This is a genomic window from Pedobacter sp. ASV1-7, from assembly GCF_040203335.1.
Classification (GTDB): domain Bacteria; phylum Bacteroidota; class Bacteroidia; order Sphingobacteriales; family Sphingobacteriaceae; genus Pedobacter.
This window is the reverse complement of the sequence record NZ_JBEHBV010000006.1, coordinates 230686-288356: the sequence shown is the minus strand read 5'-3', so window position 1 is coordinate 288356 and position 57671 is coordinate 230686. Positions and strand designations below refer to the sequence as shown.

Below are 57671 nucleotides of genomic sequence, written 5' to 3'. Positions count from 1 at the left end.
GATGGCTCTGCAAAGGCTGGAACCACAAACAATACGGCAGCAGGTGTAATCATCATTCCTGATAATCTGAATGTATCTGTTAATGCTAATGCAGGTTCTGTATTTTACAATGGACTGGAGATTAAGAATGCGAAAGGAAATCTTGTTCTGAATAATGGGACAATGAGTTTAAATCAAGCTGGCTTTAATCTGATAGATGCTGATGTTACAATGGATGCAACTTATAAAAGCTTAACACCTTTATCTGCTACTTTCGACTATCGTATTCTGGCTAAGGAATTTGATATAGCAAAAGCATATAAGGAGATCAAGCTGTTTAGAGATTTAGCAACTTCTGCATCAAAGGTTAAAGGTGTCATTGGACTTGATTATAATTTGTCAGGCAAGCTTAATGGTGATATGATGCCTGTATATCCATCTTTGAAGGGCGGAGGCGTACTTTCAGTTAAAAAGGTGAGCTTAATGGGTTTTAAATTAATGAATGCAGTGAGCAAAGCTACTGATAGAGATAGTTTGAGCAATCAGGATGTTTCTGAAGTACAGATAAAATCGACCATTGCCAATAACATCATTAATATTGAAAGATTTAAAATGCGCGTTGCAGGTTTCAGGCCTCGTTTCGAAGGTCAGGTGAGTTTTGATGGGCGTTTGAATATGAAGGGAAGATTAGGTTTGCCACCATTTGGTTTGTTTGGTATTCCATTAAGTATTACAGGAACGCAGGAGAATCCAAAGGTTGCATTGAAACGGAATAAAGAAGGTAAATTAGAAGAGACTGCAGAGGAATAAAACCGATGTGCTTTTTGACCGGGTATTGCTTAATATTGTATTGTGGAAGAAACAGGTAAAAAGCAGATTAAACTGGATAAGAAAAGTGCTTTGGCTAAGGCCGAGCATTATTGTGCATATCAGGAACGTGCGCAGCAGGAGATTCGCGATAAGTTATACGAATGGGGATTATGGTCTGCTGATGTAGAAGAGTTGATCTCGGAGCTTATTCAGACAAATTTTTTAAATGAAGAACGCTTTACACTAGCTTATGTTTCGGGAAAATTCAATATCAAGCACTGGGGGAAAATTAAGATAAAGCAAGGTCTTAAGTTGAAAAGGATACCAGATAAAATGATTCAACGGGCATTAAATAGTATCGATCATGATGAATATTTAAAGACTATTCAGTCTTTAGCCGAAAAAAAAGCGGCATTGATTAAAGAAAAAGATGCGTTTAAACGCCAATATAAGTTGGTTAGCTACTTAATGGGGAAAGGATTTGAAAGAGATCTGATAATTCTAGTATTGAAGACCAGTGACTTAGCTTAAACGCTGTTTTTTTATTAAAAATAACTTGACAGTAAATTAAAAGTATTTATATTTGCAATCCCAAACGGAAACAAGGTCATTAGTTTTACCGGGTACCAAAAGGGAACGACATCGGATGATGTCAGGCAAATGCGAAAGTAGCTCAGTTGGTAGAGCACGACCTTGCCAAGGTCGGGGTCGCGAGTTCGAATCTCGTCTTTCGCTCTAAACATTTTCAATACCAGGAAGATGTTTATAAAATTAATCCTATCGATGGTTATTGATAAAGATTATGCTCAGATGGTGGAACTGGTAGACACGCAGGACTTAAAATCCTGTGACCTTAAAAGTCGTGCGGGTTCGATTCCCGCTCTGAGTACAATAAAGACTGTTTCTAACGAAATAGCAAATAATACCAATGCGAAAGTAGCTCAGTTGGTAGAGCACGACCTTGCCAAGGTCGGGGTCGCGAGTTCGAATCTCGTCTTTCGCTCTAAAAGCCTTCTTCAACGAAGGCTTTATATTTTAAAAAAACATTTTCTCATGGATATGGAGAAATGCTCAGATGGTGGAACTGGTAGACACGCAGGACTTAAAATCCTGTGACCTTAAAAGTCGTGCGGGTTCGATTCCCGCTCTGAGTACATTGGGTTAATCCCGGAAGGTTGTTCGAAAACGAGCAACCTTTTTTATTTATATCTATTTTATAACCCTACTAAAGTCGAACCAATTCTTACACATTAAAATTCATTGCTGTATTATAGCCTATAAATTAGTCGCCCCACCATCGAGCTACAGATAAGGCTGAGCCGACTTCCTTGTCGAACGCAAATCCTCTTAGAGTCCTTGTAGACTCATTTCAAGGTCTTTGGACTTATACAGGATGACCGACAATTCCCAAAGAATGATCGAATTCTGACTAAGCTTGAGAAGTCTTTTTAGCATTATTCTTAGTTCTATTTCTAAGAATAATTAAAAACTAATTGATCTTTTCTTGATTTGATGTTGGTATTCTCATTAATAAAAACGATTTTCGGTAACGTTAACGATTGATTTAAATAGATATTAATATCATTTATTATCGATCCTTATAATTAATACCAAATATTTATCTTATGAAAGTAAAACCAATCATTGCAAGAGTAGGTTCTCTTGTCAGAAGTTTATTGCTTCCCGGGATTTTAACTGCTACAGTAGCAGCCCAGGGGGAAACAATGGTTAGCCGAACAGAAATTTTTAATGAGAAAGGTAATGGCCTTGAACATTCATTGTCTAGCCTGAACAGGATTATTAAAGGTGTAGTGACCGATAATCAAAATCTTCCTCTTCCAGGAGTAAGTGTTACAATAAAAGGAACTGCAATAGCAGCAATGTCTAACAATAAAGGTGAATTTCAGCTGAGTGTTCCTGATGACCAGCCGAATGTAGTACTTGTTTTTACATACATTGGTTTTAATACAAAGGAAGTAACTCCGGGAACACAGCAATCTGTTAAAGTTCAATTGGAAGAAAGTGTGAAGTCAATGGATGAAGTTGTTGTTATCGGATATGGTAGCATTAAGAAAAGTTCATTAACTGCTTCTGTATCAAAAGTTAGTAATGAAGGCCTGGATCAGATGCCTGCGGGAAGACCAGAGTCTGCCTTAGTAGGAAAAATGGCAGGGGTAAGTATTTCTCAAACCAGTAGTGCACCAGGCGCCGCTCCTGTTATCAGAATTCGTGGTGCTGCTTCTATTGGCGCAGGGAATAGTCCTTTAATTGTGATCGATGGTTTTCCAGGAGGAGATCTGAGTCAGATCAATATGAATGATGTGGAGTCATTTGAAGTCTTGAAAGATGCTTCTTCTGCAGCAATTTATGGATCCAGAGCTTCGGGTGGAGTAATTATTGTGACCACTAAAAAAGGAAAGATTGGAGCGCCACAAGTTAAATTAAACACTTACTATGGTATCGCTAAACCAATGCTACATGACGACTGGATAACCGGTCAGGAGTATTATGATTATGTAGTTAAATATCAGAATAGAGAATTGGTTTGGGATGGAGGAGATCCTTCTACCGGTCTGTGGAATGATCCGAACAGACTTCCCAAATATCAGGTGAATCCTATTATTAAAGAAGGAAAACAGACCATCTGGCAGGATGAGGTGATACAAAGGGCACCATCACAAAGCTATAATGTTGCTGTTAATGGCGGTAATGAGTCAGTTAAGTATTATATATCAGGAACTTATAATGGTGAAAAAGGAGCTATAAAAACTGCAGATTATCAGTTCTATGGTTTTAGGGCAAATGTTGATGTAAAAGTTAATAAAATGATAGATGTAGGACTGGTATTAAACCCTTCTTATACTAAAAGACGCACAACAACTACTATGGTAAATCTTGCCAAGTACCCACCTTTTGTAGAGCCTATTTATCCTAATGGAACTTATCCAAGGGCCAGAGATTACTGGTCAATTAACGTGACAGGTCAGGCAAATCCAAATGGAATTTTGAATGGTACGGTAAATACAAACAATAGGATAAGTAATACGGGGGAAGGATATTTTGCCTTGAATCTGATTCCTGGGCTTAAATTTAAGTCTTCATTGGGCGTGAACATGTTAAATACTGAGATAGATGCATTTGCCGCAACTTATACCGGTAATGCTAGTACAGGTTCAGCTGGGGATGCAAGGGAAATTAGTGTGTTAAATGAAAACACTTTAACTTACAATAAAACCTTTAATAAAGATCATGATTTTGTGGCATTGCTAGGAGGTTCTTATCAGAAGAATACATCAAGGCGCACCAATCTTATCGCCGTAAATAATACTTTTAACAATGATATCCTGTATACACTAGGCAATGCAACTATTAACCCCACCGGAAGTAATACTAACAAATCAATGTGGGGGCTGATCTCTTATTTTAGTAGAGTTAATTATGCCTATAAAGGTAAATATTTATTGTCTGGATCGATGAGAATGGATGGGAGTTCCAGATTTGGACCGGATAACAAGTGGGGGTACTTCCCTTCTGCTTCTGTAGGATGGAGGGTTAGTGAAGAAGAATTCATGAAAGGTGTGCCTGCTATCAGTAATTTAAAACTTCGTGGAAGTTATGGAGTAACAGGTAATTTTAATATTGGTGATTTCGAATATCTGGGAAAAATATCATCGGTGCCTTATTCGCCAAATAATAGTTTGAGCAATGGTCTGGCACAGTCTAATGTGGAAAATCTTAAACTAAGATGGGAAAAAAACATTGGCTATGATATAGCTGTGGACTTGGGACTTTTTGATAATCGGATTAGTTTAACTTTAGATTACTATGATAAACTGACTCGTGATATGCTTTATCCTGAAGCTATTTCGGCATTAACTGGTTTTACTACCAGGTTATCAAACATAGGATCTGTTAGTAATAAAGGTATAGATCTGGAATTAAAGACGATTAATTTAAAAGGTAATTTTAGATGGGAAAGTGCATTTAACCTGAATCGTAATAGAAACAAGGTTGTTGATCTTGGTAGTGTTCCTGAGAACATTGAAACGGATACCTTTGGCATGAGCTGGTTGTTAAGAAGGGGAGAGTCTATGTTTTCTTACTATGGCTATAGGATGATTGGTGTCATTAAAGATGCACAGGATCTGGCAAGTTCAACAGTTCTTCCGGGTTCTAAAATTGGTAACCCTAAGTATGAGGATGTCAATAAGGATGGAAAAATTACTTCATTGGATAGGGTTATTCTTGGTAGTTATCAGCCTAAGGTAACTTTAGGTATGACCAATACATTCTCCTACAAAAGATTCGATTTAAGTCTTGCTATGCAGGCTGTCCTTGGACCAAAATTATACAATTTTGAGAACCAGTACTTTGAGGGTAATACCCTCGGTGCAATGCGTAGGTCTTTAGTAGAAAATCAATGGTGGTCGGTAAATGAACCTGGAGATGGGAAAACACCTGCAGCGGCATTGAGTCAGTTAAATTTTCAGGGGCAATCAGACTTCTATTTGGAAGATGCTTCATTTTTTGCAGTTAGAAACTTGAATTTAGGATATACTTTCTCTGCTGACCTGGCAAAAAAGCTTCATTTGAATAATGTTAGAGTATTTGCAACATTGAATAACCCAATTGTGATTACCAAAAAGGGATTTCATGGTTATAATCCTGAAGGATACACTCAAGGTGAAATTATAGGTGTAGCAAGTAAGCCAGGTTATAATGCAAATGGTTCTGAACCAATTAACAGAGTTTATGCTCTGGGATTAAATGTTGGGTTTTAATTTTTAAATGTGTAAAAGATGAAAAGAAGTAAAATTTATATAATAGGCTCACTTTTGACAATGTTGTTATTTAGTGCATGTCAAAAAGAATTATTAGAACCAAATCCTGAATCGTTACTAAATACGGAAAATTTTTATCAGGTATCAAAAGATATAGATAAAGCGGTATTGGGAATATACAGTAGATTACAGTCAAGGAAGCCAACAGATTACCTTCTATTGGAGATCCCAACTGATAACTTGTATGCCTCAACAAATACTTCTGTATCAGGGGCAAATGCATTAGATGTTTTAGCAGTTACTCCGGATAATGATCTCATTGCAGATTTCTGGGTAGCGAATTATAGTATAATTTTTCGTACAAATGCAGTTCTGAATAATATCGATAAACCTACAGACTACAAAGGTATAGAAAAAAACCAGTATACAGGAGAGGCTAAATTTATGAGGGCATTGACTTATTTTGAATTGGTCAGGCTTTTTGGTGGAGTGCCAAATGTAACTACATTATTGAGTGCGGAAGATGCAAAGAGGGTTCCGAGAGCATCAGAAGCTGATATATATAAGCTGATAATTGATGATCTAAAGGATGCGATACAAAAACTACCTGTGACTATGGCAGCTGGCCGTGCTTCAAAAGGGGCGGCAATAGCACTGTTGGGGAAAGTGTATGTTTATCAGAAAAAGTGGATAGAAGCAGAAGAGCAATTGTCACAATTGTTTAAAGCTCCTTTTAGCTATATTCTTGTCAATAATTTCGCCGATTTTTGGAAAATGACAAATGAAAACAGCAAGGAATCTGTTTTTGCTATAACTTATCTTGCAGGTTCTAATGCACATAATTTGTCTACCGCTTTTATACCGAATGGAGGAGTTGCAGGAGTTGTCTCTCGTGGCGCTGAAGTAGCTTTGCCATCCTGGAGCATAAATAAGCTATATATCTCAGGTGATACCAGAAAAGCTAGTACGATTACCGATATGTTGATTAGTAAAATAGGCGATACACCTTTGTGGTACCCATATGTTTCAAAATATGCGGTTGTTCATGATTATGGTTCTTCCGGCCTGGATTTACCTGTTATACGTTTTGCAGACGTGGTTTTACTTTATGCAGAAACGCTTTATGGGCTTAATAGGCCAGGGGATGCATTAATTGAATTGAATAAAGTTCGTGAACGTGCTTTTGCTGGCACCTCCAAAAACTATATCCTGTCGGATATTGCCAGTCCTGCAGATTTTAGTGATAAGCTGTTTCTTGAGCGCCGTTTAGAGTTTGCTTATGAAAGCGAGCGCTGGTACGATTTAGTTAGGTCTGGGAAGTATTTAAATTTTACTTCTGAAGAACGTGCTTATAATCCTAATACAGGAACTGCTTTAATTGTGCCTGTGGCAACAAGAGCTGCGCTTAAATATCTTCCAATTCCACAAAAGGAAATAGATAAAGCAAGAGATGTGCTGGATCAAAACGACGGTTATAATTAATCAATAAGTTAATATCCTGAAATTGAATAAAAACGGTGTCCTTACTTTTAGGACACTGTTTTTGTTGCTCATTAATCCGTAATCCAACAGTGTTAAGACATAAGATGAATTGAACAATAAAATCGCTTTTTTGTAGAACTAATTCAAAACAGGATTGTTTTACCAATACGCCATTTCAAGGGGTGGTCATTATGGAAAAACATGTTAAGTTATTCCTGATCTTACTGACCGTTGTCTTAACTTCATCTGCTCAAGAGCGAGTGCCACATCGCTTATTGCAGGCTTACTGGGATGATGACTATATAAATTTTTATGGAAAGGGAACAGATAAATCATATACAAATGGTACCAGGATCAGTCTGTTTTATATTAAGAAAAAACCTTCTGATTTCCTGATTGACCGCCTTTTACCTAAAGCTGGAGATAGTAGCAGAAATGTGTTTGGAGTTGGGCTTTCACAATTGATGTTTACTCCTAATGATATCACCAATTCAAATTTCCAATCGGATGATTATCCCTGGTCTGGTGCCTTATTCATTACCTACAACCTTTATTCTTATAATGAAGAGAAGAAATATGATTTTCAGACAGAACTGGATTTTGGAGTTACAGGACCAGTATCGCTGGCAAGGCAAACTCAAACAATGATTCATGAGATCGTTAATTATGAAGAGCCTAAAGGTTGGAACAATCAATTGCGGAATGGTTTGATACTGAATCTGAACTTTACAGCCGAACAACAATTGTTTCGGCATAAGGGATTTTTTGAGGTGATTGGTGGTGGTCAACTGATGATAGGAACTGGAAGCAATGGAGCTGGATTATATTCTTTGATCAGAATAGGAAAAATGAACCCCTATTTTCAAGGTCTGATTAAACATTATAGCAGATCAGACGAAAAAAGTAAAGTGCAGTTTTATTTTATTTTCAGATCAAAGGTTCAGTTAGTTCTGAGTAATGCGATCTTACAGGGGTTAACATTGAAAGGGAATCGTTACCGGCCTATTAAGAATACTGTGGCAAATTATTCATTTGGTGCTGTGCTTGTACTTGATCGCTTCAGTATTTCTTCCGTTCAGACAACTTCAACTGCCTGGATGGAGGGGCTGTATGGTCATACCTGGGGGAATTTTACCTTCACCTATGTTTTTTAAATCTTACATTTCTCTGTTTATACTCTTTTGTATAGATAGGCAAAAGGAGGTATATTTGTGTAAATATTAATCTTTCAAAAGAAATCTATTATGAAAGAAAAGCAAGAAACCCTGGAGCAGGCCGTATTAAATGAATACAAATATGGCTTCGTGACAGATATAGATACTGATACCATTCCCAAAGGTCTTAACGAGGATGTGATTAAGCTGATTTCCCGTAAAAAGAATGAGCCCGAATGGATGCTGGATTGGCGACTAAAAGCTTACAACTACTGGTTGAAGTTAGAAGAGCCTACCTGGCCTAATGTTAAATATCCTAAAATAAACTATCAGGATATTATTTACTATGCTGCGCCTAAGCCTAAAAAACAATTAAACAGTCTGGATGAGGTAGATCCTGAGTTACTGAGTACTTTTGAAAAACTTGGTATTTCTATTTCAGAACAAAAGCGCCTGAGTGGAGTAGCTGTAGATGTGGTAATGGATAGTGTTTCTATCGCAACCTCTTTTAAACAACAGCTCGCTGAAATTGGTGTGATTTTCTGTTCTATTACTGAGGCTATTCAAGAGCATCCGGAACTGGTGAAAAAATACATGGGTTCTGTTGTTCCAATGACCGACAATTACTTTGCCGCATTAAACTCTGCTGTGTTTACTGACGGTTCCTTTTGTTATATACCTAAAGGTGTAAGGTGTCCGATGGAACTCTCTACTTATTTCCGTATCAATGCGGAGAATAGCGGTCAGTTTGAAAGGACATTGATTGTGGCCGAAGACGAAAGTTATGTAAGTTATCTGGAAGGCTGTACTGCTCCTATGCGTGATGAAAATCAACTACATGCAGCTGTGGTGGAGCTGATTGCGATGGAAAAAGCGGAAATCAAATACTCTACTGTGCAAAACTGGTACCCCGGAGATAAAGAAGGAAAAGGTGGTATTTATAACTTCGTGACCAAAAGAGGAATCTGTAAGGGAAATCACTCCAAAATATCATGGACACAGGTTGAGACCGGCTCCTCTATAACCTGGAAATATCCTAGTGTTATTTTAAAAGGAGACTATTCTATCGGAGAGTTTTATTCAGTGGCTTTTACAAATAATCACCAACAGGCTGATACTGGTACGAAAATGATGCATTTGGGTAAAAATACGACCAGTAGAATTGTTGCTAAAGGTATATCTGCTGGTTTTAGTCAGAATAGCTACCGTGGATTGGTTAGAACAAGTAAACAAGCACTGAATGCCCGTAATTATTCACAATGTGATTCTTTGTTACTAGGTGATAAATGTGGTGCACATACTTTCCCCTATATAGAAGCTAAAAATAAAACAGCTATAGTTGAGCATGAAGCTACTACCTCTAAAATCGGGGAGGATCAGCTTTTCTATTGCAGGCAAAGGGGGATTGATCAGGAGGCCGCTGTGGCGCTTATTGTAAATGGATTTGCTAAGGAAGTAATGAACCAGCTACCTATGGAATTTGCTATTGAAGCACAAAAGCTATTGGCAATTAGTATGGAAGGTAGTGTTGGTTAATTAAAAAAGAAGAAAAATGTTATCAATAAAAAATATACACGCAAACGTAGAAGGTAAAGAGATATTAAAGGGAATCAATCTTGAAATCAAAGCAGGAGAGGTGCATGCTATTATGGGACCAAATGGCTCTGGTAAAAGTACATTGGCTTCTGTACTGGCAGGCAGAGAGGAATATGAAGTGACAGAAGGTGAGGTGAACTTTTTAAATAAGGATTTATTGGAATTATCTCCGGAAGACCGTGCTCGTGAAGGGCTTTTTCTGGCTTTTCAATATCCTGTCGAAATACCTGGTGTAAGCACAACAAATTTTATCAAGGCTGCGGTTAATGAAAAGCGTAAATATCAGGGTTTAGAGCCTCTGGATTCTGTTGCTTTTCTAAAGATAATGAAAGAGAAAATGAAGCTGGTAGAAATTGACCAGTCTTTGTTGAGCCGTTCTATTAACGAAGGCTTTTCGGGTGGAGAAAAGAAGCGTAATGAGATTTTTCAAATGGCTATGCTTGAGCCTAAACTGGCCATACTGGATGAGACAGATTCAGGATTAGATATTGATGCTTTACGTATTGTGGCTAATGGAATTAATAAACTGCATAATCCTGATCGGGCGGTGCTGGTAATAACCCATTATCAGCGCTTACTGGATTATATTCAGCCAGACTTTGTACATGTTTTGTTTAATGGTCGTATTGTTAAATCGGGTACCAAAGAGCTGGCATTAGAACTGGAACAAAAAGGTTATGACTTTATTACTGATGAAATTGATGTACCATGATTGATTTAACTTATTTTAAAGCTCAATTTGAGACTTTGCAACAGAACAATCCGGATGGGAACATTGCTGCCATTAGAAAGGAGAGTTTTGATGTTTTTAATAAAACCGGATTGCCAACTTATAAAACAGAAGATTGGAAATATACTGGCGTAAGCAGCTTATTTGAGCAGGTATATCATGCTGCAAAGCATACCATAGGTATTGTTGAACTTGATGCATTACGTATGCCTGGTCATCATAAAGCCAATGAACTTGTATTTGTAAATGGTCGTTTTGATGCCGCATTATCTAATATTCTTTCCCCTGCTGATGAAATAACTGTCTTATCTTTAAAAGAAGCTGTAAATGGTTCTTATAGTGATTTGTTAAGGAAGCATCTTAATCAAAGTAGTACATATATTAAAGACGGAGTGCATGCACTTAACGGTGCCTTTATTGATGAAGGTGTATTTGTACATGTTCATAAAGGGAAGATACCTCAACATCCAATTTATGTTTATCATATTATGGATGGTAGGACTCAGCCTATACTAGCCCAACCCCGTAACCTTATCTATGTTGATGAAAATAGCAAACTCCAGCTTACAGAAACTTATGCCACTTTAGGTACATCTGATAGTTTTTGTAATGAAGTTCTGGAGATGGTGGTGGAGCAAGGGGCCTTTGTTGAATATTATAAAATTCAGAATGATGTTGCACATGCCAGTCAGGTTGGTACAACGCATATTACTCAGGTCGGACGAAGCTATGTACATACTGTAACAGTTATTTTAGGTGGAGGGATTGTTCGTAATAACTTAAATCTGATATTAGATGCAGAGGGCGATGAAACGCATTTGTATGGACTTTACCTGTTAAAGGGTAAAACTCATGCGGATAACCATACATTAATAGACAACAGGCAACCGAATTGTTTCAGTAATCAGCTTTATAAAGGAATTGCTGATGACTCTTCAACTGGGGTTTTTAATGGTAGAATCATGGTGCAACCCGATGCGCAGAAAACCAACTCTTTCCAATCGAATAAAAATATTCTTTTATCCGACAATGCTACAATTAATACTAAGCCACAGCTGGAGATTTTTGCTGATGATGTGAAATGTTCACATGGTTGTACAGTTGGACAATTGGATGAGGAGGCGCTTTTCTATTTGAGAGCCAGAGGGATTCCAAGAGATAAAGCTGAAGTATTGCTTTTACAGGCGTATGCTGCGGATATAATTGCACAGATTAAGCCAATGGCCATACGTGCATATGTCGAAAAACTAATTTACGATCATTTATCAATTGTGTAGAGATGATAATCACGGAATTAAGAAAGCAGTTCCCTATTTTGGGAAGAACAGTTAAAGATAAGCCATTGGTTTATTTTGATAACGCAGCTACTTCGCAAAAGCCACAATGCGTGATTGATGCTTTGAGCCATTATTATTCGTATTACAATGCCAATATTCACCGTGGCATTCATACACTTGCAGAAGAAGCTACGCTTGCTTTTGAAGGTACTCGTATTGCTGTTCAGGAGTTCTTAGGTGCTGCTTCTACGGATGAGATCATTTTTACAAGAGGGACTACTGAAGCAATTAACCTGGTTGCTTATACCTGGGCTAGGGAAAATATTGGAACTGGTGATGAGGTGATTGTTTCTGAAATGGAACATCACTCGAATATTGTACCCTGGCAAATCATCTGTGAAGAAAAGAAAGCCGTTTTAAAAGTTATCCCCGTAAATGATAAAGGGGAGCTTAATATGGGCGTGTTTAGAGAAATGTTGAGCAATAAAACCAAAATGGTAGCAATTGTTCATGTATCTAATTCTTTAGGCACAGTAAATCCTGTAGAAGAAATTATCATAGCTGCTCATAAAGTGGGTGCAAAAGTGCTTGTGGATGGGGCGCAGTCGACCGTACACCTGGATATCAATGTGCAGGAGATGGATTGCGATTTCTTTGCTTTTTCTGGTCATAAGGTTTATGGACCTACTGGTGTAGGTGCTTTATATGGTAAAAAAGAACTGCTGGAAAGTATGCCTGTTTTTCAAGGTGGGGGTGAGATGATCAAAGAGGTGACATTTGAAAAAACCACTTACAATGATTTACCTTATAAATATGAAGCGGGTACTCCGAATATTGCAGATACAATTGTCTTAAAAGCAGCACTTGATTTTGTTAAAGGCATTGGAAAAGATAAGATCAGAGCACATGAAGAAGAATTGCTTACCTATGCAACTGAGCAACTAAAGGCCATTCCGGGATTAACCATTATTGGTGAGGCAAAAAATAAAGTTAGTTTAGTGTCTTTTGTAGTTGAAGGAGTGCACCCTCAGGATATTGGTGTACTATTAGATAATATGGGAATAGCTGTCAGAACTGGTCATCATTGTACACAACCGTTGATGAAACGTTTTGGTATTCCAGGTACAGTAAGGGCTTCTTTTGCATTGTATAACCAAAAAGAAGAAATTGATGCATTAATAATTGCACTGAACAAAACCATAAAGATGTTAGCCTAATGGAAACGAAGCCGATACTTGAAATAGAAAGGGCGATTGTTGAGGATTTTGAATTGTTTGACAGTTGGGAGGATAAGTATGAATACATTATTGATCTTGGTAAAAAGTTGGAGGCACTGGATGATGTTCATAAAATCGAAGAAAATAAAATTAAAGGCTGTCAATCTACTGTCTGGCTAACAGCTTCTTATCAGGATGGTAGGGTTGTTTTTAAGGCCGATAGTGATGCTGTGATTGTAAAGGGCTTAATCAGCATGCTGATTAAAGTGCTGTCAGATCATACACCTGATGAGATTTTAGCAGCTAAAATGGATTTTATAGGCGAAATCGGTATGATGACACATTTGGCACAAACCAGGTCTAATGGTTTGCTGGCTATGATAAAACAGATGAAAAATTATGCGCTCGCCTATAAAATGATGCATGACAATAAAAACTAATAGCTCATGGATAAGGAAGAATTAAAACAAAAGGTTATTGACTGTTTGCAAACGATATATGATCCTGAAATACCGGTGAGTATATATGAGCTTGGTTTAATTTATGAGACTGAGATTCTGCCCCCGTTAAATAATGTGCAGATTGTGATGACACTCACCGCGCCTGGTTGTCCTGCTGCGCAGGTCATTCCACAGGAGGTAGAGCAAAAAATAAAAGAAATTGAAGGAGTAAACGAGGTTTCGGTAATCGTTACCTGGGAACCACCATGGAATAGAGACATGATGTCTGAAACTGCCCGGCTGGAATTGGGTTTTATGTAATTTGATTTAAGGTAATGAAGATAACAGCACAAGAGGAATACGGATTAAGGATTTTACTCCGGATTGCCAGACATGATCAGAAAACGGGTGTAACTATACCATTAATTAGTGATTCTGAAGGTATTTCTACAGCCTATGTAGCTAAACTTACACGTATTTTACGTATTGCTGGTTACATTAACAGTACACCTGGTAATAAGGGTGGTTATGTATTGGCACAACCTGCAAATCAGATTAATATTAATCAGGTCATGAAAGTATTAGGCGGTGCACTTTTTAGTAAAAAGTTTTGTGAAGAGTATCCGGGTGCATTAAAGCTATGTACAAATTCTATTGATTGCTCTATTAGGTCTTTATGGCAAATGATACAGCATACAGTTGACCAGTTGTTAGATAAAGTAACTTTACAGGATTTGATTAATCCAGAACATGAATCAAGCGCTTTGCTGGAATCTATTTTGGAGCAACAAAGTATTTAAAGAAATCATGTGTTTTTTCTTGCAAAAAAAAATGCCCTGATAATTATACTAGGACGCCATTAACGCTTAATTTTGTCGGATGATCAACTTTCCCTATACCATTCCTCATATCGCAGAAATATTAGGCCTGAAGTCTTTTAAGAAGATGAAACAGGTATTAATTACGAAATTGGTAATTGATAGCAGGGCAGTAACAGAACCTGAAGGATCCCTTTTTTTTGCGCTGACAGGTAAACGGGATGGCCATAAATATATGGCTGACGCTTATGCAAATGGAATAAGAAATTTTGTGATCAGTGATCCTCAGTATAGCCAGCAATATGCTGATGCTAATATATTGTTAGTGAATGATGTTCTGGCTGCGCTGCAAAAGCTGGCAAAAAATCATCGTGAGCAATATAATTTAAAAGTAATCGGAATCACTGGAAGTAACGGGAAAACTATTGTTAAGGAATGGTTATACCAGTTATTGGCTGCTGATTTTAATATTATCAGAAGCCCTAAGAGTTTTAATTCACAAATTGGTGTTCCGCTTTCTGTCTGGGAAATACAAAAGGAGCATACCTTAGGTGTTTTTGAGGCAGGAATATCCAAAGTAAATGAAATGGATGTGCTGGAAGAAATTATAAAGCCAGACATAGGGATTCTTACAAATTTAGGTGAGGCTCATGCTGAGGGATTTAGCTCTGCAATTGAAAAACTAAACGAAAAATTAAAGCTGTTTAAAGATACTGAGCTGTTTATTTATGCTCCGGAGTATACAGAAGGAATACTTAAAGATAATTTACCGGGTAAAACTAAATTTACGTGGAGCCTTAAAGAAGATGCAGATCTTCAGGTTCTTTTTATTGAGCCTGTTGACGGTCAGAATTATATTATTGCAAAATACAAAGGAGTTGAAATATCCTGCCTTGTTCCATTTAATGACCAGGCATCAGTAGAGAATGCGATCATTTGTTGGGCTACATTACTAGCCTTGGGCTATTCGCCTGAACAAGCAGATGAACGTTTGGATAAATTAACCCGGGTAAGTATGCGCCTGGAATTAAAAAATGGAATTAACCAATGTTCAGTAATTGACGACTCTTATAGTGCTGATATCTCATCTCTGGCAATAGCACTCGATTTTTTGAATATTCAGAATCAACATCCTAAAAGGACTCTAGTTTTATCTGATCTTTATGAAACGGGCAAAGATAATCGCATACTTTATAAAGAGATAGCTGCATTGTTGAAACAAAAAAATGTAGACCGGTTAATAGGTGTAGGGCCAAATATAATGGCATCAAAGGGATTGTTTCCTATGGAAACTAGGTTTTTTGAAAGTACACAGGGCTTTATCGAAAGCTTTCCTTCTTTGCATTTTAACAATGAAACTATTCTGATAAAAGGAGCCAGAAAGTTTGAATTTGAGAGAATCAGTAAGTTAATCGAACAGAAAGTACATGATACTGTCATGGAGATTGATCTCAATGCTTTGGCCGGTAATCTCCAGTTTTATAGGGCTAAATTAAGCCCGGGTGTTAAGATCATGGCTATGGTTAAGGCTTTCTCTTATGGTAGTGGAAGTTTTGAGATCGCCAATCTATTACAATACCATAAAGTAGATTATTTGGCTGTTGCTTATACTGATGAAGGAATTGCTTTAAGAAAAGGAGGGATTAAAATGCCTATTATGGTGATGAGTCCGGAACCTTCTGCTTTTGACGCAATTGTACGTTATAAACTTGAGCCTGAATTGTATAATTTAGAAATCCTCAATAGCTTTATTGATTTTGTAAATGAAGTGAATTATCCTGTACATTTAAAAATAGATACAGGGATGCATCGTCTGGGCTTTGAAGAACCTGATTTACCAGAGCTTTTAAATATAATAACGAATACAGAAAAGATAAAAGTAACTTCTGTTTTCTCTCACCTGGTGGGTAGTGAAGAGGGGATGCATGATGATTTTACGAAACTTCAGATCGCACGTTTTAATAAGGTCGCAGATATGATCGGCAATGCTTTGGATTATAAAATCATCAGGCATATTTCCAATACTTCTGCAATTTCACGTCATCCTGATGCCCAGTTAGATATGGTTAGAATTGGAATCGGCCTGTATGGATTTGATGCCGGTATAAAAGATAATAAAGGACTGCAGACGGTTGCGGTTTTGAAAACAACAATAACTCAGATAAAGCATATTAAAGCTGATGAAACTGTAGGTTATGGCAGACGTGGGCTGTTGCATGCTGATGGAACCATTGCAACTGTAAAAATAGGGTATGCTGATGGTTACAACCGTGCTTTTGGTAATGGAGTAGGTCGGATGTTGATTAAGGGGAAATTGGTTCCTACTGTGGGGGTAATTTGTATGGATATGTGTATGCTTGATGTAACTGGTCTGGATGTGAAAACTGGTGATGAGGTCATCGTGTTTAATGATCAATTAACTATTGCTAAGCTGGCTAAACAGATCAATACTATTCCCTATGAAATACTTACAAATGTTTCTCAACGGGTAAAGCGAGTGTACTTTTATGAATAAATCCATATAAAAATATCTAATTTTGCATTATGAATAGAATTGGCAGGGCGCTACTAAATTATCTGATCAAAGGATTGTTAATTGTACTCCCTATTGCATTAAGTGTTTTTATTGTGATCTGGGCGGTAACTACCGTCGACAGCTGGTTAAATGTTAATAATATTCTGGGAGTTGATCCTAGAACTGGTGCGAGTAGGAATATACCTGGTCTTGGACTTGCTCTGGTTATTTCATTGATCTTGCTGGCAGGAATTTTTGTGACTTATTTTGTGACAGAACCAATGTATACGTGGTTCCAGCGGTTGTTAGATAAGGTTCCGTTTTTAAAGTTTATTTATTCTTCAATTAAAGACCTTACTGAAGCTTTTGTAGGAGATGAGAAGAAGTTTAATAATCCTGTGCTTGTAGAAGTTGAGGGTGATTTGAAACGAATTGGATTTTTAACACAAAATGATTTGGCATCTATTGGCTTGCCAGGAGAATCTATTGTTTATTTCCCGTTTTCTTATTCTTTTGCAGGGCAGGTTTACGTGGTGAAACATGAGAAAATAAAACCACTAAATATGAGTGCGGCAGAAGCTATGAAATTGGTGGTGTCTGGTGGTGTGAGCCATTTTGGGTAAAAAATGGTTTATTGCTCGCCTCGCCAAAGATTTTTCGGAAGAGCAAAATCTTTGCATGTCGGCTCACAACAAAACCATTTTTTTCTGATATGCAACCACCACAAGTGGGAGTAAGAAGGAACCCTAAAACAAGAAAAATGATAAAGATTTACCATAATAACAGGTGTAGTAAAAGCAGATGTGCTTTAACAGCTTTAGAAGAAAGCGGTCAGGAGTTTGAGGTGATCAATTACCTACAATCAACACCAACAGCAGATGAACTTCGTGAGATTATAGAAAAGTTAGGCATTAAACCTTATGACCTTATTCGTAAAGGTGAATCTGTCTATATTTCAGAATTTAAAGGTAAAGATCTTTCTGATGAAGAATGGATTGCAGCAATGGTTGAAAATCCCATTCTAATTGAGCGACCAATATTGGTTTCTGGTGATAAGGCAGTTATTGCAAGGCCAACTGAGCGAATTAACGAGATTCTGAGTTAATAATTGCTATTAAAGGAAGTGTTTAGTGCTAAAAAAAGTCAGATGTTGTGAGCCGACATGCAAAGATTTTGCCCTTCAGCAAAAGATTTGAGGAGGCGAACAATCTCTGACTTTTTTCTTATAAAAAGGGTGTTAGTTGCTCTTAGAAATTTGGTTTCAACACATATTTCTCATAGAATCTGAAAATATGTTCAGCTGCTTCTTCCGCTGTATCAACTAATCTGAAAAGGTTTAAATCTTCAGCATGAATATTATGTTCCTTTTGCAGCATGGTATTTTTTATCCAATCAATTAAGCCTCCCCAGTATTCCTTTCCAATTAAAACGATTGGGAACCTTGCAATTTTACCAGTCTGAATTAATGTGATGGCCTCAAATAACTCATCCATAGTTCCCATTCCACCAGGCAAAACAATAAAACCCTGAGAATACTTCATAAACATCACTTTCCTGATAAAGAAATAGTCGAACTCCAGAAGTTTGTTATGATCAATATACTTATTGTGGAATTGCTCAAAAGGTAGTTCTATATTTAAACCTACAGATTTACCACCATTGTTGTGAGCACCTTTATTACCAGCTTCCATAATACCAGGGCCACCGCCAGTAATTACACCGTAACCACGCTCAGTAAGTAACCTTCCACATTCAACAGCAATTTCATAATACTTATTTGTTTCTGCTGTTCTTGCTGAACCAAAGATAGATACGCAAGGTCCTATCTTCGCTAGTTTCTCGAATCCATCAACAAATTCAGCCATTATTTTAAAGATCTGCCAGGAGTCTGTAACCTTTATTTCCTGCCAGTTTTTATTTTCAAAAGCACTTCTTATTTTTTCTTCACTTGTCATTCTATAGGTGTATTAAATATTAGAATCTGGTTTGGGTTGTTGAAGTTTTTCCGGTAACCCAAAGCAGTATAAAGGTGATTAACCCGTTTAATATAATCAATTCAAAACCCAAAGCGTAATTGAACCACTGCATTGAATTTTTATCAATTATAAAACATAATATTGGCGAAAGCAAACAGATGTAAGGTACCAGCTTATCAGTAACCGCTCTTCTGGTTAACATACCAATGCCAAAAAGCCCGACCAGAGGCCCATAAGTATAACCAGCAGCTTTGAAAATCGCATTAACCACAGAATCATCATTGATGATTTTGAAAATCATGATGACCACAACCATTAGAAAAGAGAATCCAACATGTACCAGGTGTCTCTTCCGGACAAGGTCTGGTGAGTTCTGATCTTTTTTCTTATCGAAATGCAGGAAGTCAATACAGAAAGAAGTTGTTAATGCCGTTAATGCTGAGTCTGTAGTTGCAAAAGTTGCAGCAGTTAAACCTAGCATAAAGATAATTCCGGGGATTACATTGAGGTGGTTTAATGCGATCTCCGGATAAAGATGATCTGGAGTAGCTAATGAAGCCACATTTATTCCATTATTGGCCGCAAAAAGATATAGTAATGCACCAACACTTAAAAAGAAAATGTTCATGATAACAAATACAATGGTAAACGTAAACATGTTCTTTTGAGCTTCGCCTATAGTTTTCATACTCAGGTTTTTCTGCATCAGATCCTGATCAAGGCCGGTCATAGCAATTGTTACAAATATTCCACCTAGAAACTGTTTAAGGAAATGGGTTTTGCTGCCCAGAAAGTCTTCCCAAAAGAAGATCTGGGAGTAACTACTGGTTTTAACAGCTTCAAAAGTTCCGGCAACATCAAGATTCAGAGATTTAGCAATAAATACTATAGATAATACTACAGAGAGTAATAAGAATACAGTTTGAAGGGTGTCAGTAATGATAATTGTTTTTAGACCACCCTTATGTGTGTATAGCCATATTAGGACAAGACAAATGACAATTGTTACCCAGAATGGAACATTCCAGGCATCAAAAATGAATTTTTGCAATACAATTGCAACCAGGTAAAGGCGGAAAGCTGAGCCAATAGTCCGGGAAACCAGAAAGATTACAGCGCCCGTTTTATAACTCAGGAAGCCTAATCTGCGTTCCAGATAAGTATAAATGGAAATGATATTCAGCCTGTAATACAAAGGCAACAGTACAGTTGCTATGATAATAAAACCAACTGCATTACCCAGTATAAACTGAAAGTAACCAAAGTCGCTTTTGCCTACCGCACCAGGAACAGAAATAAAAGTTACACCAGATAGAGCTGTACCAATCATTCCAAATGCGACAAGGTACCATTTAGAGTTCCTGTTTGCAATAAAGAAAGCAGCATTATCAGAGTTGTTTCTTGAAGTGAGGTAAGCCACGCCAATTAATAGCACGAAGTAACCAATAAGAAAAGATAGAAGTATAATTGGACTCATATTATGGTTTTATTAGGTAGATAAATGTAAGGTTTTTAATTAAATTTGTACCATGAACTTTTCCTCTAAACTGCTTGAAGACGCTGTTAATGAATTCTCAAAGCTTCCTGGTGTAGGGCAAAAGACTGCATTGAGGTTAGTATTACATCTGTTAAATAAAGAACAGGAAGAGGTAGATCAGTTTGGAAATACATTGATCAAACTTAAAAAGGAAATCAAGCACTGTAATATTTGTCATAATATTTCTGATCATCAGATATGTAATATTTGTTCTTCTAATAAAAAAGACAAAGAAGTCATATGTGTAGTGGAAGATACGAGAGATGTGATGGCTGTAGAAAACACCGGGCAGTATTTTGGTGTTTACCACGTTTTAGGCGGGTTAATATCACCTATGGATGGTATAGGGCCTGCAGATCTGTTTATTGATTCATTAGTTCAGCGTGTGGCTACAACGCCTGTAAAAGAAGTTATATTAGCTTTAAGTGCTACTATGGAAGGTGATACTACATTATTTTACCTATATAAGCGATTAAAGGATTTTCAGATTCCAATTACTACTATTGCAAGAGGGATTGCATTTGGAGGCGAGCTGGAATATGCTGATGAAATTACTTTAGGCAGATCAATTGTTACCCGTGTTCCTTATCAAGGTTCATTAATTAAATAGTCAGTATGGATTTTAAGAATAAAGTAATTATAATTACCGGTGCATCATCGGGTATAGGAAAAGCATGTGCCGAAGAGTTCGCAAAAAGAGGGGCAAATCTGGTGCTTGCTGCCAGGCAATATGTAACATTATGTGAAATAACCGCTGATCTGGAAAAACGATACGGGATAAAAGCGATTGCTGTACAAACAGATGTAAGTAAAGAAGAAGATTGCAAGCTGTTGATCAAACAGGCTTTAATTACTTTTGGTAAAATTGATATTTTGATCAATAATGCAGGCCTGTCTATGCGCGCCTTATTTAATGACCTTGATCTTTCTGTATTAAAAAACCTGATGGATGTAAACTTCTGGGGTACAGTGTATTGTACTAAATATGCATTGCCTGAGATTCTGAAAACTAAAGGAAGTATTGTTGGGGTGTCTTCAATAGCTGGTTATCGCGGTTTGCCGGGCCGTACCGGATATTCTTCCTCTAAGTTTGCAATGAATGGTTTCATGGAATCCTTACGTACTGAACTGCTAAAAACGGGTGTTCATGTAATGGTGGCTTGTCCGGGCTTTACAGCTTCGAACATTCGCGTTACTGCTTTGGCTAAAGATGGGGCTTCGCATGGTGAGACTAGTATGGAAGAAGGAAAGATGATGAGTGCCGATTCTGTTGCACAAACTATAGCTGATGGTATAGTTGCACGTAAACGTACATTAATCATGACAGGACAGGGGAAATTGACAGTCTGGCTCAATAAATTATTTCCTGCATTGGCTGATAAGCTGGTATTCAACCATTTTACAAAAGAGAAGAATGCATTGATTAAATAAAATTATTTTAAGAAAGATTTGCTCCTTTGCAAAAACAATTACATATTTGTTGAAATGATATTAACAAACGTACTTAATAAATGGTGGTGGCACAACGCAAATGCGTAGTGTAACCCTGTATTGAACGTTTTTATTTTATATAATAATATTTGAGGGTTGCTATAAGGCAACCTTTTTTGTTTTACAGCCTTTTTTAAAAGCCTGGCTTTTGATACTAATATGAAAAAGATACTTAACCACTTATTTGAAAACAAAACCTTTAGTAGTGCTGAGGCGCAAAGAATTTTAACTTCGATTGCTCTTGGTGAATTTAATACTTCGCAGATAGCGGCATTTATTACTGCTTATGGTATGCGTAACATAACGGTTGAAGAGTTACAAGGCTTCCGGGATGCCATGCTTGACTTATGTATTAAGCTTGATTTCTCGGACTTTGAACTGGTCGATTTATGTGGTACAGGAGGGGATGGAAAAGACACTTTTAATATTTCTACCCTGGCTTCTTTTGTGACTGCGGGAGCAGGCTATAAAGTAGCTAAACATGGTAATTATGGTGTTTCTTCGGGTTGTGGCTCTTCAAACGTAATGGAATATCTTGGATATTCATTTACCAGTGATCAGGATGTATTAAAAAGAAGTTTGGACCATGCAGGTATCTGTTTTATCCATGCACCATTGTTTAACCCTGCAATGAAAACAGTAGCGCCAATACGTAAAGAGCTGGGGGTCAAAACCTTTTTCAATATGCTCGGACCGATGGTAAATCCTGCCCAGCCTAAAAATCAGATTGTAGGGGTGTTTAGTTTAGAACTGGCGCGTTTGTATGCCTATCTATATCAGAATACAGATAAGAACTATACGATTCTGCACGCTGTAAATGGCTTTGATGAAGTCTCTTTAACCTGTGATGTGAAGACCTTTAGTAAAAAAGGTGAAGCGCTTTTGAAAGTTGCTGATCTGGGCTTCGAACAAATAACTGAAGATAAGATTAAAGGAGGAGATACGGTAGAATCTTCAGCAGAGATATTCATGAATGTATTGAATGGTAATGGAACGGACGAACAAAACAGTGTGGTATTATGTAATGCAGCATTGGCCATTCAGACTATAGATGATTCGAAGTCTTTTGGCGATTGTTTTTATGAGGCTGAGTCGTCATTACTGGGATTACAGGCTCTTGACAGGTTTAAAAAGCTTACAGGAAGATAAAACAGAATTTAATAACCTAATAAAAACTCAGAAAATGGAAGTTAAACTGAAAATATGTGGAATGAAACTACCTGAAAATATCCAGGGTGTAGCAACTTTAAAACCAGATTATTTAGGCTTTATTTTTTTTAGAGATTCCAAACGGTTTGTAGATGGTTTAACACCATTGTTTGTTAATAATCTCCCCGCAGGCATTAGAAAGACAGGTGTTTTTGTTAATGAAGAATTAAACAGGGTGGCCCAGCTTGCTGTATTATATGGCTTAAACGCTGTTCAGCTGCATGGGCAGGAGCCTGTGAAATACTGTATTGCATTAAAAGGTCTGCTGGCTGATGCCGGAATTGAACTGATCAAAGCATTTGGAGTAGATGAACGATTTGATTTTAATACTGTTAATCCTTATTCAAATGTAGCTGATTATTTTTTATTCGATACACAAACACCGAATCATGGTGGTTCTGGAATGACCTTTAGCTGGGCACTCCTTGAGAATTATAAGCTAAACAAATCATACTTTTTAAGTGGAGGGATTTCATTGGAAAGTGTGGAGCAATTGAAACAAATAAATGACCCGCGTTTATATGCTATCGATGTAAATAGCAGATTTGAGCTTGCGCCGGGTGTAAAAGACATAGATAAATTAAAAGACTTTAAGAGTAAACTAGCACTATGAGTTATTTTGTAAATGAAAAAGGTTATTTCGGAGATTTTGGCGGGGCATATATTCCGGAAATGCTTTATCCTAACGTTGAAGAATTGAGACAGAATTATCTTAACATAATTCAGGATGAATCCTTTCAAGAAGAGTTTCAGCAATTATTAAAAGATTATGTTGGAAGGCCTTCGCCATTGTATCTTGCGAAGCGTCTTTCACAAAAATATAATGCCAATATTTTCCTGAAAAGAGAAGATCTGAACCATACCGGCGCTCATAAGATTAACAATACTATCGGACAGATTTTGCTCGCACAGCGACTTGGAAAAAAACGAATTATTGCAGAAACAGGAGCAGGTCAGCATGGAGTAGCTACAGCAACAGTCTGCGCATTACGTGGTTTGGAATGTGTAGTGTATATGGGGGAAATAGATATTCAACGCCAGGCACCAAATGTTGCAAGAATGAAAATGTTAGGAGCAAAGGTTATTTCCGCTACTTCGGGTAGCAAAACGCTTAAAGATGCTACTAACGAGGCAATGCGCGACTGGATGAATAATCCTGTAGATACGCATTATATTATAGGCTCGGTAGTAGGACCGCATCCTTATCCTGATATGGTTGGTATCTTTCAATCCATTATATCAGAAGAAACTAAAAAGCAGCTTGTAGAGCATACTGGAAATGATCAGCCTGATTATGTATTGGCTTGTGTAGGTGGCGGTAGCAATGCTATGGGCATGTTCTATCATTTTATTGATGATGAAAAGGTGAAGCTGATTGCTGTTGAGGCAGGGGGCAAGGGGGTAGATAGCGGTTTTTCGGCCGCAACCACAGCTTTGGGAAAAGAAGGTGTATTGCATGGTAGCAAAAGTATATTGATGCAAACGCATGATGGACAAGTTGTAGAACCTCATTCAGTTTCTGCGGGATTGGACTATCCGGGGATTGGCCCACAACATGCTCATTTATTTAAAACTGGTCGTGGACAGTATGTATCGATCACTGATGATGAGGCATTACAGGCAGGTTTGCTGCTTACCCAGATGGAAGGCATTATTCCGGCAATTGAAAGTGCACATGCTTTAGCGTACCTTGAGAAGATGCCTTTTAAAGGCGGAGAAAATGTAGTGGTTTGTCTTTCAGGACGAGGAGATAAAGACATGGATACTTATATGAAATACTTTAACCTATAATTTGGTATGAGCAGAATTAAAGAACTTTTTGAAACGAAGAAGAATATATTATCAATTTATTATACAGCAGGGTATCCGGGCTTAAATGATACGGTTACAGTTGCAGAAGCATTAGAACAGAACGGAGCACAGATTATAGAAGTTGGTTTCCCTTATTCTGATCCGGTTGCAGACGGACCAATTATTCAGGCAAGCAGTAAGCAATCGCTTGATCAGGGAATGGATCTGAAGACGTTATTTGAACAGCTTAAAGATCTTCGTAAGCGTGTAAATATCCCGGTTGTTTTAATGGGGTATTTTAATACGGTATTACAGTTTGGTGTAGAAAATTTTTGTAAGGCATGTGTTGAGGTGGGGGTAGATGGTTGTATTGTTCCTGATCTCCCTATTGTAGAATATGAAGAGCTTTATCAGCCCATATTTGAAAAATATGGTATATCTAATATCTTCCTGGTTACCCCGCAGACTTCTCCTGAGCGTATCCGTAAAATAGACGCAATAAGTACAGGGTTCATTTATCTGGTATCGTCGTCGGCTACAACCGGGCAACAATTGCAACTGTCGGAAAATACAGAAGGTTATTTCTCGAGAATTGCAGATATGAAGTTGAAAAACCCAATGATGACTGGTTTTGGTATATACAATAAGGAAACCTTTGATAAAGCTTGTCAATATGCTAATGGTGCAATTATAGGAAGTGCTTTTGTAAAGGTACTTGATCCAAACGATTTAACCGGTAGTATAAAAAGCTTTATGACAGCATTTAAACCTTAGCAATTGCTCTCTTTTTATTGATTGACTTCAAGAAGATAAATCCAACGAGTCCTGAAATTACAGAAGCACAAAGAATGGCAAATTTGGCTTCTGTAACATGCAGCTCATCGCTAAACGATAGCAGGGAAATAAAGATCGACATGGTAAAACCAATACCTGCCAACATTCCTAAGCCAATGATGTGTTTCCAGCCTGATCTTGATGGCAGGCTGCCTAGTTTTAGTTTTACCGCTATCCATGAGAATAAGGTTACACCAATGGTTTTACCTATAAATAAACCTGCAATAATTCCCATTCCTAAAGGAGAGACCAGGCCGCTGATCATTTCCTTCTGAAAGGTGATATTTGTATTCGCCAAAGCGAAGATGGGCATAATAAAGTAATTTACAGGACCATTTAGCAAATGCTCTAATTTTTCTAAAGGAGATTCTACATTAGTTGCATTTGTTGGTATAGTTAAAGCAAGTAATACCCCAGCGATTGTAGCGTGAATACCAGAATGGTGAATGAAATACCAAAGAAAGACACCTGGGATAAGGTAAAAAAACAATTGCTTTATATTGAAAAAATTAAATGCTATCAATAGCGCCATAACACCTGCTGCCATCAAAAGGTAGTCGAAATGTACTTCATTGGTGTAAAAGATGGCTATCACCAGAATGGCGCCAAGGTCATCTACAATAGCCAGAGCTGCTAAAAATACTTTTAATGAAGTAGGTACACTTTTTCCTAGCATAGAAATAATGGCTAATGCAAAAGCGATATCTGTAGCCATTGGAATACCCCAGCCGCTTGCGGTATCCTGATCTTTATTGAATAAAAAATAAATGAAAGCTGGAACCAGCATGCCACCAAGTGCGGCTACTACTGGTAATGAAGCTTTTTTAACGGATGATAATTCGCCTTCAACCATTTCACGCTTAATTTCTAAGCCTACCAATAAAAAGAATACGGCCATTAAGGCATCGTTAATCCAGGCAGATACTGTAAAAGCATATGTCTGTGCACCAAATGTAAAGCCGAAATCTGTAGATAGGAAATCGGAAAAATCCTGAGCATAGGAGGAGTTGGCGATAAACAATGAAATTGCCACACAAACCAATAAAATTATACCACCAATTTGTCCTGAACGGAAAAAGTCTTTAAATGCTTGTAGGTTTATTATTTTCGCCATGTGTGTAAAGGTAATTATTTTAGATAAACTATAGAAAGTTATCCAGGTCGCCTTTACCATCACGGATCACCTCAAAGTCGCCCGATGTACAGTCAACAACTGTAGAAGGCTCATTATCACCGTATCCACCGTCAACTACTACATCTACATGATCTTCATATTTTTCATGAATCAATTCCGGATCAGTAGAATACTCAATAACCTCATCATCATCGCGAATAGAAGTTGATAAAATTGGATTGCCTAATTGTCTGACGATTTCTCTGGCAATATCATTATCTGGTACCCTGATACCTACTGTTTTTTTATTTGAGCTTAATAGTTTAGGTACGTTGTTATTGGCATTCAAAATAAACGTAAAAGGTCCGGGTAATGCTTTTTTAAGCACCCTGAAAGTTGTTGTGTCAATTGGTTTGATATAATCTGAAATATGTCTCAAATCAGAACAAATGAAAGAGAAATTGGCCTTTTCCGGCTTTATCCCTCTGATGCGACAAATCTTTTCTATGGCTTTTTGATTGGTAATATCGCAGCCTAAACCATACACTGTATCGGTTGGATAAATAATTAAACCGCCTTTTTTCAATACCTCAACAATTTGCTCAATTGCTTTGGGATTTGGGTTCTCAGGGTAGATTTTGATAAGCATATGTAAAATTACACAAATCTTAGACCGAAACTGGATAATTATTATTCTATTGGCATGTTTTTTAGTAAATTGATGTATATGAGAAAAGCATTTATCGCGATTGCGGCATTTTTAGTGGCGTTGACTGTAATGTTGGGGCTTACCTATTCACCATTATGGTGGTTGTTCCTTTTCACAGGACCTGTTGTTTTATTGGGGATTTATGATCTCTATCAGCCGAAACATAGTATTGTAAGAAATTATCCTGTTGTGGGGAGATTAAGGTACTTGATGGAAGATCTAAGACCTAAAATTTATCAGTACTTTGTGGAGAGCGATACCAATGGTAAACCTTTTAGCCGATTAAACCGATCTCTTATTTATCAAAGGGCTAAAATGGAAAATGATACTATTCCCTTTGGGACGCAGCTGGATGTTTACGAAAATGGGTATGAATGGTTAAGTCATAGTATCTCTGCTATAAGTCATCATGAACTTAATGAAGACCCAAGGGTATTGGTAGGTGGACCAGCTTGTTTAAAACCTTACTCGGCTAGTATTTACAATATTTCGGCTATGAGTTTTGGCTCATTAAGTCAGAATGCCATACTAGCTTTAAATGGTGGTGCTAAGTTGGGTAATTTTGCACATAATACCGGAGAGGGAGGGATTAGTGACTACCATGCAAATCCTGGAGGTGATTTGATTTGGCAGATTGGTACTGGTTACTTTGGCTGTAGAAACCATGATGATGGATCCTTTGATCCAGATGCTTTTGCAAAAAGAGCAGGTAATGATCAGGTGAAAATGATAGAAATTAAGTTGTCGCAAGGAGCTAAACCTGGGCACGGAGGGATTTTACCTGCTAAAAAAGTTACTCCGGAAATTGCCAGAATCAGATTGGTAAAAGAAGGTTATGATGTAATTTCTCCACCTTCACATTCTGCTTTTAAGACGCCTGTAGAAATGCTAAGTTTTGTAAAGCAACTTCGTGATTTATCAGGCGGGAAGCCTATTGGGATAAAATTGTGTATAGGTCGCAGGAGCGAATTCTTTGCTATTTGTAAAGCAATGGTAGAAACTGGTATTTATGTAGATTTTGTTACTGTAGATGGGGGAGAAGGTGGTACTGGAGCTTCGCCACAAGAGTTTTCAAATGCTGTAGGCATGCCTTTGCGTGAAGCTATTGCTTTTGTGTATGATGTGTTGTCAGGTTTTAATTTAAAGCAGCATATTAAAATTATTGCTTCAGGTAAGGTGGCTTCTGGATTTGATCTGGTAAAAAATATTGCCCTTGGTGCAGATTTATGTAATTCGGCACGTGGGATGATGTTTGCTTTAGGGTGTATACAGGCGCTTGAATGTAATAGCAATACTTGTCCTACAGGAGTAGCAACTCAGGATCCTAGCTTGATGAAAGGATTAGTCGTAGAGGATAAAAAAGTAAGGGTATTTAATTTTCATAGACTTACTGTGGCGAGTGCTGTAGAGCTGTTGGGTGCTGCGGGGCTTCATCATCCGTATCAACTCACAAGAGCTTATATTAACCGGAGAATAGCGCCAAATGTAATGCAGTCATACCTGGAGAGTTTTCCTTATATCCCTGAGGGTAGCTTGTTGAAAACGCCATATCCTTTAAGATTTGAATTGGGGATGGCGCTAAGTACCTCGGCTAGTTTTACGCCAACTGATTACAAAGTGTCGTTAGTTGATTATGCTCATGCCAACTCATTCTCAGATACTTTGGATGAGGGTAAGAGTAAGCCCTAAGTTGTTTTTAACAAAGAAGGAGTTTGCACTAGTGCAAACTCCTTCTTTGTTTTGTTATAGTGTGTATTAAAACTCGGCATTTTTTGGAAAGCGTGGGAATGCAATTACGTCTCTGATATTGGTCATGCCACTTACAAAGAGTACAAGTCTCTCAAAACCTAAACCAAAACCAGCATGCGGAGCAGAACCGAAACGTCTTGTGTCTAAGAACCACCACAGCTCTTCCTGTGGAATGTTCATTTTTTCCATTCTTTCAGTCAGTTTTTCCAAGCGCTCCTCTCTCTGAGAACCGCCTACAATCTCACCTATTCCAGGGAATAATATATCCATTGCTGCAACTGTATTTCTACCTAATTCATCAGGTTCATTCTGACGCATATAGAATGATTTGATGTCGGCAGGGTAGTCAGTTAATATTACTGGTTTTTTGAAATGCTTCTCTACCAGGTAACGCTCATGCTCTGATTGTAAATCAGCACCCCATTCATCGATCAGATATTTGAATTGTTTTTTCTGATTCGGTTTAGATGATTTTAAAATCTTAATCGCTTCCGTATAAGTTATGCGTTCAAAATCATTATTTAAGCAGAAGTTTAGTTTGTCAAGCAAAGATAATTCGCTACGCTCATTTTGAGGTTTTGATTTCTCTTCTTCTAATAAACGGCTATTTAAGAATTCAAGTTCTTCTTTACAATTTTTAAGCGCGTAGTCAATCAGGTACTTCAACATCTCTTCAGCCAGATTCATGTTGTCTTCCAGATCAGCAAAAGCAATCTCGGGTTCAACCATCCAGAATTCTGCAAGGTGACGGGTTGTATTAGAGTTTTCGGCTCTGAATGTAGGTCCGAAAGTATAAATCTGACCGAATGCCATAGCGGCTAACTCACCTTCAAGCTGACCGGAAACAGTCAGGTTTGCAGAACGCGCAAAGAAGTCTTCAGAAAAGTCTACTTTTCCATCCTCAGTACGAGGTGGATTATCAAGGTCTAAAGTTGTTACTTTGAACATTTCACCAGCACCTTCTGCGTCAGAAGCTGTAATAATAGGAGTGTGCATATACACGAATCCTTTTTCGTTATAAAACTGGTGAATAGCAAATGCTAAGGCATGGCGAACTTTAAAAACTGCATTGAAAGTATTGGTGCGGAAACGTAAATGTGCAATTTCTCTTAAAAACTCCAGGCTATGCTTTTTAGGTTGTAAAGGGAATTTATCAGGATCGCTATCACCAAGTATCTCGATGGTATCAGCTTTAATATCTACTCTTTGACCTTTTCCTACAGATTCAACAATTGTGCCTTTAACGGCTATTGCAGCTCCGGTATTAATTCGTTTTAACAATTCATCCGGTGTATTATTAAAGTCAACTACGATCTGGATATTTCCCATGCAGGAGCCATCATTTATAGCAATAAACTGGTTGTTCCGAAATGTCCGTACCCAACCCATAACAGTTACTTCCCTGTTAAATTCATTTGTCTCTAGCAGACTTTTTACTTTTTCTCTGTGTATCATGATTTTATTATGGAGAGTGTCAAAAATAAGGAAAATCATGAATAAATAAGAGTGTATTATTTATGAGTTGTTGAGGTGGTGTTTTTTTGTGATTTTTTATTGTTTTTGATTTGGTTTGGTTTATTTTTTAATGTGTTTTTGATTTTTATTGTAGTTTTTTATTTGTTTTAGTTGGTTTTTGGTGTTTGTTTATGTGTTTTGTGTTGTTTTGTGTTTTTTAATTCGTTTTATTTTGTGTTTTTGTGGTTTGTTGTTGTTTATTGTGTTTTGTGTGTGTGTTTTTGTGGGTGTTTTTGTATTTTTTTATTATTTTTTATGAAATATTTTGATTTTATGATGTGTTTTTGTGAGAAATACATATATTTGTAATGCTCGTTTAATTTATATTTGGTTAGAGAGGCCTATATCTGGATGGATATAGGCCTCTTGTTCTTTATAAAAGTTTGTAATTAAAATAAGGCGCAAAAAAAAGCTGCCTTTTTTGAAGGCAGCTTTTAGATATCATTTTTTAATGGCTTATGCCAATACTTTAGTTACTAAATCTGAAGCATCTTGTAAGGCGATAGCAGAATAAACTTTTAAACCAGATTCATCGATCAGTTTTTTAGCCTCTTCAGCATTTGTACCTTGTAAACGGCAGATGATTGGAACTGGTACATTACCAATTTCATTATAAGCATCAATTACACCTTGAGCAACACGGTCGCAACGAACAATACCACCAAAAATGTTAATCAAGATTGCTTTAACATTCGGATCCTTAAGGATGATGTTAAAACCAGCTTTAACAGTTTGTGCATTTGCAGTTCCACCTACGTCTAAGAAGTTAGCAGGTTCACCACCGGCAATTTTGATGATGTCCATTGTAGCCATAGCTAAACCAGCACCATTAACCATACAACCAACGTTACCGTCAAGTTTTACATAGTTAAGGTTTGATTCACTAGCTTCTACATCAGTAGGATCTTCTTCTAGTTTATCACGCATTGCAGCATAATCAGGATGACGGAACAAAGCGTTCTCATCCAAATCAACTTTAGCATCAACAGCAATGATTTTATCATCAGATGTTTTCAAGACAGGGTTGATTTCAAACATTGAAGAATCAGTATTGTCATATGCTTTATAAAGCGCGGTAACAAACTTTACCATCTCCTTAAAAGCCGCACCACTTAAACCTAAGTTAAAAGCAATTTTACGAGCCTGAAATCCTTGTAAACCAACTTTAGGATCAATTTCTTCTTTGAAAATTAAGTGAGGTGTATGTTCAGCAACCTCCTCAATGTCCATACCACCTTCGGTAGAATACATGATGATGTTTCTTCCCTTAGTACGGTCTAATAACACACTTACATAGAATTCTTTAGTTTCAGAAGCTCCCGGGTAGTAAACATCCTGCGCAACTAAAATCTTGTTAACCTTTTTACCTTCCGGACCAGTTTGTGGAGTTACCAGCTGCATTCCTAAAATTGCAGAGGCTCTTTCCTTAACCTCATCAAGGTTTTTGGCTAGCTTTACACCACCGCCTTTACCTCTACCACCAGCGTGGATCTGAGCTTTAATTACAACCCAGTCAGAATTGTAGTCAGTTTTCATTTTTTTAGCAGCTTCTACAGCTTGCTCTACCGTGTCGGCTACTATACCTTCTTGTACGGCTACTCCAAAACTTTTAAGTATTTCTTTACCTTGATATTCGTGGATATTCATTTTGCTGAAAAAATTTGTTCAAATCTACAACTTCAAACCCTTTAAACAAAGGGCAATTGAGTTTTTTTAGAAATGATCCTTTTAATTTTAGTTTAAAAACAGAATAACAACCTTTGAGTAATCCTACTCAACTTTTTAACCTGAAATTTATAGCTTCCAACAAAGTTTTTTGCTTCTTCCTCTCTTTAAATTTATAGGTCATAAACAAAGTCAATAAAAGTCCCATTATTAGGTATATGTTTGGTTCAGACATGCTTTGCGTATCCTCGTCAGGATCAAGATTTTTATTGCCAGAGATAATTTGCTTTTGTTTTTCTAACAAAGCCATTTTCTGCGCCTCATTTTCTACAACAATAAAAGAAGTTAAAGGAGAAAGTATCTCACTTATCATACTTTGCTTTATTAACTGTATGTGCTCATCATTAGATGAATTGTTGTTTGTAATCGCTCTGATCTGCATCCCATGTAAGTTTAGACCGGAAAGCCAGGACTTTTTGTTTGCTTGAATTATATTTGATTCAGATTGATTGTCAGTAACAATTGAAGGTCGATCATCTTTTGGCAAATAAGCAGTGGGAGATGTAACATTTGGCCAGGCATATACAGGCACCGAATCAATTAATTTTGATGTTGTTGTTAGTCTCGATTTGGAGTTTGAATTAAAAGAATGTGTCCACAGTTTATGATCAGCATCAAGTTCATAGAAAAATGAATTCTCAGGGTACGTTATTTTAAAATCTGAAAAATCATTTTGAATAATGGCGTCAGATAGACTTTCTGTTAGAACGATCATGATAGGAAATGACTTCTCCTTATTTTTATAATTGTTGATCAGGATTTTTTTAATGGCCGCATTAAGGTAAAAGCCTCCATCGTATGCATATTTATTTAGCTTGGTTTCCCAGTCTTTATCCATCTGGATTTCATTAGCAAAAGAATTTGTAAGATTAAGTCTAATGTCTTCTTTTTTAAGTTGATGTGTGGTTGTTAGTTTTTTGATTCTAGTTAAATAGCTTCTAATATTTTTTTCCTTGCCTTTAGAAACATCAATAATGAAATGATATATAGGTTTGCGGTTAATCAGTTTTAATTTAGCTTTTTCATTTGCTGGAATATATGTCGTTTGGTTTATAGATTCTGCTTTAGGTCTAAAACTAGAGTCTGCTTTCCCGAAAGGGACCATTACTCCATCAAAATCTAAAGTAAATGGTTCTTTATGAATGAATTCAATACCGGTTTTTCTTACTTCTTTCGCTGAAAATGGAAAGACTTTGAATGCTATCTTATTTCCGGTTAGATAGTAGAGGATCCCTGGATCTCGATTTTCATTTCTAATGTTTGAAAATACCCAAAGTGCTGACTTTTTCTCTGCGAGTATTCCATTTTCTCTTCTTGTCCCAACGTTAAGGTAGTAATTACTGATCCAGCATCCATCAGGTAACGTGAATTCTGTTTTGTAGATTGCTAAATTCATATTGCCAGAATTCGTTAACTCTAAATCCAATGTACTAATCCAAGATTGCTGTTTTTTGTCGAACCTGCTTGTGTTTTTAATTTTGGATAACTTAATGCTGTTTGTAGTGCTATCTTCAACAATTGTTAACGGGTTCTTCTTTTTACCAAAAAAAATCTGCTCTAAAGTATTAATTTTAAGATCAGATAAGATCATATTATCTAAAACCAGCCAGTTGTAATAGGTACTGATGTAAGGTGTGTTACTATTTGCAAATAAGTTGTTACGATCTTTGTTTGTCTTTATGGTTGATAGTGTACTGTGCAATGTTTTTTTATCCACATAATAAGTCTTGGAGTAATCGGGACTATATACATAAGTCAAAGCATTGTTTAGTACTTTTCTGTCGTGTAAATTGAAACCTGTAATCATAAGAGGTAAAATACTGAGCATGACAACAGATAAAATAGTAACTTTTAAGGAAGAATATTTATGCCTCAGAAGTTTCAGCTCTTTATAAAGTTCATTGGTTTGAAGAATAAAAAGAAGTAATGGAGCTAGCATTAAAAAGCCTATTCCAACCAAAAAAGTTGCAATAATAGCAAATGGCAAATAAGGAAGAAATACAATTAGAAAATAAATTGTATAAGGGAAGCAGATTAGCAATCCAGAAATACGGATTATTCGCAAGTTGAAATTTTCCGGAGTCGGTAAGCAAATTAATAGTCCATTTACAATTGCTATAATATAGAACCATACCTGACTAAAGTTTCCGAACATAAATTCTGCAAATTTATATCTACCGGTAAATAAGCCATTGTTAAACCCTAATCCAACTAAGGGAAGGACTAACGCCATAGTGATTTTCCAATAGATAGAGTATTTTAATAAAGTGTCAGATTGTAAGGTAGTTAAGATGTAAATTGCTCTGCAGAGAAAAAACAAGAATAATATAGAAGCCGTTATACATAAAATAATTAAGGCATGAGATCCAAAGAATCTATCTTGGTTTTGCCATAATGGTAGAATGATCTGAGCAAATACGTATGCAGCAAGAGGAATCGACAGGCTATATAGAAAATTTAATCCGGCATTTGTTGTCGATGGTTTGGTACTGGTCATAACAACCAATATAAAAAGTGCATGTGCCAGGGTAGGCATTAGAAATGTTCCAGGATAAAGAATGACCTCAGAAGAAATCATCCAGTTCGGTATGCTGCTAGGGATAAGTATATTGCTATACTCAGAGTAGCAGTAAATTAATAAGCTGTATGATAGTAATGATATTAGCGCATAATATACTGAAAGTTGTTTTTTTTGAATTACACAAAAGATAAGGTAAGCTGATAGAAGGCATGTTAAACTGATTAAAGTCAATCCAAATTTGAACCACAAGGATTTAATTTTAATAGATAAAAGGCTTTCAATAATATTATAGTTGCTGTAAAAAAGGACAAATAGTAAAAGAACCGGAAGAATATTTATTAATATTAACCAACGTGGATTAAGCAAGTTTTTCATTCTCAGGAAAGTATTTGGTGAGTAGATAAGTCAATGTTTTATAAAATACAATAAGGAAGAATAGATATACAAATGTTCCCTGAGCTTGATGAAACCAAGTGCTAATTTGTATTTGAGGAGTCAATTTCTGTATAAAAATGGCAATAATTATTCTTGAAGTGTTTACAAAAACTGTAAGCACCCAAGCACTCAAGATGCTGAAGAATAGTAATTTGAATTTCTTATTTTGAAAGTGGTTTATAATAACAAAATAGCCAATAATGAAGATGAGGATAAAGAAGTTAAAACCAGAGCATGATTTTTCTATTAAAATATTGAAATCATGATAAAAATATCCAGAACCGTTTAAGAATACACTTTCGGAGTTACTTAAAAATGAAATCATTTTGTTTGTTGGGCTAAGGATGAAGATTAAATCATTTGCATCCATATGTGTGTAGGCAATTTTAAGTACTCCAAATAATACAATGCCCAAAGCATAATAAAAGCCATTTTTCTTTATATCCATTTTATGCATTATTTATTCAATCCAAAGTGCTTAGCTGTATTTCCATCCACTAGATTCCATGATAACCAGGACGTTTTTCGATAACGTTTGCCGAAATTTTCAATGCGTCGATCAAGTCGCTCCTGTAATTTGATGTTTGGACTAATAGCTTCTGTGTTTAACCGATTAGCTTCTGAAGTCGAATCACCGAGCAGTTTATCTCGGTTTTCATCAAGTAAAGGGAGTACCCTGTCTGATAAGGAAAGTAGATAGTCAGGATCTATGACTTTTGACTCAGAGTGGTTGAAATTGTATTTAGCGATAAAAACGTCCCAGCTTACTAAACTAAAACCAAGAAGTAAAGCAAACCAAATGTGACCATTGATTTTAAACAGGTAGAAAAGGGTTTTTTGTTTAGCCACCTTTATATAAACGGTGATCAAACCAATTATACAAAGTAAGGCAAACACCATAACACCAATTCTTTTTTGTGTCAAACCATAGAACTCAATATAGTAACCGTCTCTAATAAGGACAGATACGATCAGGATGGAGTTTTGGATCATCCAGGTAAATGCCAGAAGTCTTAGTGTTTTACTTTTACTGTAAAAGTTTAGGTTCCCTCTAAAGAAATATAAGATTACTGCCATAGCCATCACGATGCTAAAAATCAAAGCATTGGTTCCTTCATGTAAATCAGCAGAAAAATTACCAGAAGGTTTAAATCCAAACCATAGAGTGCAGATATCTATGGTATTTATAATTAGTAATAAGATATTCAAAGCTATAAATGAGATGATCCCGGTGATATATTCCGTTTTAAGTGCTAACTTTTTATATAGTAGATTACCGCTGAAAGTTTCAATAATCTGGTACCATATGGTTTTTGATCTTTTGCTTCTTCTTTCTAAATCCTCTTTAATATTTTGCTCTAGATCTCCTAGCTTTTTACTAAAACAGGTAAGCAATAAGCCCCCGGTCAGTATGAGTCCCAGACAAAAGAAAAATAGACGACTGAAGTTGAAATCGACAAAAAACAGATCTAGAAATCCAGTTAAAAGTAAGGATAAGCTTGTGGAGATGTTATCCAGGTAATGTGCAAAAACCTGATTCGCATTACTATAAATAATCGTAAAAACGGTGACAATAAATAGCGGGATGAAAATGTATTTAGCCAACTTTAAGATTGGTCTGAGATTGAAATTTCCAATATTAACCGAATTGAGGTTTTGAATAACATTAAAAGGTAAAGTCAGAAATTGTACAAATGCAGCCATTATTGCAGTAAAAACCGTTCTAATTTGTTGGTAATGACTAAACCCTATAAATAGGATCAGACTAATGTAGTAGGTTGCAATACTTAAATCCGAGTTGATAATTACAACTAAAATGGCTGCAAGGAGATGTGAAGCCGCATATATTATAAACTTGCGACTCTTAACAATCTCAGCATTGAAATATGTAATACCAAGAATATAAAGACTATATATCAAAAGATTTAGTCCGACGTCCTCTGCCCAGAACAGGTAGTTAAATAGCAATCCACCTAATAAAGTAGATAGGAGCAGAAAGTTGGATTTATTGTTCATGTTATGCATAGTTTTTTTATTTAAAAGTACTTTGTAGTTCAAAGTGTGGGTGTAAAAAAAAATTAAATGCCCTTAATCATCTTTTCTAAAGCATCTAGATGTGCTTTGAAAGCATATCTGCCTAAATCTGTAATGATGTATGTAGTATTTGTTTTTTTGCCGATAAATGATTTTTGGACTTTTAGAAATTCTGCCTGCTCCAGTGTATTTAAGTGGGAGGCAAGGTTGCCATCTGTTAACTCTAGCAATTGTTTCAACTCATTGAAGCTAATGCTATCATTTACAATTAATACAGACATTACGCCCAATCTGATCCGACTGTCGAATATCTTGTTAAGTGCCTCGATTGGGTTCTTCATTAATTGGCCCTTTCATATTTAAAATACATCAGCATTCCATAAAGAATATGGAGTATACCAAAACCAATTGCCCAGAAATACAGACCATAACCAATGTAAAACATACAAATCAATCCCAATACAATTTCACAATATCCTAAAAATCGAATATCAGTATAAGTGTATTTACTGGCATTAATTAAAGCTAATCCGTAAAAAATAAGGCAAGATGGAGCAACTAATCCATATGTGTTAGGATGTACAAGAAGTAAAGCAATAATGAATAGTCCACCAGAAACCAATGGGATAGCTAGGTTTACCAATAGATTTTTTGTGGTTCTGTCCCAAAATGGTAATTTCCTTTTTCTACTTTGTCTCAATGTTAAGAGTAAGCCACCAATTAATGCCACTACTAATACTCCAAAACCTATTTTAAGTAAGTTGGCTTCGAGATCTTCTAATGAATGACCATAAATAGAATTATTATTTAAAAAAACATTAATCTCGTTATGAGCAAGGTAAGCACCTACAAGGGCAGTTAAACCAGCGAAAACTCCTGATAATCCGCTTAAAGAAATGAATCTGGACGAACGGTCCATCAACTTTTTGATGTCGTTCAATGCATTGAGTTGTTCTTCCTTGTTGTTCATTTTAAAAGTACTTTGTATTTCAAAGTTATGCGATAAAATTGAAACTGCAAATATTATTTTCAATTATTTCTTCGAGTCAATCTATTTTTAAATTTTATCGTGCTTGTACTCTTAACCTTGTGCTATGTTTTTGTAAGTTTGCAGCTATGCTGAAAGCCACGGGTATAAAAAAATCTTATGGAAGTCTGCCTATTTTAAAAGGAGTAGATTTTGAAGTGTCGAAAGGTGAAATTGTGAGTATTATTGGTGCTTCCGGTGCTGGTAAAAGTACACTTTTACATATTTTAGGTACTTTGGATAAACCTGATGAGGGTCAGGTGGAACTGAAAGGAACCAAGGTTAACCATTTGTCGGGCGAGTTGTTAAGTGTTTTTAGAAATAAAAACATTGGATTTGTATTTCAGTTTCATCACTTGTTACCTGAATTTACTGCGCTCGAAAATATTTGTATTCCAGCTTTTATAGCCAAGACAAATAAGAAACAGGCGGAGCTCAGAGCTTTTGAATTACTGGATCTGCTTGGCTTAAAGGATAGGGCAGATCATAAACCCAATCAATTATCGGGTGGTGAGCAACAGCGTATTGCTGTGGCAAGAGCCTTGATTAATAATCCGGCTATTATTTTGGCGGATGAACCATCAGGTAACCTGGATTCAGCAAATGCGAGTACTTTACATGATTTTTTTATTACGCTACGTGACAATTTTCAACAAACCTTCGTAATTGTTACCCACAATGAAGATTTAGCTAAAATAAGTGATAGGGTAGTAACCATGAAAGATGGTTTAATTATATGAGAATACTAATAACTGGCGGGAAGTCTGCCCAAGCCATAAAACAGGCTAATCAATTTGAAAATGATAATGTAATCCTGGCAGATTATGGTGATATGCCAAGTTTTCCATCTGCAAAGTATAAGTTCTTGTCCTTAGGGCAACGGAATGATGATGTCATTGCCCATAATTTATTAAACCATTGTCTGAATGAGGGAGCTGATGCAATTTTAGCATTACAGGATTTTGAAATGGTTGAACTTCAGAAGTCGGCTGTTTTGTTTGCTGAATTTAATATAGAGATCCTAAGTCCGGACACCAATAAGCCTCAAAATTAATAATGACTGCTGCTGAATATTTAAAAGAAAAAGAGTTCTTTATTTTTGAACTTGATAATGTTATTTATCCTGAAAAGGACTACCTGTTACAAGTATATTACCTATTTGCTCAGTTCATTGAGTATGGCGAACAAATTAGTGCTGTAGATATATTAAAGTATATGCAGGACTATTATCTGGAGCATGGAGATAAAGATACCTTTGAGAAGACAGCAGCGAAGTTTTCTATCCATGAAAATTATAAAGTAAACTTCGATATGCTGTTGCATAGTGTGCGTCTTCCTTTAAAGCTTTTGATTTATAATGAAGTATCAGCATTAATGCAGGCTATTGTTTTAGAACGTAAGAAAATCTTCTTATTTGTGCAGGGAAATAAAGCTATGCAACTCAATAAAATAAAACAAACTGACTGGAAAGGATTGGAGCAATATCTTACCGTATTCTTCACAGAAGAGTTTGAGCCTGAGAATGATGCTTTGAAATTGATAATGCAACAGTATCAGTTAGATATAAGGAAAGCATTACTTATAGGGAATACTACATTTGCAGAAACATCCTCAAGAGTAAATAATATGGACTATTTGAATGTGAATGAACTATTTGTAAGATAATATCGTTTATAATTATCTTATCTTTACTCAAAATATTGAACATGAAACTTCTCTTCTGGTCGGGAAAATCAAAATTCCTAATTGCATTGCTTTTAATTACGGCCCTGGGAGCCTGTAAAAAGTCAAAAGTTAATCCGGATCCGGTGGATCCTGCAGTTGAGTCAAATACAAAGCAAACGCCAACAACAAATAGAAGAGAATTGACAAACGATTCTTTATTTCTGTATGCAAAACAGATTTATTTCTGGAATACAACTTTGCCAAGTTATGATGTTTTTGAACCCCGGAAATACAAAACCTATCCTCTTGATCTGGATAATTTCAGAGATGAACTTTTTAATATCACTAAATACTCAACTTTTGAAACTGTACCAGGAGCAAATTATTCTAAATATGCTTACATAGTAGACAATACTGAATCAAATGGAAATCAAGCAAGTGCAAAATTTGCAAGCCTTGATGCAAATGATGTTGGTTATGATATGGGTATTGTTACATTTAGGAATTACGGAACTGAAACAAATTATACTACTTATGTAGCGGGTGTTTATCCAAACTCCCCTGCTGCAAATGCTGGTATTACAAGAGGAACGCAAATCACTAAAATCGGTAACGTAAGTATTGGTACAAACTTTAATAGTGTAGTACAGACATTAAATGCTGTATTAAACAACCGGCTTACTACAGCACTTTTTTCTGGAATAAAAGCAGATGGAACCCCATTTACTGATGTTCGTTTAACTATAGCTAGATATAACAGTAGTTCTGTTTTTACTTCAAAAGTGATCACTCAGGGAGGTAAAAATGTAGGATATTTTGCTTATTCCAGGTTTTCGGTTTTAACTGTTGGAGGAAAAACACCTTCTGATGTCAGGCTCGATCCGGTATTTGCAGAATTTGCATCCAAAGGAGTTACAGATTTGGTTATAGATTTAAGGTACAATGGAGGTGGTTCTGTTGAGACAGCAGAATATTTACTTAACCTGATTGCCCCTTCAACTGCAACAGGTAAGATGTATCAGGAGCTGTATAACAATACTATGAAAACCGGAAAGGCTACGATCTTAGAAAAACAGCCTTTAACAGATGGATCTGGAAAGATTTTGTATAGCTCGTCTGGTAAGATGTATACTTATGATGATGTTGACTGGACTGAAGCAGGAAATACTTATTACTTTTCTAAAAAGGGATCTCTTACAGGTGTTAAGAATATTGTGTTTCTGGTTTCAGGTGGAACAGCTTCTGCAAGTGAGATGCTGATTAATTGCATTAAGCCGCATGTTCAGAGTGTAAAGTTAGTGGGAACTAAAACTTATGGAAAACCGGTCGGCTTTTTTCCTATACTTTTAGATAATCGTTATAATGCATATATCCCAAGTTTTGAAACACGGAATTCAAGAGGAGAGGGAGGCTATTATGCAGGCATGACACCTGATTATCTTGATGATGGTAATAATGGTATTGTTGACGATGCTAAGTATGATTTTGGAAATCCTAATGAAGGCTATCTGAAGACAGCACTCTCTATTCTTGCGCCAGTTGCGCAAGGGGTGTCTAGCGGTCGTACTTCATCGGTTGCAAGTACACCTGCAGGTAATATAAAGACCTTAACCTTTGCAAATGATAATATCGAAAACGTTGGGATGATAGAAACCAGATTCAAAATCAAAAAATAAACACTTGTTATTCAGTACGTTCATAAGTATGTAAATATCTATTTACATACTTATGAGGAAAATGACTTTGAACTATCCTATTTTATTGCGATTTTAAGTACTACAAAGCATTTTAATGTAAATACTAAGATAATTATGATAGGGGAATTAATAGAAAAGGAATCAATCGACATTAGTCAGATCATACCAGCAGAAGAAAATCACACTGAAGAGTTGAAAGATAAACTGAACTCAGCGCAACGTTTGGGAAATGAATTTAAGGCTAAAGCAGATATTTCATTTAATACAAAGGAAGGGCCTAAAACAGTTTCTACAACCGTATGGTCAGTTACGGAAAAATATATTCAATTAAAAAATGGGATACACATCCCTTTGAATAGTTTATTGGCAATAGATTTTTAGAATTATTGCTTTTTCAATTGCAGCTTCTCTCTAAAGATGGATTGTAGATTACGGTCTTTATCGATGTTGGTAATGGTTTCCAATATGGCAGCAGCAGCATCGGTAAAGAACGCTTTATTGATATTCTTGTATTCATCTGATGCCTGATGATAGTCTTTATGATCTTCAACGCCGAAGTACAGAAAAGGAATGTTTTTATCATTAAATGAGCTGTGGTCACTTTGATTAGTCCAATCTTTAGATCCCGTTTTAGGGTCGTCATGACCAAATAACACTTTAATCTTTGGACTGGTAGTTATAAAGTACTTTTTCAGTTCCGGGTATTTGAAAGTGCCACAAGCATAAAGCTCTCCTTTGTCATTGTGACTAATCATATCCATATTTACATTTAACTTGATTTTCCCGAGGCTTACAGGTGGAGTGGTCACAAAAGCTTTTGAACCTTGCATCCCCATCTCTTCCGCATCGAAAGCAGCAAAAATTAAAGTGTGATTTGGCTTATTTGCTTTAAAATATTCAGCAAATTTAAGTAAAGCAGCCACGCCGGAAGCATTATCGTCGGCACCATTGTATATTTCATTTCTAATGATACCAATATGATCGTAATGTGCAGAAATCACGATTACCTCATCAGTTTTTCCCTGAATATACCCGATCATGTTTTTGCCATTTAAGGTTCCTCCGTTTTTGTCAAAAGAGAAATGCTGCTCATAACCTTTAAATTGCTGAAAAGAAAGTAAACCTATATCAGTAAAACGTTTACCAATATATGTTCTGGCCATTTCTGCTCCTTTAGTTCCTGTTTTGCGCCCTTCGTAAGCATCAGAAGATAGTATTTCAACGTCATTGAGTAGTTGCTTGTCAGCCTGGGTAGAGGTAGACTTCTTTAGTGAACTACAGCTTAATAACAAGCCCAGAGATATTAGCAGATAGATGTTCATCTTAAGTGGTGCATACATTAAATAAAGGTAATTATATTGAATGAAAAAGCCATCATCGTATTTTTGTAAAAACTTAAAGACAGGCCCTGCTGTTTTAATTAATCATGGTAATTTGGGGATATTATTAATCATAAATAATTTAAAATGGAATATAGACGTTTAGGAAAGTCCGGCTTGCAGGTTAGTGCTTTATCACTCGGTAGCTGGCTTACATTCGGACAACAGATCAGTGATAAAACAGCAGATGAGCTTATGGGATTGGCTTATGATGCAGGTGTGAACTTCTTCGATAATGCAGAAGGATATGCGGCGGGTAAATCTGAAATTGTAATGGGTAAAATTCTTAAGGCTCATAAATGGGAACGCGAATCTTTTGTTGTATCCAGTAAAGTGTTTTTTGGAACGGAAAACAAAGGACCGAATAGGGTAGGACTTTCACGTAAACACGTTATAGAAGCTTGCAATGGTGCTTTGTCAAGATTGCAGGTTGATTACCTTGATTTATACTTCTGTCACCGCCCGGATAGAAATACACCAATAGAGGAAACAGTCTGGGCGATGAATACCTTATTACAACAAGGTAAAATCCTGTATTGGGGCACTTCCGAATGGACTGCAGTTGAAATTATGGAAGCTATTCGTGTGGCTAAACAATACAACCTGATCGGACCAACTATGGAACAGCCGCAGTATAATCTGATGGAAAGGAATAAAGTTGAAAATGACTACATGCTATTGTTTAAAGAGCACGGATTAGGAACCACCATCTGGTCTCCATTAGCTTCTGGCTTGTTATCTGGTAAATATACTGCGAAGAATACCACAAATACTCGTTTGGAACTAAAAGGGATGGAGTGGCTAAAAGATGCAGTGTTAAACGAGGAAAAGTTAAAGAAAGCGGAAGAACTACAAAAGCTTGCTGATAAATTGAACGTTCCTCTTGCTAAACTTTCATTAGCCTGGTGTCTTAAAAATCCAAATGTAAGTAGTGTGATTTTAGGCGCGTCAAAAACTGCGCAATTAAAAGAAAATCTGACAGCTTTAGAAGTTGTGCCATTACTGACGGATGAGGTGATGACTAAAATTGAAGATATCGTACAAACTAAACCAAAAGTGGTTCAGTTTTAAATAGAAAATGTCCGGAATGATATGGATGGCCAATCATTCTGGACATTTCTTAATGTTAGTAATAAGTTAGCCTGATTACTCCTGCCATCTTTTTTGCTACTCTGATCACCTGTCTGGTGTACCCGTACTCATTATCATACCAAGTGTATAAAACTACTGATTTATTGTCTTTTGCTACAATGGTAGCAGGTCCATCAATAATAGAAGCATGACTGTTACCAATAAGATCTGAGCTTACCAGTTCGTTAGAAATTGAATATTCAATCTGCTCAGATAAGTCTCCAAACAATGAAGCCTGCTTTAATACTTCTGTAATTTCCTGTTTAGAAGTAACAGTGTTTAAAGATAAGTTCAATATCGCCAGAGATACATTTGGTGTAGGGACACGTACAGCATTACCTGTCAGTTTACCACCCAGATGCGGAATAACTTTCGCTACAGCCTTGTCGGCACCAGTTTCGGTAATTACAAGGTTTAAGGCAGCAGAGCGCCCTCTGCGGTATTTTTTATGGTAGTTGTCTAATAAATTCTGATCATTTGTATAGGAGTGTACAGTTTCAATATGACCTTTCTCAATTCCAAAAGCATCATCAACGATTTTCAATACCGGAACAATGGCATTGGTGGTACATGAAGCATTTGACAGGATATTTTCTACTTCGAAATCAATCGCGGTATCATTAATTCCCGCAACAACATTTGGAATATCTCCTTTAGCTGGTGCAGTAAGTAAAACTTTACTAATGCCAGGCGATTGCAGATGTCTGCTTAATCCTTCACGATCACGGTAAATTCCGGTGTTATCAATTAAAAGAGCATTTTTAATATCGTAAGCTGTGTAATCAACTGATTCAGGATTGGAAGCTACAATGAAACTAACAGTTTGTCCATTAATAATTAGTGCCTTATTTTCAAAATCTTCTACTATAGTGCCATGAAAAGGCCCATGAATAGAATCTGTACGTAGCAATTCCGCTCTTTTGATCAGTTCTTCATCGCTATAGCTACGGGTAACAATGGCTCTCAGGCGAAGTTGTTCTCCTTTTCCGGCTTGTAAAATAAGTTCGCGTGCAGCAATTCTGCCGATGCGACCAAAACCAAACAGCACAACATCTACCGGTGTTAAGCTTATCTTATCCTTTCCGATGTGTTTAGTTAGTCTGGTTACTACAAAATCATGAATAGAAGAATAGTGATCATTATCTGCCAGCCATTCCGAAGCTAATCGGCCTATGTCTACTCTGGAAGGCGCAAGATTACATTTAGCAATAGTTGCAGCGAGCTCTAAAGTTGTATAGATGCTGATGTCTTTTCCACTAACTTCTTTTGCATACTGGTGATGTGCGAGTATCTCGCTGCTGCCTACATCAAATAAAGGTTTTCGGAATAAAACGAGTTCAACTGATCTGTCGAACCATAGTTGCCCTACAATATTGATCAGCTCAATAGCTTTTTTTTCTTTTTCAATCCAATTTTGAAATTCGGATTGGTACTTGTTTAACATGTCAGTTTTTTTTGGTTAGAATGCTGCAAAAGTAAAAAAGATTGAGTGAGTACCCAATCTTTTTTGCTTTATAATTTTAATTAAAATGTATTCGAGGTTTTATCCAAGATATGATTTCAATATTTTGCTTCTTGAAGTATGACGTAAACGTTGTAAAGCTTTGTCTTTAATCTGACGAACACGTTCGCGGGTCAGGTTGAATTTCTCGCCAATCTCTTCTAGAGAAAGAGGGTGGTTCGTACTTAAACCAAAGAATAAAACGATAATTTCACGTTCACGTTCAGTTAAAGTTGAAAGTGAACGTTTTATTTCCTCAGAAAGAGATTCATTGATTAAGCTGCTATCAGTATTCGGTTCGTGATTTTCCAATACATCAAGTAATGTATTTTCTTCTCCCTGAACAAAAGGGGCATCCATAGATACATGGCGACCAGAGTTACTTAAGGTGTCAGATATTTTATCTACCGTAGTCTCTAAAATGTCTGCCAATTCTTCAGGAGAAGGCTCGCGCTCATATTCCTGCTCTAATTTTGAGAAAGCTTTACTGATTTTACTTAAAGAGCCAACCTGGTTTAAAGGTAAACGTACAATACGACTTTGTTCAGCAATAGCCTGCAATATCGACTGTCGAATCCACCAAACGGCATAAGATATAAATTTGAAACCTTTAGTCTCATCAAAACGCTTAGCAGCTTTAATTAAGCCCAGGTTACCTTCATTGATTAAATCTCCTAAGGTTAAACCTTGATTTTGATATTGCTTAGCAACCGAAACCACGAAACGTAAGTTAGTCTTTGTTAAGCGTTCTAATGCAGCTTGATCCCCTTCTCGTATCTTCCTAGCTAATATTACTTCTTCTTCTGCGGTTATTAAATCCACTTTACCAATCTCGTGAAGGTATTTGTCTAGTGATTGACTTTCGCGATTGGTAATTGATTGCGTGATTTTGAGTTGTCTCATTTATATGTTTTGGTACTCGTTATTTGTTTTGACGTGCAAAAGTAAGGATTTATAGGCATTTTTGAAACATAAATTCCTGAAAATGTTACACTTTACAACGGTGATTTCTATCATGTCTTTGCAGCAAATATTATTCCAAAATACTTCTGTCAGTCTATTATTTTATACCATAGGCAACTAAAATAGAATGTGTTTAGGGGGATGTAGATTGATTAATAATCATATACAGAGAATATATGGCACGAAATGTTATTTTGTCAAATGTGGTTATTGACGGGGATATGACTTAATTCGGGCTTTTTCTGATTCAAATTATTACATTACTGTCAATGTTTCACAACATTTTATTGTACAGAAAAACATAATATTGTACATAAAATTAGCAAAAAAATGGTCAATCCGAAAAAATATTAAGAGACTGATTGAAAATAAAAGGAACATTTACAAGATAAGTAAAGCTATTTTTAAACAGTCTCTTAACTATATCAGTTCTTAAATTAACTTAGATCTGATACCTCAGCATCAGGACCATTTTTCTTAACTGATTCAATACCATTGTCGCGACTAGCTACACTTTCGTACATTTCACTAGTTCCAATCACCTGGCCATTTGTAGCTTTCAAGGTGAAATAAGGTTTGTCATTTGAAGAAGTTTTTCTTTCGAATTTAGTGTCATCTGACGAATTCTTTTTAACGGATTCAATACCATTTTGACAAGCTCCTTTAGTTGTGTAGCCTTCACTAGCTAAAATTACCTGACCGTTACCTGCTTTTAAATTGAATTGAAATTCTCCGTTTTTTCTTTTCGTGATCTCAAATTTTCCCATGATTTCTATTTTTAGTTTTTAATTAGGTTGACTTTCAGTGCAATATAAAAAAAAGAAAACATAAACAAAAAATGAAATTGCTTGTTTTTTTGTTTTAATTATAATCCAGCATAAGAAACTAATCCTATATAATAAATAACTAAATTAATGTAATAAGAAAAGAATGGTGGCATTATACTAAATACTATTTAAGTCGAATGTCTTATCTAATCTGATTCCTTTCTCTGTTTGCATTACTGTACAACATTCATTAACCGGGTCATGTTCGAGATATAAGATGTAGTTCTTATCTGCAGCTTCTTGTAGAAAAGCTTTCTTTTCTTTCAATGTCTGTAAAGGAAACATGTCGTATGCCATTACATAGGGTAGGGGGATGTGGCCAACAGAAGGCAGAAGATCTGCCATATATACAATGGTCTGTTCTTTATACTGTATTTGAGGTAACATCATTGCGTCTGTATGTCCATACGCAAAGCGGATGTTAATCCCATCATGAAATTCTACACCATCTTTATCCGCAACAAATCTCAGTTGTCCACTTTCCTGAATAGGTAAAATGTTTTCTCTTAAAAATGAAGCTTTCTCTCTGTCATTAGGATTTACAGCCCAATCCCAATGTTGTGCATTGCTCCAATAAAAAGCATTTTTAAAAGCTGGCCGAAGTCTGCCATCAGCTTCTCTTATAATAGAGCCTCCACAGTGATCAAAATGTAAGTGTGTTAAAAACACATCTGTAATATCATTTCTGCTAAAGCCTTTTGCAGCTAAGGACTTATCTAATGTGTCGTCGCCATGTAAATAATAATGTCCTAAAAACTTTTCATCCTGCTTATCACCAATTCCATTGTCTATCAATATCAGTCTATCTCCATCTTCAATCAGCAAGCACCTCATCGCCCAGGTGCATAGATTATTTGCATCTGCCGGATTGCTACGCTGCCATATTGATTTGGGTACCACACCAAACATTGCGCCGCCGTCCAGTTTAAATAGTCCTGTATTTATAGTATGTAAGTTCATTGTACAAGTAAGTTAGAATTGTAAATATAAAAAAAGAGGTAGTTAATAACCACCTCTTTTAGCTTTTTGCATGAGCAAATTCAATGTTTCATTTAATTTGTCTCTTACAAGTGAATTACCTCACCATACGCATCAGCAGCAGCTTCCATAATAGCTTCGCTCATTGTAGGATGTGGATGCACTGATTTTATCATTTCATGACCAGTAGTCTCCAATTTGCGGGCAACTACAATCTCAGCGATCATTTCAGTTACGTTTGCACCAATCATGTGCGCACCTAACAACTCACCATACTTAGCATCAAAAATTAATTTTACAAAACCATCTTTAGAGCCAGCAGCACTCGCCTTACCTGAAGCAGAGAATGGGAATTTACCAATTTTTAATTCATAACCAGCAGCTTTAGCCGCTTTCTCAGTGTAACCAACAGAAGCAATTTCAGGACTGCAATAAGTACATCCAGGGATGTTGTTATAATCTAATGGCTCGGGTTTATGGCCAGCAATTTTTTCCACACAAATAATACCTTCAGCAGATGCAACGTGAGCAAGTGCTTGTCCGCCTACGATATCACCAATAGCATAATAACCTTTTACCGAAGTATTGTAGAATTCATCAACAACAACTTTGCCTTTTTCAGTTTTAATGCCGGTTTCTTCTAGACCAATGTTTTCGATGTTAGCAACCACACCAGCAGCAGAAAGTACGATATCACATTCTAAAGTTTGCATACCAGATGCAGTTTTAACCTGAACTTTGCAACCAGCACCACTAGTGTCAACAGATTCAACACTTGAAGAAGTCATGATCTCGATACCTACCTTTTTTAAGCTGCGTAACAATTGTTTTGATACATCTTCATCTTCAACCGGAACTACATTTTCCATGAATTCAACGATAGTTACTTTAGTGCCAAGAGTTGCGTAGAAATAAGCAAACTCAACACCTATAGCACCAGAACCTACAACTACCAATGATTTTGGTTGTTCAGGTAATACCATTGCCTGCCTGTAACCGATTACTTTTTTACCATCTTGTTTAAGGTTAGGTAATTCCCTTGATCTTGCACCAGTAGCTAATATAATACTAGTTGCAGTATATTCTTTTTGTGTACCATCAGCAGCTTTAACCTCTACTTTATTTCCAGGTTTAGCTTTTCCGGCACCCATAATCACATCAATTTTGTTCTTCTTCATTAAGAATTGAACGCCTTTGCTCATGCCTTCAGCAACACCACGACTGCGTTTAATAACAGCAGCGAAATCTGCTTCAGCTTCAGCTGTTTTAATACCATATTCAGCAGCATGATTAATATATTCAAATACCTGAGCGCTTTTTAATAATGCTTTGGTAGGTATACAGCCCCAGTTCAGGCATATTCCACCTAAAGATTCGCGTTCAACTACCGCAGTTTTTAAACCCAACTGAGAAGCTCTGATCGCAGCTACATATCCACCAGGACCGCTGCCTATTACAATTACATCGTAGTTCATATCTTTAATAAGGAATTTATCTTAGTAATTGCCAAAATTAAAAAAAAATGTTCATTAAATCCCTGTTACAGGATACGATTATGCTATGTTGTTCATAAAGAACGGTATTACAACTTTATTTCAAATTACATTATGAGTTGGAATGAAAATAAATAATTGATAAACTGTTGGTTATATATTTAATATTTCTGTTAAATGTTGAAAAATACTGCCATTCTTAATAATTATTTAACATTGGAAAATAGAATGCCAGCATAATAAATATATAACTTTGCATCAGTGTTTTATAAATAAGATTAGAACACAAAAACAGAATTATTATCTAACTCAAAAAGAATGAAGAAATCTCTACTAACCAAAATCATGGTTTTACTCCTTGTTTTTGCAGGGACAGCTGTGTCCTTACGGGCACAGGTAACCACCTCATCAATCAGCGGAAGAGTTGCTGATGCTAAAGGACCGCTGCCTGGTGCCAGTATTAAAGCTGTACACGTACCAACAAATACGGCGTATAGTTTAGTAAGTAATAATGGTGGTAGATTCACCATTTCAAATATGCGTTCAGGTGGACCATATACAATTGTTATCAGTTACATTGGGTATGAGCCTGAAACTATCAATAATATTTATTTGAAACTCGGCGAAACGTTGCCAATAAATGTAAATCTTAGTGAAAGCGGAAAAGATTTATCGGAAGTTGTTATAGCAGGTAAAAAGAATTCAGTTTTTAATAGTGGAAGAACTGGTGCCGCAACAAACATCAGCAAAGAACAAATTGAGGCTTTGCCAACATTAAGTAGGGCACTTTCTGATTACTGGAGATTAACTCCTCAAGCAAATGGTAACTCTTTTGGTGGTGCAAATCAGCGTTACAATAATATTACTATTGATGGTGCTGTGAATAATGATGTATTTGCAGCTTCAAGTACAGCAATTACTCCTGGTAGTAAAACAAATACTCAACCAATTTCATTGGATGCAATTGAAGAAATTCAGGTTGTTTTGGCTCCTTATGATGTTACTTACGGAAACTTTACAGGTGCCGGTGTAAATGCTGTAACAAGGTCTGGTACGAATACTATTCAAGGTTCTGCTTACTTCTTCGGAAGAAATCAAAGTACAGTAGGTAAACAACCGAATGGATTGAAATCTACTGATTTTAATGACTATCAATATGGTTTCCGTATTGGAGGACCTTTAGTGAAAGATAAGTTGTTCTTCTTTATTAATGGTGAGTTAGGTAGAAAACAACAACCTACAACATTAAACGCAGGTGATCCTTCGGCTTTGCTTACTGTTGATCAGGCTCAACAAATTGTGGATAATGTTAAGGATAAATATGGATTTGATATTGGTTCATATGCTGAACAACAAGCACGTACTCAAAGTGATAAAGTATTTGCTCGTTTAGATTGGAACATTAATAGTAAAAACCAGTTGATGTTGCGTCATAACTATATAAAAGCATTTGATGAGGGGATTTCCCGTTCAGCAAGTAATTTTAGATTTGGAAGTAACCTTGTAACTAATAATGGTAAACAAAATATCAGTGTTTTAGAATTAAGAAGTGCAATTTCTCAGTCTATATCAAATCACCTGATTCTTGGATATTCAAGAGTTAGAGATTTTATTACAGTCCCTGGACCACTATTCCCTCAAATTGAGATCAACAACATCAATAATGTTTCTGGAAATAGAGTTGTATTTGGATCTGAAAGAAGTAGTACTGCTAATCAATTAGACCAAGATATCTATGAGTTAACTAATAACTTTAAAATAACATCAGGAAATAACACCCTTACTTTTGGTACTCACAACGAGTTCTTTAAATTCAGGAATTTATTTGTGAACAACCGGGCGGGCTATTGGCAGTTTACCAATATGACTGACTTCCTTGCAGGAAAGGCATCAAATGTTCAAGCTACTTATCCAATTACAGGCAATCCTGGTGAAGCTAAATTTAGTGCTGCACAATTGGGATTCTATTTCCAGGATGAGATTCAAGTTACTCCTGAGTTTAAGTTTACAGCAGGTATGAGGATTGATGTCCCTGTGTTTTTTGATAAGCCAGCTAGAAATGTTCTGGCAGAAGATGTGTTTGGCTATAGAACAGATATAACTCCTAAAAGCAGACCATTAGTGTCTCCTCGTCTTGGATTTAACTATGATGTTTTAGGTAATCGTGCAATACAATTACGTGGTGGTACAGGTATTTTTACAGGACGTGTTCCATTTGTATGGTTGTCTAATCAATTTACCAATAACGGAACTTTATTCGGTACTGTTAATCAGAATAACCCACCTGTATTTATTACAGATCCTAACAACCAGGCATCAGCTGGGACTGCTGGTACAACTTATGAGTTGAATCTTGCTGATCCAAACTTCAGAATCCCTCAAACATTCCGTTCAAATATAGCAACTGATATTCGTTTGCCTGGAGGTATCGTTACTACTCTGGAAGCGATTTACAGTAAAACTTTAAACAATATTGTTTACAAAAACCTTAACCTGAAGGGCCTGACAGCTACTGGAGTAATTGATCCTACTTTAACTGGCGGAGCTGATACGCGTCCTGCTTATACTGGAAAAGTTAATAGTACAGTAACTAATGCTTTGTTAATTGAGAATACAAATAAAGGATCATCTTATTCTTTGACTGCACAGGTGCAAAAAGCATTTAATTTTGGTCTGAATGCTTCATTTGCGTATACTTATGGTCAGTCTAAAGAAGTTAATAGTGGAAATAGTTCAACAGCATTTTCAAACTGGCAGTTTAATCAAATTGTAAGTAACCCAAATTTCCCAGAGTTAGCTTATTCAATTAATGATATACGTAATCGTTTGGTTGGAACACTTTCTTATGGAGTTCATTATGGTAAGAATAAATTATTTGGAACCTCATTATCTGTATTTTATCAAGGTAGATCCGGAGCTCCAATCAGCTATGTGTACTTTGGTGATTTAAATGGCGATGGAGCAAATCAAAATGACCTAATTTATATTCCAAGGACTCAAAATGATATCAGGTTAGTAACAATCCCAGCTGTTGCTGCCAGTGGAACCAGACCTGCTGTGCCAGCCATATCACCTGCAGAACAATGGACTGCATTAAATTCATTCATTGAAAATGATCCATATTTAAAAGCTAATCGTGGTAAATATGCTGAAAGATTTGGTGGACGTATGCCTTGGGAACATTCATTTGATTTACGTTTTCTTCAAGATCTTGGTGGTTTAGTGAATGGTACTGCAAATAAAATACAGCTTTCTGTTGATATTATTAACGTAGGTAACTTACTTAATAAAGATTGGGGAAGATCTTATTTCTTATCAAATAATGCATCAACATTAATAAATTATACATCAGCTGGATATACATTTAAAGCTCCAGCTGACAATACAGCATATTCAGTTAGTCAGATTTCATCTCGTTGGGCTGCTCAATTTGGTATAAGATATTTGTTTAACTAACAAATAGATTTTACAGTATTGTTTAATCCCTGATTCTTTCAAAAGGATCAGGGATTTTTTTAAGGTTGATTTTTACTTAGAAGTACATTGGTTTGTCAATAATTACTATATGATCAGATACTAATCAGATCGTAATTATGACTCATTCCTTTTAAGATTTTAACTCCGATGCATTCAATAACAATAAAATTTATATTTTTATGCCACAAAATCTAAGTTATAATGGTTAAAATTTTTGTAGGGGGGCTTCGTCCGGATGTTACTGAATTAGATCTTGTAATGTATATAAGTCTGCGCGCTCAGGTAAATACGATCAAAGTTGTGCGCGATAAAGTGACGAAAAGATGCAAGGGATATGCGTTTCTGGAAATGACAAGTTTAGCAGAAGCTGAAAAAGCAGTGTCGTTACTTAACGGAGAAGAGTATCAGGGACAAGTGTTAAATATTAAAGTAGCAGAAGAAGTGGCTCCGCCAGCTACCACTTATGTAAAAACAAATAAGTCTTTTCAAAAGAAAAGACCTAGAGTGTAATTGAGTCTAAAAAACTAGCTGAGTGACAATAAGCGATTGCGTACCAATAAGCAAGCACCAATCAAGCCTGCTCGCTCACCCAATTTAGACATCTTTAAAACAGTGTCCTGGTTAACTAGCGTCAGTGAGTATTTATTGATTGCACTTTTTATAGGAAGTCTGATATACTCTTCAGTTGCAGCAAGGCTTCCCCCAAGTATAACAAGCTCCGGGTTAAACAGGTTAATTAGTAAGGCAATGCCACGCCCTAAATTCTCACCGATTTTAGCAATTAATTCAATAGCAAGAACATCATCATTGTTGGCGGCATCAATGATGTCTTCCATTTTCAGATCATCCGGATTAATACTTGTTTGAGTTAGAATTGACGAGGAACCTTGTAATAGCCGCTCTTTAAACATACGGGTTAATGCCCAACCTGAAGCTTCTGTTTCCAGACAACCTTTTTTGCCGCACTGACAGATAATTTCATTGTTAAACAAGGGAATATGTCCAAACTCACCTGAGTAACCCGATTTTCCGTAGTAAATCTGACCATTAACTATTATGCCAAGTCCAACTCCATGATCCAGGTTGAGAAATAGTATGTTCTTCTCATCTGTAACCACACCAGCCGAAAATTCTCCATAGGCCATTGATTTCGAATCATTCTCAAGAAATATCCGAACACCTATTTTTGATTCAAGGATTTTACTTAATGGCTCCTCATTAAAATGAAAGAAACTATAACTATAACCTGTTGTATAATTGATGCGGCCAGATAAATTGATCCCTATTCCCAGTAGTTTTTCTCTAGGTATGCTTAATCCATTAATGAAATCTTTAATGAGGTCGCAAAGTGCTTCCAGCGATTCTTTATTATTATCTAAGTTGTATGGAAGCTTTTCAGATACTTTAATCAGTTTTTTCTGTAAATCTGATAAGCCTATATTGATGTGATTTTGTTTAATGTCAACACCTATAAAAAATGCAGAATCAGGCACCAGGCCATATAAGTTCGGTTTACGGCCTCCCGTAGATTCTACTTTTCCATAATCCTTAATTAATCCGTCTTCTATCAGGTCAGCCAATAGAGCGGTTACTTTTGGAGCGCTTAGGTTTAATTCCTTACAAAGATCTGCAATGGTTGCATTTCCTATATTGGCAAAATAACTAAGTACCCTTTTTTTAAGACTAACGTTTTTATAGGCTACACCTGTTACGTTTTCATTGTTTAATTCCTCGAAGAAAGTTTTTCCCATTTTAATGTTTTACAGATTATACTTTTTATTAAGCCTTCATAGGGACTACCTTATACAAATTAAACATTAATTATTCATAGTTAGGAGAAACTTTTTTCAATGCCTCATAATCTAGAAAAGGAAGTTAATAATGGTTTAGCCTATGTTTTACTTGTGATTCGTTATAATATTTGTAACTTCTTCCATTTAAGAATAAATAAATTTATATCGTAATAACTTAATAAATAAAAATAATAAACTTTTGTTTGTTATTAATATATTTATATATTCACATTTGATTTATTTAAAGATAAGGAAAAGCGATTAACCAAGCGTATTTTTATCTTTTGCAGAGATTAGTGCTTGTTTTTATAATAAAGGTCGGATAATTTAAACGAAGCGTGTGTGGGATCTTTATAATAAAAATTTAATAATGTTAACCCATAACCTAACCAAATGAAATTTAGATTGACCTTTTATTGTTTTTTGTTAGTTTTCTGTATGCCAGCCATGGCTCAAAATTTTGCAAAACCTAACATTATTTTCTCAGGGAGTAGCTCCAACGACCTTTATGTATTGCTGCAAAAGCAAGGTCTTCATGTAAAAAGATTTAATGAACCAGCACAAGCCCTTCAAGCTGCAAAGGAGGGAGACGCTTTATTTGTAGTAGCGGATAATTATCCGAAAAAAACGGTAACGTTAACGGATGATTTTTTTCAAAAAGCAAAACTTAAAAAATTAAAATTATATATAGAATATTCAGCTGCAATTCCAGGTGTTCAGATTGATGCTACACCTAAAAATACTCAATTAGAGCGTGGTATCGTCGCTACAACTGTTTTCGAGCCAGGTCTAAAACCGTTGAGCATTTTAGGAATTAACGATTGCTACGTGTTGCCTGCAAAGGTAGAACGTGCGGATATTGTATTGGCTAAAGTTGCGGGCTTGGATAAAGCTGAATACGGAATTGATGATGTAGAGAAGTTTCCTTTGCTTTTTGAAAAGGACAATATGATGATTGCCACAACCAAGCTGACTAATTTTGCTACTGGTAGATATGGTCCGGACGATGCATGGAAACAGGTCTGGTCTTACATTCTAAAAAAAATGACCGGACAGCAATATGTATTCAAAAGCTGGCCGTCTTATGTTACGCCAATGTACAGTCGTAACCAGGTTTTACCTGCTAATGCAAAACGTAAAAGCGTAGAGCTTGGGGTAGAATGGTTTAATAAAGCTAAATTGTTTGTTAATCCTACCTGGAAAGACATGTTCCTGAAATATCAAGGTAATGGCGAAGCGCCTTTTGGTCCACGTGTAGATCAGAAATTACCTGTAGGTGATGGCACCCTTGGTTTACTGGAAGGTCATGCTTCAAAAATATACCATGATGGTACACAGCAATATCGCTATTGGATGAGAGCTGATGTGCAAGGCGAAGCTGCTTTTGCATTGGCTGCTGCTGGTAACCTGCTTCATAATCAGGGATACGATAAAAAGGCAAAGAACCTCGTAGATTATATGTTTTATAACTCTAACCTAAGGGCGGCTGAAAGAAATGATAAGAAAAGTCCTTCTTATGGCTTAATTGGCTGGTCGGTAACTCATCCTCATGTTTATTATGGTGATGATAATGCGCGTGCATTGCTGGGTATTTTAGGTGCTTCTGCTTTTATGAAGACTGACAAATGGGATAAGGAAATAGTTGAAGGTATAATGGCCAATTTCAGAACGACTGGGAAATATGGCTATAGAGGCGAACGTCAGGAAGATAAAGATTTACAGAAAAAAGGCTGGGAGCATTATTGGAATAGGGATGTAATACATAATGCGCCACATTTTGAATCATGGACATGGGCTTGTTACTTGTGGTTGTATAATCAGACTGGTTACAAACCTTTACTTGAAAAAACAAAAAATGCGATAAGAATGACTATGGAAGCTTATCCTGATAAATGGGTTTGGACTAATGGCATTCAGCAGGAACGTGCAAGAATGGTATTACCTCTGGCTTGGTTAGTTCAGATTGAGAATACTGAAGAACATCGCAAATGGCTGGATATTTTAGTGAGTAAATTATTAGAAAATCAGGTGGAAAGTGGTGCGATAAGAGAAGAGCTAGGAGGAGAAGGAAAAGGTCGATTTGGCCGTACAAAATCCAATGCTGATTATGGTAAACATGAGGCGCCTCTTATTTTTACCAATGGTGATCCAATTGCCGATATGCTGTACACCAGTAATTTCGCTTTCTTCAGTTTAAATGAAGCTGCACACGCTACAGGGAATAAAAAGTACACAGCTGCAGTTGCAAAACTTTCTGATTTCCTAACCAGGATTCAAGTGAAAAGTGACCGTTATAAAGAT

At 36.4% G+C, this 57671-nt stretch carries 49 protein-coding genes and 4 tRNA genes (2 of these 53 only partly in view); 35 read left to right on the top strand and 18 right to left on the bottom strand.

What is annotated here, in order from left to right; all coding sequences use genetic code 11:
* The 19 genes from ABDJ41_RS15605 to arsC form a co-directional block, all read left to right on the top strand.
* On the top strand, positions 1-789 hold the end of the coding sequence (locus tag ABDJ41_RS15605; RefSeq protein ID WP_349787002.1) for an AsmA family protein. The gene continues 2292 nt to the left of window position 1, outside the view; only the last 789 of its 3081 coding nucleotides appear in the window; its start codon lies beyond the left edge, outside the window; the stop codon is at positions 787-789.
* 42 nt (positions 790-831) lie between these two features.
* The gene (locus tag ABDJ41_RS15600; protein WP_502930340.1) at positions 832-1320 is read left to right on the top strand and encodes a regulatory protein RecX; all 489 of its coding nucleotides are present in this window, start codon (positions 832-834) and stop codon (positions 1318-1320) included.
* A 131-nt stretch (positions 1321-1451) separates the two neighbouring features.
* Positions 1452-1524, top strand: a tRNA-Gly gene (locus tag ABDJ41_RS15595).
* A 69-nt stretch (positions 1525-1593) separates the two neighbouring features.
* Positions 1594-1678: transfer RNA gene (locus ABDJ41_RS15590), tRNA-Leu, on the top strand.
* Between the two features lie 41 nt (positions 1679-1719).
* Positions 1720-1792 (top strand) — tRNA-Gly (locus ABDJ41_RS15585).
* A 66-nt stretch (positions 1793-1858) separates the two neighbouring features.
* Positions 1859-1943: transfer RNA gene (locus tag ABDJ41_RS15580), tRNA-Leu, on the top strand.
* A gap of 471 nt (positions 1944-2414) precedes the next feature.
* On the top strand, positions 2415-5570 hold the full coding sequence (locus ABDJ41_RS15575; RefSeq protein ID WP_349787001.1) for a SusC/RagA family TonB-linked outer membrane protein: 3156 nt from the start codon (positions 2415-2417) through the stop codon (positions 5568-5570).
* An 18-nt stretch (positions 5571-5588) separates the two neighbouring features.
* Positions 5589-7052 carry a RagB/SusD family nutrient uptake outer membrane protein gene (locus tag ABDJ41_RS15570; protein ID WP_349786999.1) on the top strand — a complete coding sequence of 488 codons (1464 nt, stop codon included), beginning with the start codon at positions 5589-5591 and terminating at the stop codon, positions 7050-7052.
* A gap of 191 nt (positions 7053-7243) precedes the next feature.
* Entirely contained in the window at positions 7244-8206 is a 963-nt protein-coding gene (locus ABDJ41_RS15565) for a lipid A-modifier LpxR family protein (protein ID WP_349786997.1), read from the top strand.
* A 90-nt stretch (positions 8207-8296) separates the two neighbouring features.
* Positions 8297-9742, top strand: a complete 1446-nt coding sequence (gene sufB / locus ABDJ41_RS15560) for a Fe-S cluster assembly protein SufB (RefSeq protein WP_349786996.1) — start codon at positions 8297-8299, stop codon at positions 9740-9742.
* Between the two features lie 16 nt (positions 9743-9758).
* Entirely contained in the window at positions 9759-10514 is a 756-nt protein-coding gene (sufC, locus tag ABDJ41_RS15555; protein WP_349786994.1) for a Fe-S cluster assembly ATPase SufC, read from the top strand.
* Positions 10511-11809 carry a Fe-S cluster assembly protein SufD gene (gene sufD, locus ABDJ41_RS15550; RefSeq protein WP_349786992.1) on the top strand — a complete coding sequence of 433 codons (1299 nt, stop codon included), beginning with the start codon at positions 10511-10513 and terminating at the stop codon, positions 11807-11809. Before sufC ends, sufD begins: the two co-directional genes overlap by 4 nt.
* A 2-nt stretch (positions 11810-11811) precedes the next feature.
* Positions 11812-13026 carry a SufS family cysteine desulfurase gene (locus ABDJ41_RS15545; protein ID WP_349786991.1) on the top strand — a complete coding sequence of 405 codons (1215 nt, stop codon included), beginning with the start codon at positions 11812-11814 and terminating at the stop codon, positions 13024-13026.
* On the top strand, positions 13026-13466 hold the full coding sequence (locus tag ABDJ41_RS15540; RefSeq protein ID WP_349786990.1) for a SufE family protein: 441 nt from the start codon (positions 13026-13028) through the stop codon (positions 13464-13466). Before ABDJ41_RS15545 ends, ABDJ41_RS15540 begins: the two co-directional genes overlap by 1 nt.
* A 6-nt stretch (positions 13467-13472) precedes the next feature.
* A complete protein-coding gene (locus ABDJ41_RS15535; protein ID WP_349786989.1) occupies positions 13473-13787 on the top strand; it encodes an iron-sulfur cluster assembly protein in 315 nt (104 codons plus the stop codon).
* A gap of 14 nt (positions 13788-13801) precedes the next feature.
* Positions 13802-14266, top strand: coding sequence for an RrF2 family transcriptional regulator (locus ABDJ41_RS15530; RefSeq protein WP_349786988.1), 465 nt, complete (start codon positions 13802-13804; stop codon positions 14264-14266).
* A gap of 79 nt (positions 14267-14345) precedes the next feature.
* Positions 14346-16799 (top strand): bifunctional UDP-N-acetylmuramoyl-tripeptide:D-alanyl-D-alanine ligase/alanine racemase, encoded by a 2454-nt coding sequence (locus ABDJ41_RS15525; RefSeq protein WP_349786987.1) that lies wholly within the window; start codon positions 14346-14348, stop codon positions 16797-16799.
* A gap of 29 nt (positions 16800-16828) precedes the next feature.
* The gene (locus ABDJ41_RS15520) at positions 16829-17422 is read left to right on the top strand and encodes a DUF502 domain-containing protein (RefSeq protein WP_349786986.1); all 594 of its coding nucleotides are present in this window, start codon (positions 16829-16831) and stop codon (positions 17420-17422) included.
* A 137-nt stretch (positions 17423-17559) separates the two neighbouring features.
* Positions 17560-17904 carry an arsenate reductase (glutaredoxin) gene (gene arsC / locus ABDJ41_RS15515; protein ID WP_349786985.1) on the top strand — a complete coding sequence of 115 codons (345 nt, stop codon included), beginning with the start codon at positions 17560-17562 and terminating at the stop codon, positions 17902-17904.
* Positions 17905-18046: 142 nt separating this feature from the next.
* On the opposite strand, the gene ABDJ41_RS15510 is transcribed toward arsC, so the two are convergent.
* On the bottom strand, positions 18047-18754 hold the full coding sequence (locus ABDJ41_RS15510) for an LOG family protein (protein ID WP_349786984.1): 708 nt from the start codon (positions 18752-18754) through the stop codon (positions 18047-18049).
* Positions 18755-18773: 19 nt separating this feature from the next.
* On the bottom strand, positions 18774-20252 hold the full coding sequence (locus tag ABDJ41_RS15505) for a sodium:solute symporter (protein ID WP_349786983.1): 1479 nt from the start codon (positions 20250-20252) through the stop codon (positions 18774-18776).
* 52 nt (positions 20253-20304) lie between these two features.
* On the opposite strand from ABDJ41_RS15505, the gene recR reads away from it, so the two are divergent.
* From recR to trpA, 6 genes are all read left to right on the top strand, one after another.
* Positions 20305-20922 (top strand): recombination mediator RecR, encoded by a 618-nt coding sequence (gene recR / locus ABDJ41_RS15500; RefSeq protein WP_349786982.1) that lies wholly within the window; start codon positions 20305-20307, stop codon positions 20920-20922.
* 5 nt (positions 20923-20927) lie between these two features.
* Complete coding sequence (locus tag ABDJ41_RS15495) at positions 20928-21743, top strand: SDR family oxidoreductase (protein WP_349786981.1); 816 nt, start codon at positions 20928-20930, stop codon at positions 21741-21743.
* Between the two features lie 219 nt (positions 21744-21962).
* Positions 21963-22952: an anthranilate phosphoribosyltransferase gene (gene trpD, locus ABDJ41_RS15490; RefSeq protein WP_349786980.1), complete on the top strand. Its 990-nt coding sequence runs from the start codon at positions 21963-21965 to the stop codon at positions 22950-22952.
* Positions 22953-22986: 34 nt separating this feature from the next.
* Entirely contained in the window at positions 22987-23625 is a 639-nt protein-coding gene (locus tag ABDJ41_RS15485; protein WP_349786979.1) for a phosphoribosylanthranilate isomerase, read from the top strand.
* Positions 23622-24803 carry a tryptophan synthase subunit beta gene (trpB, locus tag ABDJ41_RS15480; protein WP_349786978.1) on the top strand — a complete coding sequence of 394 codons (1182 nt, stop codon included), beginning with the start codon at positions 23622-23624 and terminating at the stop codon, positions 24801-24803. Before ABDJ41_RS15485 ends, trpB begins: the two co-directional genes overlap by 4 nt.
* Before the next feature lie 6 nt (positions 24804-24809).
* The gene (trpA, locus tag ABDJ41_RS15475; RefSeq protein ID WP_349786977.1) at positions 24810-25577 is read left to right on the top strand and encodes a tryptophan synthase subunit alpha; all 768 of its coding nucleotides are present in this window, start codon (positions 24810-24812) and stop codon (positions 25575-25577) included.
* Here trpA and nhaA read toward each other — a convergent pair.
* Both nhaA and ABDJ41_RS15465 read right to left on the bottom strand, forming a co-directional pair.
* Entirely contained in the window at positions 25567-26751 is a 1185-nt protein-coding gene (nhaA, locus tag ABDJ41_RS15470) for a Na+/H+ antiporter NhaA (protein ID WP_349786976.1), read from the bottom strand. The genes trpA and nhaA overlap by 11 nt on opposite strands.
* Before the next feature lie 28 nt (positions 26752-26779).
* Positions 26780-27400 (bottom strand): L-threonylcarbamoyladenylate synthase, encoded by a 621-nt coding sequence (locus ABDJ41_RS15465; RefSeq protein WP_349786975.1) that lies wholly within the window; start codon positions 27398-27400, stop codon positions 26780-26782.
* A gap of 78 nt (positions 27401-27478) precedes the next feature.
* On the opposite strand from ABDJ41_RS15465, the gene ABDJ41_RS15460 reads away from it, so the two are divergent.
* The gene (locus ABDJ41_RS15460; RefSeq protein ID WP_349786974.1) at positions 27479-29149 is read left to right on the top strand and encodes an FMN-binding glutamate synthase family protein; all 1671 of its coding nucleotides are present in this window, start codon (positions 27479-27481) and stop codon (positions 29147-29149) included.
* Positions 29150-29215: 66 nt separating this feature from the next.
* On the opposite strand, the gene asnS is transcribed toward ABDJ41_RS15460, so the two are convergent.
* From asnS to ABDJ41_RS15425, 7 genes are all read right to left on the bottom strand, one after another.
* The gene (gene asnS, locus ABDJ41_RS15455) at positions 29216-30664 is read right to left on the bottom strand and encodes an asparagine--tRNA ligase (protein WP_349786973.1); all 1449 of its coding nucleotides are present in this window, start codon (positions 30662-30664) and stop codon (positions 29216-29218) included.
* Between the two features lie 516 nt (positions 30665-31180).
* Positions 31181-32371 (bottom strand): ADP-forming succinate--CoA ligase subunit beta, encoded by a 1191-nt coding sequence (sucC, locus tag ABDJ41_RS15450; RefSeq protein WP_349786972.1) that lies wholly within the window; start codon positions 32369-32371, stop codon positions 31181-31183.
* Between the two features lie 127 nt (positions 32372-32498).
* Positions 32499-35345 (bottom strand): MSEP-CTERM sorting domain-containing protein, encoded by a 2847-nt coding sequence (locus ABDJ41_RS15445; RefSeq protein WP_349786971.1) that lies wholly within the window; start codon positions 35343-35345, stop codon positions 32499-32501.
* Positions 35329-35853: an exosortase K gene (gene xrtK, locus ABDJ41_RS15440; RefSeq protein ID WP_349786970.1), complete on the bottom strand. Its 525-nt coding sequence runs from the start codon at positions 35851-35853 to the stop codon at positions 35329-35331. The genes ABDJ41_RS15445 and xrtK overlap by 17 nt, the downstream gene beginning before the upstream one ends.
* Positions 35854-35861: 8 nt before the next feature.
* On the bottom strand, positions 35862-37421 hold the full coding sequence (locus ABDJ41_RS15435) for a DUF4153 domain-containing protein (protein WP_349786969.1): 1560 nt from the start codon (positions 37419-37421) through the stop codon (positions 35862-35864).
* 62 nt (positions 37422-37483) lie between these two features.
* The gene (locus tag ABDJ41_RS15430) at positions 37484-37780 is read right to left on the bottom strand and encodes a winged helix-turn-helix domain-containing protein (protein WP_349786968.1); all 297 of its coding nucleotides are present in this window, start codon (positions 37778-37780) and stop codon (positions 37484-37486) included.
* The gene (locus ABDJ41_RS15425) at positions 37780-38409 is read right to left on the bottom strand and encodes a hypothetical protein (RefSeq protein WP_349786967.1); all 630 of its coding nucleotides are present in this window, start codon (positions 38407-38409) and stop codon (positions 37780-37782) included. The genes ABDJ41_RS15430 and ABDJ41_RS15425 overlap by 1 nt, the downstream gene beginning before the upstream one ends.
* Positions 38410-38555: 146 nt before the next feature.
* On the opposite strand from ABDJ41_RS15425, the gene ABDJ41_RS15420 reads away from it, so the two are divergent.
* The 5 genes from ABDJ41_RS15420 (at position 38556) to ABDJ41_RS15400 (ending at position 42209) form a co-directional block, all read left to right on the top strand.
* Positions 38556-39206: an ABC transporter ATP-binding protein gene (locus tag ABDJ41_RS15420; protein ID WP_349786966.1), complete on the top strand. Its 651-nt coding sequence runs from the start codon at positions 38556-38558 to the stop codon at positions 39204-39206.
* Complete coding sequence (locus tag ABDJ41_RS15415) at positions 39203-39520, top strand: ATP-grasp domain-containing protein (protein ID WP_349786965.1); 318 nt, start codon at positions 39203-39205, stop codon at positions 39518-39520. Before ABDJ41_RS15420 ends, ABDJ41_RS15415 begins: the two co-directional genes overlap by 4 nt.
* Before the next feature lie 2 nt (positions 39521-39522).
* The gene (locus ABDJ41_RS15410; RefSeq protein ID WP_349786964.1) at positions 39523-40131 is read left to right on the top strand and encodes a haloacid dehalogenase; all 609 of its coding nucleotides are present in this window, start codon (positions 39523-39525) and stop codon (positions 40129-40131) included.
* A gap of 41 nt (positions 40132-40172) precedes the next feature.
* Positions 40173-41807: a S41 family peptidase gene (locus ABDJ41_RS15405; RefSeq protein ID WP_349786963.1), complete on the top strand. Its 1635-nt coding sequence runs from the start codon at positions 40173-40175 to the stop codon at positions 41805-41807.
* 135 nt (positions 41808-41942) lie between these two features.
* Positions 41943-42209, top strand: a complete 267-nt coding sequence (locus tag ABDJ41_RS15400) for a hypothetical protein (RefSeq protein WP_349786962.1) — start codon at positions 41943-41945, stop codon at positions 42207-42209.
* A gap of 2 nt (positions 42210-42211) precedes the next feature.
* Here the strand turns inward: ABDJ41_RS15400 and ABDJ41_RS15395 are convergent, their stop codons facing one another.
* On the bottom strand, positions 42212-43168 hold the full coding sequence (locus ABDJ41_RS15395; RefSeq protein ID WP_349786961.1) for a M20/M25/M40 family metallo-hydrolase: 957 nt from the start codon (positions 43166-43168) through the stop codon (positions 42212-42214).
* A gap of 126 nt (positions 43169-43294) precedes the next feature.
* On the opposite strand from ABDJ41_RS15395, the gene ABDJ41_RS15390 reads away from it, so the two are divergent.
* Positions 43295-44278, top strand: coding sequence for a potassium channel beta subunit family protein (locus tag ABDJ41_RS15390; RefSeq protein ID WP_349786960.1), 984 nt, complete (start codon positions 43295-43297; stop codon positions 44276-44278).
* A gap of 55 nt (positions 44279-44333) precedes the next feature.
* Here ABDJ41_RS15390 and ABDJ41_RS15385 read toward each other — a convergent pair whose 3' ends face one another.
* The 5 genes from ABDJ41_RS15385 to lpdA form a co-directional block, all read right to left on the bottom strand.
* Entirely contained in the window at positions 44334-45782 is a 1449-nt protein-coding gene (locus ABDJ41_RS15385; RefSeq protein WP_349786959.1) for a glyceraldehyde-3-phosphate dehydrogenase, read from the bottom strand.
* A gap of 99 nt (positions 45783-45881) precedes the next feature.
* Positions 45882-46742 (bottom strand): sigma-70 family RNA polymerase sigma factor, encoded by an 861-nt coding sequence (locus ABDJ41_RS15380; RefSeq protein ID WP_008242129.1) that lies wholly within the window; start codon positions 46740-46742, stop codon positions 45882-45884.
* Between the two features lie 497 nt (positions 46743-47239).
* Positions 47240-47569 carry a YegP family protein gene (locus ABDJ41_RS15375; RefSeq protein ID WP_502930339.1) on the bottom strand — a complete coding sequence of 110 codons (330 nt, stop codon included), beginning with the start codon at positions 47567-47569 and terminating at the stop codon, positions 47240-47242.
* 177 nt (positions 47570-47746) lie between these two features.
* Positions 47747-48589, bottom strand: a complete 843-nt coding sequence (locus tag ABDJ41_RS15370) for an MBL fold metallo-hydrolase (RefSeq protein WP_349786958.1) — start codon at positions 48587-48589, stop codon at positions 47747-47749.
* A gap of 104 nt (positions 48590-48693) precedes the next feature.
* Entirely contained in the window at positions 48694-50082 is a 1389-nt protein-coding gene (gene lpdA / locus ABDJ41_RS15365; protein WP_349786957.1) for a dihydrolipoyl dehydrogenase, read from the bottom strand.
* Positions 50083-50418: 336 nt separating this feature from the next.
* Between lpdA and ABDJ41_RS15360 the strand changes: the two genes are divergently transcribed.
* A complete protein-coding gene (locus tag ABDJ41_RS15360) occupies positions 50419-53556 on the top strand; it encodes a TonB-dependent receptor (protein WP_349786956.1) in 3138 nt (1045 codons plus the stop codon).
* Between the two features lie 222 nt (positions 53557-53778).
* Positions 53779-54087 carry an RNA recognition motif domain-containing protein gene (locus tag ABDJ41_RS15355; RefSeq protein WP_349786955.1) on the top strand — a complete coding sequence of 103 codons (309 nt, stop codon included), beginning with the start codon at positions 53779-53781 and terminating at the stop codon, positions 54085-54087.
* A gap of 14 nt (positions 54088-54101) precedes the next feature.
* Here ABDJ41_RS15355 and ABDJ41_RS15350 read toward each other — a convergent pair whose 3' ends face one another.
* A complete protein-coding gene (locus ABDJ41_RS15350; RefSeq protein WP_349786954.1) occupies positions 54102-55328 on the bottom strand; it encodes an ROK family transcriptional regulator in 1227 nt (408 codons plus the stop codon).
* Positions 55329-55817: 489 nt separating this feature from the next.
* On the opposite strand from ABDJ41_RS15350, the gene ABDJ41_RS15345 reads away from it, so the two are divergent.
* Positions 55818-57671, top strand: partial view of a hypothetical protein gene (locus ABDJ41_RS15345; protein WP_349786953.1) — the 5' portion only. It continues 234 nt past the right edge of the window; only the first 1854 of its 2088 coding nucleotides appear in the window; the start codon lies at positions 55818-55820; the stop codon falls past the right edge of the window.

Bases quoted from the DNA above. Each gene is read 5' to 3' on its own strand.
- ABDJ41_RS15575 (WP_349787001.1), top strand. From the start codon at position 2,415: ATGAAAGTAAAACCAATCATTGCAAGAGTAGGTTCTCTTGTCAGAAGT.
- ABDJ41_RS15570 (WP_349786999.1), top strand. From the start codon at position 5,589: ATGAAAAGAAGTAAAATTTATATAATAGGCTCACTTTTGACAATGTTG.
- ABDJ41_RS15565 (WP_349786997.1), top strand. From the start codon at position 7,244: ATGGAAAAACATGTTAAGTTATTCCTGATCTTACTGACCGTTGTCTTA.
- sufB (WP_349786996.1), top strand. From the start codon at position 8,297: ATGAAAGAAAAGCAAGAAACCCTGGAGCAGGCCGTATTAAATGAATAC.
- sufC (WP_349786994.1), top strand. From the start codon at position 9,759: ATGTTATCAATAAAAAATATACACGCAAACGTAGAAGGTAAAGAGATA.
- sufD (WP_349786992.1), top strand. From the start codon at position 10,511: ATGATTGATTTAACTTATTTTAAAGCTCAATTTGAGACTTTGCAACAG.
- ABDJ41_RS15545 (WP_349786991.1), top strand. From the start codon at position 11,812: ATGATAATCACGGAATTAAGAAAGCAGTTCCCTATTTTGGGAAGAACA.
- ABDJ41_RS15540 (WP_349786990.1), top strand. From the start codon at position 13,026: ATGGAAACGAAGCCGATACTTGAAATAGAAAGGGCGATTGTTGAGGAT.
- ABDJ41_RS15535 (WP_349786989.1), top strand. From the start codon at position 13,473: ATGGATAAGGAAGAATTAAAACAAAAGGTTATTGACTGTTTGCAAACG.
- ABDJ41_RS15530 (WP_349786988.1), top strand. From the start codon at position 13,802: ATGAAGATAACAGCACAAGAGGAATACGGATTAAGGATTTTACTCCGG.
- ABDJ41_RS15525 (WP_349786987.1), top strand. From the start codon at position 14,346: ATGATCAACTTTCCCTATACCATTCCTCATATCGCAGAAATATTAGGC.
- ABDJ41_RS15520 (WP_349786986.1), top strand. From the start codon at position 16,829: ATGAATAGAATTGGCAGGGCGCTACTAAATTATCTGATCAAAGGATTG.
- arsC (WP_349786985.1), top strand. From the start codon at position 17,560: ATGATAAAGATTTACCATAATAACAGGTGTAGTAAAAGCAGATGTGCT.
- ABDJ41_RS15510 (WP_349786984.1), bottom strand. From the start codon at position 18,754: ATGACAAGTGAAGAAAAAATAAGAAGTGCTTTTGAAAATAAAAACTGG.
- ABDJ41_RS15505 (WP_349786983.1), bottom strand. From the start codon at position 20,252: ATGAGTCCAATTATACTTCTATCTTTTCTTATTGGTTACTTCGTGCTA.
- recR (WP_349786982.1), top strand. From the start codon at position 20,305: ATGAACTTTTCCTCTAAACTGCTTGAAGACGCTGTTAATGAATTCTCA.
- ABDJ41_RS15495 (WP_349786981.1), top strand. From the start codon at position 20,928: ATGGATTTTAAGAATAAAGTAATTATAATTACCGGTGCATCATCGGGT.
- trpD (WP_349786980.1), top strand. From the start codon at position 21,963: ATGAAAAAGATACTTAACCACTTATTTGAAAACAAAACCTTTAGTAGT.
- ABDJ41_RS15485 (WP_349786979.1), top strand. From the start codon at position 22,987: ATGGAAGTTAAACTGAAAATATGTGGAATGAAACTACCTGAAAATATC.
- trpB (WP_349786978.1), top strand. From the start codon at position 23,622: ATGAGTTATTTTGTAAATGAAAAAGGTTATTTCGGAGATTTTGGCGGG.
- trpA (WP_349786977.1), top strand. From the start codon at position 24,810: ATGAGCAGAATTAAAGAACTTTTTGAAACGAAGAAGAATATATTATCA.
- nhaA (WP_349786976.1), bottom strand. From the start codon at position 26,751: ATGGCGAAAATAATAAACCTACAAGCATTTAAAGACTTTTTCCGTTCA.
- ABDJ41_RS15465 (WP_349786975.1), bottom strand. From the start codon at position 27,400: ATGCTTATCAAAATCTACCCTGAGAACCCAAATCCCAAAGCAATTGAG.
- ABDJ41_RS15460 (WP_349786974.1), top strand. From the start codon at position 27,479: ATGAGAAAAGCATTTATCGCGATTGCGGCATTTTTAGTGGCGTTGACT.
- asnS (WP_349786973.1), bottom strand. From the start codon at position 30,664: ATGATACACAGAGAAAAAGTAAAAAGTCTGCTAGAGACAAATGAATTT.
- sucC (WP_349786972.1), bottom strand. From the start codon at position 32,371: ATGAATATCCACGAATATCAAGGTAAAGAAATACTTAAAAGTTTTGGA.
- ABDJ41_RS15445 (WP_349786971.1), bottom strand. From the start codon at position 35,345: ATGAAAAACTTGCTTAATCCACGTTGGTTAATATTAATAAATATTCTT.
- xrtK (WP_349786970.1), bottom strand. From the start codon at position 35,853: ATGGATATAAAGAAAAATGGCTTTTATTATGCTTTGGGCATTGTATTA.
- ABDJ41_RS15435 (WP_349786969.1), bottom strand. From the start codon at position 37,421: ATGAACAATAAATCCAACTTTCTGCTCCTATCTACTTTATTAGGTGGA.
- ABDJ41_RS15430 (WP_349786968.1), bottom strand. From the start codon at position 37,780: ATGAAGAACCCAATCGAGGCACTTAACAAGATATTCGACAGTCGGATC.
- ABDJ41_RS15425 (WP_349786967.1), bottom strand. From the start codon at position 38,409: ATGAACAACAAGGAAGAACAACTCAATGCATTGAACGACATCAAAAAG.
- ABDJ41_RS15420 (WP_349786966.1), top strand. From the start codon at position 38,556: ATGCTGAAAGCCACGGGTATAAAAAAATCTTATGGAAGTCTGCCTATT.
- ABDJ41_RS15415 (WP_349786965.1), top strand. From the start codon at position 39,203: ATGAGAATACTAATAACTGGCGGGAAGTCTGCCCAAGCCATAAAACAG.
- ABDJ41_RS15410 (WP_349786964.1), top strand. From the start codon at position 39,523: ATGACTGCTGCTGAATATTTAAAAGAAAAAGAGTTCTTTATTTTTGAA.
- ABDJ41_RS15405 (WP_349786963.1), top strand. From the start codon at position 40,173: ATGAAACTTCTCTTCTGGTCGGGAAAATCAAAATTCCTAATTGCATTG.
- ABDJ41_RS15400 (WP_349786962.1), top strand. From the start codon at position 41,943: ATGATAGGGGAATTAATAGAAAAGGAATCAATCGACATTAGTCAGATC.
- ABDJ41_RS15395 (WP_349786961.1), bottom strand. From the start codon at position 43,168: ATGTATGCACCACTTAAGATGAACATCTATCTGCTAATATCTCTGGGC.
- ABDJ41_RS15390 (WP_349786960.1), top strand. From the start codon at position 43,295: ATGGAATATAGACGTTTAGGAAAGTCCGGCTTGCAGGTTAGTGCTTTA.
- ABDJ41_RS15385 (WP_349786959.1), bottom strand. From the start codon at position 45,782: ATGTTAAACAAGTACCAATCCGAATTTCAAAATTGGATTGAAAAAGAA.
- ABDJ41_RS15380 (WP_008242129.1), bottom strand. From the start codon at position 46,742: ATGAGACAACTCAAAATCACGCAATCAATTACCAATCGCGAAAGTCAA.
- ABDJ41_RS15375 (WP_502930339.1), bottom strand. From the start codon at position 47,569: ATGGGAAAATTTGAGATCACGAAAAGAAAAAACGGAGAATTTCAATTC.
- ABDJ41_RS15370 (WP_349786958.1), bottom strand. From the start codon at position 48,589: ATGAACTTACATACTATAAATACAGGACTATTTAAACTGGACGGCGGC.
- lpdA (WP_349786957.1), bottom strand. From the start codon at position 50,082: ATGAACTACGATGTAATTGTAATAGGCAGCGGTCCTGGTGGATATGTA.
- ABDJ41_RS15360 (WP_349786956.1), top strand. From the start codon at position 50,419: ATGAAGAAATCTCTACTAACCAAAATCATGGTTTTACTCCTTGTTTTT.
- ABDJ41_RS15355 (WP_349786955.1), top strand. From the start codon at position 53,779: ATGGTTAAAATTTTTGTAGGGGGGCTTCGTCCGGATGTTACTGAATTA.
- ABDJ41_RS15350 (WP_349786954.1), bottom strand. From the start codon at position 55,328: ATGGGAAAAACTTTCTTCGAGGAATTAAACAATGAAAACGTAACAGGT.